Raw genomic sequence first — 57,671 nt, forward strand, 5'->3', positions numbered from 1 at the left:
GCCGGTCGCTGGCCGGCAACTGCAGGTTTGCTGGGCTTGCCGGCCAGCGGCCGGCACTACCCATGTCCGGGCATCGACGCGTTGAAGCAGCGGTTGCCGATGTTGCCTATGTCTGGACATTCACGGGCTGAAACAGCGACGTTGCAGTGGTAGTGCCGGCCGCTGGCCGGCAACTGCAGGATCATCGAGGCTGCCGGCCAGCGGCCGGCACTACCGGTATCCGCTCAGCGCCGATCGCGCGATGCGCGGCGGCCGAACCACCAGCCCAGCAGCAACTGCACCGGCAGCGAAACCAGCAGGCCGATGACGAACCAGTGCGGGAAATCGCCGCCCATCACCCACAGGCCATAGCCCGCGCCGAGCACCAGCAGTGACCAGATCGAGGTGCCATGCGCGCGTGGCCAGCACGGCGCGTAATACGTGGCGAAGGCAATGGCGGCGATGCCACCCAGCACGGTGAATGCCAGGTCCCAGCCGAGCTGGGCCTCGCTTCCCGGCGTCATGCGCAGCAGCGATGGCAGCCAGCCCGCGGCACTGCTGACCAGGGCCAGCGCGAGCAGCGCGCCGATCAGCGCGAGCAGGGAGAGAAAGACGGTCTTGAGCGTGCCGGGCATGCGCGCATTGTACGGCCGCCGGGGTGCGCGGCGCTGCCGGCAGATCGGCATGGCCGCCGTGCCCGTGGGAGAGGGAAACGGACACGGCGGCCATGCACAGGGGGGTCACGCAGCGAAGTCGATCACCACGCGGCCTTCGATGGTGCCGGCGTGCATGCGCGCGAACACCTCGTTGACGTTCTCCAGGCGGTCGGTGCTGACCGTGGCGGCAACCTTGCCTTCGGCGGCGAACTGCAGCGATTCCTGCAGGTCCAGGCGGGTGCCGACGATCGAACCGCGTACGGTGACACCGTTGAGCACCATGCCGAAGATATCCAGCGGGAAGTTGCCCGGTGGCAGGCCGTTGAGCGAGACCGTGCCGCCGCGACGGACCATGCCCAGCGCCTGTTCGAAGGCCTTGGGCGAAACCGCGGTGACCAGCGCACCATGCGCGCCACCGATCTCCTTCTTCAGGAACGCGGCCGGATCGGTGGTGCGCGCGTTGACGGTGACCTGTGCGCCCAGGCGCCTGGCCAGGGCCAGCTTGGCGTCGTCCACATCCACCGCTGCCACGTTCAGGCCCATCGCGCGGGCATACTGCACGGCCATGTGGCCGAGGCCGCCGATACCGGAAATGGCCACCCAATCACCGGGCTTGGTGTCGGTGACCTTCAGGCCCTTGTACACGGTGACGCCGGCGCACAGCACCGGTGCGATCTCCACAAAGCCCACTTCCTTCGGAAGCAGGCCGACATAGTTGGCATCGGCCAATGCGTACTCGGCGAAGCCACCGTTGACCGAGTAGCCGGTATTGCGCTGCGTTTCGCACAGCGTTTCCCAGCCGCCCAGGCAGTGTTCGCAATGGCCACACGCCGAGTACAACCAGGGGATGCCGACCCTGTCACCTTCCTTGATGTGCCCTACCCCGCCTCCCACGGCCACGACGTGCCCCACGCCCTCGTGGCCGGGGATGAACGGCGGGTTCGGTTTCACCGGCCAGTCGCCCTCGGCGGCGTGCAGGTCGGTGTGGCAGACGCCACAGGCCTCGATCTTGACCAGCACCTCGCCCGCCCCCGGGCGCGGTACCACGACTTCCTCGATGACCAGCGGCTTGCCGAACTCACGGACAACGGCGGCCTTCATGGTTCTGTTCATGCGTGCTTCTCCGTAGTGCGCTTGCAGACAGGATGGCGCCGGCCCCATGCCGGCGCCTTGATCCCGATCAATCCTCAGAAGAAGCCGAGCTTCTTCGGTGCGTAGCTGACCAGGAGGTTCTTGGTCTGCTGGTAGTGGTCGAGCATCATCCGGTGGTTTTCGCGGCCGATGCCTGACTGCTTGTAGCCACCAAACGCAGCGTGCGCCGGGTAGGCGTGATAGCAGTTGGTCCATACCCGCCCGGCCTGGATCGCGCGGCCCACCCGGTACAGTCGCGCGGCATCGCGGCTCCAGACGCCGGCACCCAGCCCGTACAGCGTGTCGTTGGCGATCTGCAGTGCTTCTTCTTCGGTCCTGAACGTGGTCACCGACACCACCGGCCCGAAGATCTCCTCCTGGAACACGCGCATGCCGTTGTGGCCCTTGAACACGGTCGGCTGCACATAGAAGCCGCCGGCCAGGTCGCCACCGAGCGCGGCTCTGTCACCGCCAATCAGCACCTCGGCGCCTTCCTCGCGGCCGATGGCGATGTAGGACAGGATCTTCTCCAGCTGTTCGCCCGATGCCTGCGCGCCCACCATGGTGTTCGGGTCCAGCGGATTGCCTTGGCGGATCGCCGCCACGCGTTCGAGCACACGCTCCATGAAGCGTTCGTAGATCGATTCCTGCACCAGTGCGCGCGACGGGCAGGTGCACACCTCGCCCTGGTTGAAGGCGAACATGACGAAACCTTCCACTGCCTTATCGAGGAAATCATCGTCCTCGGCCATTACGTCGGCGAAGAACAGGTTCGGCGATTTGCCGCCCAGCTCAAGCGTCACCGGAATCAGGTTCTGGCTTGCGTACTGCATGATCAGGCGGCCGGTGGAGGTCTCGCCGGTGAAGGCGATCTTGGCGATGCGCGGGCTGCTGGCCAGCGGCTTGCCCGCCTCCAGGCCGAAGCCGTTGACCACGTTGAGCACGCCCGGCGGCAGCAGGTCGCCGATCACCTCCATCAGCACCAGGATCGACGCCGGCGTCTGCTCGGCAGGCTTGAGCACCACGCAGTTGCCGGCGGCCAGCGCCGGCGCCAGCTTCCAGGCCGCCATCAGCAGCGGGAAGTTCCACGGGATGATCTGCCCGACCACGCCCAGCGGTTCGTGGAAATGGTAGGCCACGGTGTCGTCGTCGATCTGCGACAGGCTGCCCTCCTGCGCACGCAGGCAACCGGCGAAGTAGCGGAAGTGGTCGGCCATCAACGGCACGTCGGCGTTGAGCGTCTCGCGGATCGGCTTGCCGTTGTCCCAGGTCTCGGCATGGGCCAGCAGTTCCAGGTTCTGTTCGATGCGATCGGCGATGCGGTTGAGCAGCAGCGCACGGTGGGCGGCCGATGTGCGGCCCCAGGCGTCCTTTGCGGCGTGCGCGGCATCGAGTGCGGCGTCGATGTCCTCGGCGTTGGAGCGGGCAACTTCAGTGAACACCTGGCCGTTCACCGGCGAGATGTTGTCGAAGTACTGGCCGCTGCGCGGGGCGATCCATTCGCCACCGATGTAGTTGCCATAGCGCTGCTTGAACAGGGAGCGCGGATCGGTGGCATGCGGGCGGGTGGACGGTACGGCGTTCATGACGGCTCCTGCGATGGACGTGGTGTTTCCACAGGCGCAAGGACGATGCCAATCCTCGCCTGCTGCGATGCATCACGCCTTCATCGCCCGGCCGTCGGTCATCCTGTCGCGCGCCCTGCGGCAGCGCAGCAGGCGCGGTCGTTGCAGGCCGACGCGGGGTGTGCTGTTAATCGGGACAGGTCCCGCAACAACTGTCGCAATGTGCGACACAGGAGGCTGTCGGTGTCCCCGCTTGCTCCCGATCCCCGCCTGGGAAGTGCCCGGCGCAGTTTCTTCGAGCGCGGCGCTGCGCCCGTCGGCGCGGTGCCCGAGGCGATCCTGCATTCCTGGCAGCGCTGCCAACGGCACGGCCTGCTGGTGGATGCGCAGCCGGCCGCCGAACCACTGACCGACAACCGCCTGCGCGAACTGCGCCAGCGCCGCGAGCGCCTGTGGCGACAAGCGCGCCCGGAGCTGGATGGACTGGCGGCGGAAATGACCCACAGCGGCAGCATCGTGCTGCTGACCGATGAAGACGGCTGGATCCTCGACGCCGAAGGCAGTGCCGGTTTCCTCGACAAGGCGGGTCGTGTCGCGCTGATGCCGGGCATGCGCTGGGACGAGGGCACGGTCGGCACCAACGCGATCGGCACCGCGCTGGTGGACGGGCGCGCGCTGCAGGTGCGTGGCGGCGAGCACTACTTCGCCCCGCACGGCATCCTCACCTGTTCGGCCGTGCCGATCCTGGATCCCTACGGGCAATGCCTGGGTGTGCTCGATGTGTCCGGCGACGCGCGGCTGCCACACGTGCACGCGCTGGCGCTGGTGCGGCAGGCGGTAGCGCAGATCGAGCACCGCGGTTTCGCCGACGGCCTGGCCGACTGCGAGCTGCTGCGCCTGCATCATCAACCCGCGCTGCTGGGCAGTGCGCGCGAAGGCGTGCTCGGCTTCCGCGGCGGTCGCCTGGTCGCGGCCAATCGTGCCGGCCTTGCCTTGTTCGGGCTGGATCGCCAGGACATCGGCCGCACGCCGTACGAAGCGCTGTTCGAACAACCGCTGTCGCGGCTGGCAGATGACGGCGTGCTGCTTGATCGCCAGGGCCGTCGTCTGTACGGCGTGCGCGAGGCCCGTGCGTCGCGACGCAGTGTGGCTACGCCTGGGCCGACCGCGCCGTTGCAGGCCCGTGCGCAGGGCCCACTGTTCGATAGCGGGCAGCAACAACAACTGGCCACCGCAGGACGCGTGCTGCAGGCCGGGTTGCCGGTGCTGCTGCAGGGCGAGACCGGCACCGGCAAGGAAGTCTTCGCGCGGGAACTGCACGCACGCAGCACGCGTGCGGGAAAGCCCTTCGTCGCGGTGAACTGCGCGGCGCTGCCGGAAGGGCTGATCGAAGCAGAGCTGTTCGGCTACGAGGAGGGTGCCTTTACCGGTGCGCGCCGGCAGGGCAGCCCGGGCCTGCTGCGGCAGGCCGAGGGCGGTACGTTGTTCCTCGATGAGATCGGCGACATGCCGCTGGCGCTGCAACCGCGCCTGCTGCGCGTGCTGCAGGAACGCGAGCTGTCACCGCTGGGCGGCGGCAAGCCGGTGAAACTGGATTTCGCACTGGTCTGCGCCAGCCACTGCGAACTGCCGCAGGCGGTGGATGCCGGTCGCTTCCGTGCGGATCTGTATTACCGCATCGCCGACCACGTGGTGACCCTGGCGCCGTTGCGGCAGCACCCCGATCGCGCTGCCGTGGTGGATGCCCTGTGGCAGCAGCTGGGACAGGGCCATGCGTTGTCGTCGCAGGCCCGCGCGGCGCTGGCCGCCCATGCCTGGCCCGGCAACCTGCGCCAGCTGAGTGCCTGCCTGCGCACGCTGGCCGCACTGGCTGAGCCGGGGCAACCGGTGGGCCCGCAGCTGCTGCCCGCGGACGTACGTGCTGGCACGCCCACCGCGCCAGCAGTGCCTGCCAGCGGGGCATTGGAGGAAATCGCCGAGGCGGCCATGCGCCAGGCGCTGGCCGAGTGCCAGGGCAACGTCAGCGCGGCCGCCAAGCGGCTGGGGATCAACCGCAGCACCCTGTACCGCCGGCTGGGTACGCCACGCGGCTGAGCGGATGCGCTGGCGCCGGGTCTGTGCCCGGCTCCAGCAGGGGCCGAGGGATCAGCCCGCCAGCACCGCGGCCTCGCGTGCCAGGCGCTCGACGCTGTCCCAGTCGCGGGTCTGCATCAGCGCGGCGGTGGTCAGCCACGAACCGCCCACGCACAGCACGTTGGGCAGATGCAGGAACTGGCTGGCGGTCTGCGCACTGATGCCGCCGGTCGGGCAGAAGCGCACATCGCCGAACGGGCCGTGCCACGCCGACAGCATCGCGGCACCGCCGGCCTGCACCGCAGGGAAGAACTTGAAGGTATCCAGGCCATGTTCCAGGCCGACGATCAGCTCCGAACCGGTGGCCACGCCAGGCAGGTAGGGCAGATCGGCATCACGCGCGGCGGCATACAGCCGCGGGGTCGCCCCGGGCGACACCGCAAAGCGACCGCCGGCCTGTTTCACCGCCTGCATCTGCGCGGCATCGAGCACGGTGCCGGCACCAATCACCGCATCCGGCACGGCCTCGACCATCGCCTTGATGGCTTCCAGCGCGCGCGGCGTGCGCAGGGTCACCTCGATCACCGGCAGGCCGCCACGGAACAGCGCCTGCGCGACCTGTACCGCATCGTCGATGTCATCGGGGGTGAACACCGGAATCACCGGTGCCAGTTTCAGTACCGCACGAACGCGTGGATCAGCGCCGGACATCGAATCGCTCCTCGCCCACCAGGGCCAACACATCAGCTTCGCTGACGGGATTGAAATCGCCGGGAATGGAATGCTTCAGGCCCCCGGCGGCCAGGCCGAAGCGCACGGTGGCGTCGGCATCGAAGGCCGACAGGATGCCATGCAGGATGCCTGCCGCGAAGGCATCACCGCCGCCGATGCGGTCGACGATGCCCTGCAGCTGGCGTACCGGGGCCTGTGCGCGGGTGCCATCGCGGCCGAGCAGCAGCGCGCCCAGCGCATGGTGGTCCACGCTCAGCGTCTGCCGCTGGGTGCAGGCCATCCACTGCAGCTGCGGGAACGCTTCGAACGCGGCCGCGGCCGCCGCTTCCACACGCGCGACCACGTCGGCCTGTTCGAAACGCTGGCCGAGGATGACTTCGATATCGCGGTAGTCGGCGAAGACGATGTCGGCCTGCGCGAACAGTTCGTGCAGGATCGCCCGCGCATCGCCACCCCAGCGCTGCCACAGCTTCGGCCGGAAGTTGCCATCGAAGGACACGCGCACGCCCAGTGCACGCGCGGCGCGCGCTGCGGCCAGGGTGGCCTGCGCCACGTCCGCGCCCAGCGCCGGGCTGACCCCGGACAGGTGCAGCCACTGCGCGCCCTGCAGCAATGCGGGCCAGTCATAGTCGGCGGCGGTGCTGTTGGCGAATGCCGAATCGGCACGGTCGTAGACCACTTCGCTGGCCCGTTGCACCGCGCCGGTGGTCAGGAAGTACAGACCCATGCGGCCTTCGGCATCTTCGCGCACGCCGCGCGTATCGACCCCATGCCGGCGCAGTTCGGCCAGCGCATGCGCGCCGAGCGCGTTGCCGGCCACGGTGCTGACCATGGCCACGTCATGTCCAAAGCGGGACAGCGAGACAGCCACGTTCGCCTCGGCACCGCCGACATGCACCAGCAGCTGCGGCGACTGCAGCAGCAGTTCGCGACCGGGCGCACCCAGGCGCAGCAGCAGTTCCCCGAAACACACGATACGACCCATTTCTGCTCCTTCACGCGTGCCGCCCGCATGTGACACTGGGCGGCGTGGTAGTGGACCACGCGTGGGGCGTGGAATTGGCTAGCGGTGTCATTTCAATCCCGCCCATCCTTGCCCTTAGCCTACCAAACTGTTGGAAGCATTGTCCTGCAAGCGTCTTGGAGACATTTCAGATCTGTTGCGGTGCAAGATGCCGGATCGGGAACGTGCTGTTAACGTCCGGCCTGACCAGCGGTGTCATCCCGCTGAAACAGCCGCGATACCAGACCTTTGGGAGAGGGGAAAGGCATGCATTCTCGGAACCATGAAAAAAAGACACCGGTTACCTTGCTCGCGTTGGCCGTCGCATTGGCCCTGGCAGGCAACGCCGGCGCGCAGCAGCAGAGCGCCAACCCGAACGCCACCGACCTGGATACGGTCACCGTCACCGGCTACCGCGCCAGCGTGGAGAAGGCGCTGGACATCAAGCGCGGCGAAGCCGGCGTGGTCGATGCCATCGTTGCCGAGGACATCGGCAAGTTCCCCGACCTGAACCTGGCCGAGTCGCTGCAGCGCATCCCGGGCGTGGTCATCACCCGCGAGGCCGGCGAAGGCCGCAACATCTCGGTGCGTGGCCTCGGCCCGGAATTCACGCGCGTGCGCATCAATGGCATGGAAGCGCTGACCACGGTCGGCGCCGGTGACCAGAGCGGCGGCACCAACCGCGGCCGTGGCTTCGACTTCAACGTCTTCGCCTCGGACCTGTTCTCGCAGCTGCTGGTGCGCAAGACCGCCTCGGCCGATGTCGAGGAAGGCTCGCTGGGCGCCACTGTCGATCTGCGCACCGCGCGCCCGTTCGACTACGACGGGTTCACCTTCGCCGCCAGTGGCCAGGCCAGCTACAACGCGATGGCCGAAAAGGCCGATCCGCGCATTGCCGCGCTGGTCTCCAACACCTTCGCCGATGGCACCTTCGGCGCGCTGCTGTCGGTGGCCTATTCCGAGCGCCAAGCGCTGGAGGAAGGCTCCAACACCGGTCGCTGGGCCAACGGCCCGAGCAACGGCAACTTCGCCGCGTCCTCGCCGTTCGCCGCCGCGCGTGGCGCCGATGTGTTCCATCCGCGCTTCCCGCGCTACGTGCAGATGGAGCATGAGCAGAAGCGTCTGGGCGTGACCGGTTCGCTGCAGTGGAAGCCGAACGACGCCACCGAGATCTCGCTGGATGCGCTGTACTCGAAGATCGATGCAACGCGCGATGAGCACTACATCGAGGCGATTTCCTTCAGCCGCGGCGCCAATGCGAGCGCACGCCTGTCGGGCAAGCCGACCACCATCGTCAAGAACGGCGAGATCCGCGACAACGCACTGCTCTACGGCGAATTCGACAACGTCGACATCCGCACCGAGAACCGCCACGACGAGTGGAGCACCGAGTTCAAGCAGATCGCGCTGAACGGCCAGCACCGCTTCGGTGATGACTTCACCCTGTCCGGCAAGATCGGCATCTCGCGCTCCAAGCACGAGAACCCGGTGCAGACCACCGTCATCATGGACAAGTACGATGTCGACGGCTACAGCTACGACTACCGCGGCAACAGCCGTGCGCCGATCCTCAACTACGGCATCGACCCGACCAATCCCAACGGCTGGGAACTGGCCGAGATCCGCCTGCGTCCGCAGTACGTGGACAACGACTTCGACACCGGCCAGATCGACTTCAACTGGAACATCAGCCCGGGCTTCCGCCTGAAGGGCGGCGTGCTGGCCAAGGACTACACGTTCAAGACCGTCGAACTGCGCCGCGCCAGCGAACTGGCCGTGCCCAACTTCGCCGGCGGCACAAAGATCGTGCCGGTGAACCTGACCGAGCAGGCCGGACTGAAGGGCATCAACGGTAGTCCGTCGAACTGGGTCGTGCCGGACCTGGATGCGATCGCCGAACAGCTCGACATCTACAGCAACAGCGGCACCTTCGCCGTCGCCCCGCGCGCCAACAATGTGCGCAGCGTCGAAGAGAAGGACCGTGGCGCCTACCTGATGGGCGAGTTCTCCACCGAACTGGGCTCGTTGCCGTTGTCGGGCAATTTTGGTGTGCGCTACGTGCGCACCAAGCAGTCGGCCACCGGGCAGTCGACGCTGGCCAACGGCACCGTCGAAACCACGGTCAGCCGTACCTACGATGACACCCTGCCCTCGTTCAACCTGGTGGCGGAAGTCACCCCGGACTTCCTGATCCGGCTGGGTGCGGCCAAGGTGATGAGCCGTCCGGGGCTGGGCAGCCTCACCCCGGGCGCGACGGTGGCCGTGGCCGGTGGTGCACGCACCATCTCCAGCGGCAACCCGATGCTGGATCCGATCCGCGCAACCAATGTCGACCTTGGTTTCGAGTGGTACTTCGCCGAGGGCGCAATGGCGGGCATCGGCCTGTTCTACAAGGACATCGAGAGCTTCGTACAGACCACCCGCGAAGTGCGTCCGTACAGTGACAGCGGCCTGCCTGCTTCGCTGCTGGTCGGCACCGGCGCCTCGGCTACCGATGACTTCACCTACAGCAAGCCGGTCAACACCCCGGGCGGCGAACTGCACGGCGTGGAGGCCAACTACACCCAGCCCTTCACCTTCCTGCCGGGAAAGTGGGCCAACCTGGGCATGCAGTTGAACTACACCTGGGTGGAATCGAAGATCCAGTACATCAACGCGGCCGGGCAGCCGGTGATGAAGACCGACCTGACCGGCCTGTCGAAGTCCTCGTGGAACGCCACGCTGTTCTATGAAGGCGAGAAGTTCGCCGGGCGCATCTCGGCCACCAACCGCGATGACTACCTGACCCAGGCACCGGGCCAGGAAACCGGCTTCAACCTTGATGGCTACCATGGCATGACCGGTACCACGGTGTTCGATGCATCCATCCGCTACAAGATCAGCGACCAGCTGGAACTGAGCCTGGAAGGCATCAACCTGACCAACGAAGCGTCCGACGAGTGGGTGTACTCGCCGCTGACCGGTCGCCTGCCGCTGCAGTACACCGAGACCGGCCGCCAGTACCTGCTGGGGCTGCGCTACAAGTTCTGAGCAACGCCGACGGCGTGCCACCCGGCACACCGTCGTTCGCCACGACCGCTGCTGCGCCGCAAGGTGCCGTCGCGGCGTGGCCTTGCTACGGTCCGGCGGCCCTCGCCGGCCGTCGCCCGTTGAAAGGAAACGCCTGATGCCGCACCGCTCGACCCTGTCCCGCTGCCTGTTGCTGGCGGTGGCCCTGGCTGCCGGCCCCGCGATGGCCGCCGCCGATGCGCCCACGCTGCTGTTCCATGTCGATGCCGGCAAAGGCCTTGAGGCCGTGGTGGCGCAGGGTGAGGCGGTGCCGAACTTCCGCGACAAGGTCGACATCGTCGACGACGGAGCGCGCGGCAAGGCCATCCAGTGGCAGGACGACGGCGTGCTGGCCTGGGATGCACCCGGCAACATCCTCGCCCAGCGTGGCACCCTCGCCTTCGACTGGCGCGCGCGCTACGCGGTGGGCGAAGCACCGTTCGTGATCTTCCGCGTCGGCTATGCCGACCACAGCAGCTGGGACATGGCCTGGCTGCGCATCGACTGGAACGGGCATGGTTTCGATGCGTTCGTCACCGATGCCAACCTCGCCCGCACGCGCGTGTCGTTCCGCATGGACACGCCGCCACGTGCGGACCAGTGGCTGCACCTGGCCTTTGCCTGGGACGAAGACCAGGGTGTACGCCTGTTCGTCGATGGCCGCGAGGTGGCGCGTGTGCAGGCCAGCGGCGATTACGATGCCGCGCTGGACCAGCTCGGCCTGGCCGGGCGGGTGATGGCGCCCTACCAGGTGCAGAGCCGCTACAACTTCCTGCGTGGCAGCGACTTCCAGCACATCCGCGTGTATGACCGCATGCTCGATGCTGCGGCCGTCAGTGCGCTCGCGCGCGGCAAGGCCGCCGAAAGCGCCGTTGCCAGCGCTGCCGATGACCGTGCCTGGCGCCATCGCTTCGGCTGGGAAGGCGCGCCGCCACCGCCATTGACCGCAGTCAGCACGCGCATCCGCAAGATCGAATTCGACGATGCCCGCGACTTCAAGGCGTGGATGTGGAAGGCCACCGACGGCATCGCCGAGACCACCTGGCCCGGCGTCTACAACCGCTCGCGCCTGCCCGGCCGCAACGACTACTTCCAGTTGCCGGACTGGAACACGTATGTGGAAAGCGGCCAGCATCTGGACCTGACCGTCCCGGCCGGCGAGACCGTCAACCGGGTGGAGATCCGCGGCGCGGCCTTCGGCACGCTGGCCCATGGCCGCGACGCCGCGCACGCCACCCAGGTGCTGGCCACGCGTCCGCAGGGTGTGGTGCGCAGCGTGGACGACATCCCGGCACAGACCGGTGGCGTGCTGCGCTTCAGCAACGTTGAACAGGAAACGCCGATCCAGGAGATCTGGGCGTATGGCGTGAGCGAAGGTGCCGAGCCCGACGGCACGGTCAAGCAGACCTATGTCATCGACAGCCAGGCACTGCCGGACTACACCAACCTGGACACACTGCGCCGCTACATCGAAGGCCGCTACCCGGCGGCCGAACGCAGCACGGTGATGGCGCTGCCCAAGGGGGCGGGCTCGCGCCGGCGCCCGGCCGATTCGTTGCCAACGCAGCCCAAGCCCATCGTGCACGTGCTGATTCCCTCCGGCGTGGGCGATGCGCCGGCCAACCAGCCGTTGATCCGCAGTTGGGCCTACAGCTGGGAGAACATGCATGACGGCCTGGATGGCGTGGCCATCGATATTCCCGCGCTCGACCTGCCGGCCACGCACGATGGCCTGATCCCGCTGAACCTCCGCATCAAGGATCCGATCTGGCCGGCGCGCGACATGATCGATGTGTCGGTCTCGGTGCAGCCGGGGCAGAAGCGCACGCTGTGGCTGGACCTGCGCGACCGCATCCTCACCGCCGACAGCCTGTGGTTGAGCATCGCCTCGGCTGCGCCCGGCTTCGACGCCAAGGCACTGGACGGTGCGCAGGTGCGGCTGGTGTTCAAGCCACGCGCCGATGCGCTCAAGGAGCATGTGGCCGACCGCTTCAACCAGGTGCGCGACAACTGGGGCTTCCTCGTGGAGGAACACACCACCTCCAAGCGCCAGCGCCTGTACGCGCGCGTCTACGCGGACCTGAGCGATCTGCTGCGGGTCGACCCGGACCATGAGCTGGGCCGGTTGTACTGGAACTACATCAGCTACAACAGCCAGGGCCGCCCGCCGTACACCGCGCCGGAGGTGCCCAAGGGCGTACCGGCGTGGGCCTTCCACCAGGTGCAGGACCTGGCGCAGGTGCGGCAGTTCGTCGACTGGTGGATCGATCAGCGGCAGGTGGCCTACGGCGATTTCGGTGGTGGCATCTCCGATGATTCCGACCTGACCCAGCAGTGGCCCGGCCTTGCCCTGATGGGCGTGCAGCCGGACCGCCTGAATGCCTCGCTGACCGCATTGTCCGACGCGGTGTACCGCAACGGCATGTTCAGCAATGGCCTGAGCACCATCGAGACCGACGAGCTGCATGCCTACGAGGAAGGCATCAACACCAACAGCGCGATGCTGTACCTCAACTGGGGCGATCCGCTGACCCTGGAACGGCTGATGGAAACGGTGAAGGCGTTCGACGAGCGCATCATCCTGCGCAACCCGCAGGGCCATGTGCTGTTCTCCAGCAACTGGTTCGGTGGCAACAAGGTCTACCGTGAACCCAACTGGCAGTGGCAGAAGCCGTACTCGTTCCCGGTGCTGCACCCGGCTTTCCTGCTGGGCCAGTACAACGCCGACCCGACCGGGCGCCGGCTGGTGATCGGCCTGGCCGATGGCTATCTGGCCCACGCCGGCACCGACGACAAGGGCCGCTTCACCCTGCCCAACGAGATCAACTGGGCGACGGGTGAGACCCGTGGTGGCGAACTCAACAACGGTTCCGGTAGCGGTGACACGATGCACACCTTCTGGGCGGCATGGCGCTGGACCGGTGATGCGAAGTACCTGCAGGCACTGGACTATCGTGTGCAGCGCGGCGGCCCCGGCGCGCTGGCCAACCTTGGCGAGAACTATGTAGAGGCACTTGGCCGGCAGCAGGACTGGTACCCGCTGCTGACCGCCGAGGCAGATGCCGGAAAGACCGGTTTCGCCAGCCTGATGGCATGGCAGGCCAGCGGCGACCGGAAGTACATCGACGCGCTGCATGCCGAGGGCCTGCAAGCCAAGGCACAACGCGCGTACATGAACACCGAAGGCCATTGGTGGTCCGACCGGGTGGAAGCACCGAGCGAGTTCCTGCAGCGTGCGCGGCTGGGCGGCATCGCCCTGAAGCGCAACCAGAGCTGGCCCGGGCACACCGTCAGCTGGCGCTTCGATCGTGAGGGCGCCGCGGAACAGGTGGCACTGCTGGTGCATGCTCCCTCGCGTGAGCGCTTCACGATCACCAGCCACAACCTCGGTGCGCGCGTCATCGCCGCCGACATGACCGGCTGGAACGTGGGCAGCGGGACCTGGCGCGTGCGCAGTGGCGTGGACGCCGATGGCGATGGCCGCATCGACGGTACGCCGCGCCAGCGCACGGTGCAGCTGGAGACGAGTGCGTCGGTACCGATGCAGTTCCAGCCCGGTCGCACCGAGGTCTTCGAATTCGAGCGTGTGTCTGCGGGCACGCCGGTGGAAATGCGTCCGGACCTGGGTGTGGGCCGTGGCGATGTGCGGGTGGACGGGCGCCAGGTACACGTGACCGTGCACGGCCTTGGGCATGTGGCCAGCGGTGTGGGCGTGGCGATACTGGAAGATGCGCGGGGCCGCGAGATCGCACGCACCGAAGTGCCGGCGATCACAGCACCAACCGATCTGCTGCCGAAGACGGCGGTGGTGTCGTTGCCATTGCCGGCAGGGGGTCGCGGTGGCCTGCGCGTGCGTGTTGCGCTGGCCGATGGCGGAGAGGAAGTCACGCGGCGCAACAATGTGGTGGATGTGCCGCGATGAATTCCGCGTTCCGCCGGGCATGGCCCGGCGCTACGATGAATCGGTTGGCCGCAAGCCCTGGTAGCGCCGGGTCACGCCCGGCGGAACGCAATCAGGACGCCTCGGTCTCCATCACCTTCACCCGGCGCTGGTACCAGCCGTCATCCAGCGGATCGAACACCGCGCTGCGCTCCATTACGCCCTGGTAGACGTGCACGGACACTGCCACGTCCTCGTCGCTGGCGTTGCGCAGCGTGTGGTACTCGTGCGGCGGAATCAGGCTGCCGGCGCTGCCACGGTGCCCGTACAGCGTGTCCTGCGCAGCGAAGCGGTGACGCTCGCCACGCTGTTCCAGCAGCGCGTACGGGGTCACGATCAGCTCGCCCTGCCAGACGCCTTCCACGCACCACATCGCATCGTGGTCGTGCAGTGGTGTGCCCTGCCCCGGCCCCCAGCACATTGCGATCACGCTGTAGCCCAGCGTGGCGCTTCGGTACAGTTCACGGCGCGCGTAATGGCCGTCCACGGGGCGACGTACGCAGGGCGGCAGCTCGATCAGCGGATCGACGATGGCTTCACGCAGCACCCGCTGCAGCGCACCGGTGATCGCCTGCGGATCGACCAGGCAGACGGCGGCATCAATCCCTGCAATCAAGCGCTCGCGGCCGGTGAACGGCGGTGGCGTGAACATCGCTTCCATGAACCGACTCTAGCCGAGGCGGGTTAACAGAATGTTTGCACCGCGGTGTCATCACTGCGTGCCGCGCTGCACGAACGGCACTTTTGCATAGAGCGCACGCTCGCCGGCACGTGGATCATCAACCACGCGGCTGTGCCGATCGAACACCATCGTCTGCCGTTGTGGCACGCCATAGGGAGCCCATTGCGACATTCCCGCGTGATTGGGATCGCCGGTACGCGCAAAGGCGATCAGCGCATCGCTCATCGTCGCTGCGAGTGCTCGGGCGTCTTCACCACCGCCGGTACGCGCGCCCGGCAGGCCGGCGTTGTCGAACACCAGCGGAATATCCAGCGTATGGAAGGCACGCAGGCGTCCGTCTTCCACCGGTGATGGCCAATCGAGCTGGTAGGCCCAGGTGGGTGCGGCCCCGGTTGCCTGCCGAGCGCGTGCTTCCAGTTCCTCCACCGCACCACGCCACGAGCGGCCGGCGGTGGTGGCCGCGAAGAACACCTCTGAGGGCGTGTAGTGCGGATACAGGCGTCGATACTCTGCGATCACCACCGAGGGCAGCAGATCGACGAACTGCTGTTTCTCCAGCTGCGCCGGCAGATCCTCCCAGGTCAGCGTGAAGTTGGCCGGGTCGTTGCCAAGGAACGCGCGCGTCTCATCGCGGGTGTTGCCGATCACCATCGGAATCGACGCGGACTGTGCCGGTGCCTGTGGCCAGAACGGGTGCACCGGCAGCACCACCTCATCCAGTACCGGGCCGAAGTACAGCGCGCTGCTTTCCACTCGCGAGGGATCGCGTGCGCGGGTGGCGGCCAGCAGCTCGGCCGCCGGCAGTCGCAGCAACGCCTGCAGGTCGCGCGCGTCCACGGCTTCCATCGCAATCGAAGCCCGTTGCGCCGCCGCACGTGGACCGGCGGCGGTCACCTGCTGCCCGCTCATCGTCCACGCGTGCTGGAACAGGCCTTTCGCTGCGGGCATCGCCATCAGTGTGGCGATCTTGGCGCCGCCACCGGATTGCCCGAACACGGTGATGTTGCCGGCGTCGCCGCCGAACACCGCCGCATGCTCGCGCACCCACTGCAGCGCCTGCACCAGGTCGAGCTGGCCGACGTTGCCGGAGGCCGCATAGCGCGGATCGCCGAGCGCGCCCAGGTACAGGTAGCCGAAGGTGTTCAGGCGATGATTGACGGTGACCACCACCACGTCGCCGCGTCTGCACAATGCGCTGCCGTCGTACAGCGGATCGCTGCCAGAGCCATTGTTGAAGCCACCGCCATGGATGTAGACCAGGATCGGCCGCTTGCCGCCGTCGCCCAGTGCCGGCGTCCAGACGTTGAGGAACAGGCAATCTTCGCTGCCCGGCCCGTCCGCTCCGCTCTGTGGCGCAGATGCGGCGTATTCCAGGGCGTCGGCGATACCACGCCAGCCCGTCTCGCGCCGTGGCGGCTGGAAACGGTAGGCGGAGGTGTCAGCGCCATAACGCAGACCACGGAACACGTGCACGCCGTGCTCGCGCTGGCCACGCACGCGGCCGCCACGCAGGCGTGCCACCACCTGTGTGTCATCACGTGGCCCAGGCACCGCGGAGGCAGGAAGCGCTGCGAGGGTGGCCGTGGCCAGCGCCCAGCGTGCACTGTCGCGCAGGAAACGGCGGCGCTGCAGGTTGACATGCCCTTGGTTCAATGTGCCGCCTCCGTCGCCTGCAGCCAGCGTTGTGCCAGCAGCGGCCACACGGCCAGCGTTGAATCAGGCGGCATGCGCATGCCGAAGCCATGGCCGCCATGTGCGAACAGATGCAGCTCGTGTTCGACACCCGCCTTGGCCAGTGCCTGCGCCATCACCTCGCTGTTGTGCACGTTGACCACCCGATCATCGTTGGCATGGATCAGCAGCGTCGGCGGCATGTCCGCGCGTACGTGCTGCTGCATCGAATACTGCGCGGCCAACACCGCGTCGGGCTGCTCGCCCAGCAGACGTCCGCGTGAGCCGCTGTGTGCATGCGCGCCCATGTCGATCACGGGATACACCAGCACCGCGCGTGCGGGACGCGCGCTGAGGCGATCGATGGCATCGCGTGGCGGGTAGAGCGGCGCATCGAAACCGGTGGCCAGCCGTGCGGCCACATGGCCGCCGGCGGAGAAGCCCATCACCGACACGCTGTCGGCATCCAGCCTGCGCCGTGCGGCCTGGTCGCGCACCACGCGCAGTGCGCGCTGCGCGTCGGCCAGTGCCGCCTGGCGGTCGCGGCCGGCCTGCGGCAGGCGGTAGCGCAGCACGAACAGGGTGTAGCCGGCACGGTCCACCCACTCCGGCACCAGCGCGCTGTCCTCCTTGTCGATCACCACGCGCTGGTAGCCGCCACCGGGAATCACCAGCAGCGCGCGGCCGTTGGCACGGGCGGGCGTGTGCACCAGCAGGTAGGGCGCATCGACCTGGTCGATGAAGCGATCGGGGTGGGCCGGATCATCGCTGCGCTCGACCACGCGCGCCGGCCGCGCCGTGCCCGTTTCACCGGGGACCTGCCCCGCCGGCCACAGCGGCAACTGCTCGCCGGCAAGCTCCCGGCCCAGGTGTTCGCCTGCGCGCAACGGCACATCGGCCGCGGATGCGGAGACGGTCAGCAGCAGGCCTGACAGCAACAACAGCACACGGGAAAAACGCATGGTGGAAAGGGCTCCAACGGGGAGACAACAGAGTGGCCGAGGTCACCGGCAAGCGCTCGTGATGCGCTGCGGCTTGCACGATGACACCGGTTTACCATATACACCTCCTGCAGACGCTGTCGATGGGCAGTGCAACAACGCCAGAGGGAGACCGTTCTTGAGCAACGAACACGGCATACATGGGCAGACGCCGGCGCCGGACGATGCGGCCGCGATCGCCCACGCTTTCACCACCGCGCGCCGCGGCGGCCAGGCCCTGCCCGGCTTCCCGGGCCTTGTCCCGCCTGACCTGGTGGCTGCTTACCAGGTGCAGGATCTGGCCATTGCCAGCTGGGATGACCAGGTGGTGGGCTGGAAGGTCGGCTACATCGCCGCCGAGCGTCGCGATGCGTCCGGGGACGACCGCCTGCTGGGCCCGGTTTTCTCGCGTCAGCTGAAAAATGCTACCGGTGGAACAGTGGACATTCCGGTGTTCGTCGGCGGCTTCGGCGCGGTCGAGGCGGAGTACGTGCTGGAGCTGTTGGAGGACGCTCCTGCCTCACAGCTGCACTGGACCCCCGAGCAGGCTGAAGCGCTGCCGGCGCGCCTTTACATCGGCGTGGAAGTGGCCAGCAGCCCGCTGGCGACGATCAACGAACTCGGCCCGCGCGTGGTGGTGTCCGACTTCGGCAACAACAACGGCCTGGTGCTGGGGCCGGAGATTGCCGATTGGACCGCCCGCGACGAAACCGACCTGCGCGCCGAAACCCTGATCGAGGGCGAGGTGGTCGGCACGGGTGGTGCCACCCGGCTGCCCGGCGGCCTGCGCGCGGCGTATGCGTTCGCGTTGTCCCGTTCGGCGCTGCGCGGCCGGCCGTTGCGACGGGGCGACCTGATCGCCACCGGCAACGCCACCGGCATCCATGACATCACCGTGGGGCAGACGGCGCTGGTGCGGTTTGCCGGCTTCGGCGAAATTGCCTGCAGGGCCGTGCCGGCCGGGTAACCGCCGCACGATCCGGTGAACACGCGCGGGAGGGCGCAGATGATCACACGACGACATTTCCTGGCCGGCGGCGCTGCTGCGCTGGCCACTCCGATGCTCGCGGCCTGTGGCCGTGGGCCCGCCGATGCCATTGACGGCGGCCAGCTGCTGACGGCCACCGACGTGCACGTGGCCGACTATCCCACCGTGACCGCGGTGAAGTGGATCGGCGAAACCCTGCAGCGCGAAAGCAACGGTCGCCTGCGCCTGCGGCAATACCATTCCGGCCAGCTCGGTCGCGAATCGGAAGCGATCGACATGGCCCGTTTCGGTGCCATCGACATCACCCGCGTGTATGCCGGTGCATTGAACAACGCCTTCCCGCTCACCCAGGCGCTGTGCCTGCCGTACGTGTTCGAGTCGGTGGCGCACCAGCGCGCCGCACTGGATGGCGGCATTGCCGATGCGGTGCTGCGTGGTTTCGAGAGCCGCGACCTGGTCGGCCTGGCCATCTATGACTCCGGCGCACGCTGCTTCTACAACACCAAGCATCCGATCGTGCAGCCCGGTGATCTGCATGGGCTGAAACTGCGTGTGGCGTCCTCGGACATCTTCATCCAGCTGATGCGCCTGCTCGGCGCCAACCCGACGCCGATGTCGCTGGGCGATACGTTCTCCGGCATGGAGACGCACATGATCGATGGCGCCGAGAACAACATGCGCAGCTTCCACTCCAGCCGCCACTTCGAGGCCGCGCACTACTGGTCGCAGAGCGATCACTCGTATGCGCCGGACGTTCTGTTGATGTCGCGCGCCAGTTTCGAGCGCCTGCAGCCGGCCGACCGCCAGCTGCTGCTGGAGACCGCGCGCGCCTCGGTGAAGGTGATGCGCGAGCAATGGGATGCGTCCGAAGATGCCGCGCGCCGCGCGGTGCTGGCCTCGGGCGTGAAAGCCAACGAGGTGGACCTGCCCGCCTTCCGCGCCGCCGCCCAGCCGCTGCTGCAGCAGTACCTGCAGCAACCCGAGCTGGCTGCGCTGGTCGCCCGCATCCGTGCCGCCGCCTGAGGACACTGCCATGACCGAGACGACGATTTCCACCGGATCCGGCCCCGGCCAACGCCTGCTGGACCGCATCGCCGACATCGCCATCCATGTCGCCGTGGCCGCGCTGCTGGGGCTGGTGGTGGTGCAGGGCTGGCAGGTGTTCGCCCGCTACGTGATCAACGATTCGCCCAGCTGGACCGAGCCGGTGACCCTGCTGCTGCTGGCCACCGCAATGAGCCTGGGCGCGGCCTGCGGCGTGCATACCAATCGCCACTTCGGCTTCTTCCTGCTGCACGCCTACATGGGCGCCGGCTTGCGTCGGGTGGTGGATGTGTTCACCCAGCTGGTGGTGGCCGTGCTGGGCGGCTTCATCGCGTTCTGGTCGGCCGACCTGCTGCTCGATGGAATGGACATCAAGACCGCAGGCGCCAACCTGCCGCAGAGCATCAACTACCTGCCGCTGGCCGTGGGCGGTGCGCTGATGCTGTTGTTCGCGCTGAACCGTGCGTGGAAAGCGCTGCATGCCACGGCAGCCGATGCCGACGACGCTGAAGGAGATCGTTGATCCATGGGCATCACCATCCTGTTCTCTGTTTTTGCCGCGCTGCTGCTGTTGGGCGTGCCGGTGGCCTACGCGCTGGCCGCCGCCGCGCTGGCCACCCTGCTCTACCTGGACATTCCCAGCATCGTGCTGGTCCAGCAGATCTCCGCAGGTACCGGTTCGGCCTCGCTGATCGCCATTCCACTGTTCATCTTCGCTGGCGAGATCATGATGCGCGGCGGCATCTCCGAACGCCTGATCGCCCTGGCGTCATCGCTGGTCGGGCGCATGCGCGGCGGCCTGGGCCAGGTCTCGATCCTGTCCTCGCTGTTCTTCGGCGGTGTATCCGGCTCGGCCATCGCCGATGTGTCGGCGGTGGGCGGCACGATGATTCCGCAGATGGTCAAGCGTGGCTACGACCGCGATTTCGCGGTCAACGTCAGCATCACCGCTGCGCTGGTGGCGCTGCTGGTGCCGCCGTCGCACAACCTGATCCTGTTCTCGGCTGCGGCCGGTGGTGGCCTGTCGATCGCCGACCTGTTCGCCGCCGGCATCGTGCCGGCGCTGCTGATGACCCTGGCGTTGATGATCACCGGCTACGTGGTCGCGCGTCGCCGTGGCTATGGCGTGGAAGTGTTCCCGGGCTGGCGCGCGGTACTGCTGCGCATCGTCTCTGCCCTGCCCGGCCTGGGCCTGGTGGCGCTGATCTTCGTGGGTATCCGCGCCGGCATCTTCACTGCGGTGGAAAGCGCGGCCATCGCCGTGGTCTACGCCCTGCTGGTCACCACCGTGCTGTACCGGCAGCTGCGCTGGCGCGAGTTCTTCGACACCGTCATCCATGCCGCGCGCAGCACCGGCGTGATCCTGTTCGTGATCGCCACCGCGGCGGTGTTCGGATGGCTGCTGGCCTACCTGCAGGTGCCTGCGGCGGCGGTGGACTTCCTGCAGTCGTTCGCGCACAGCCAGTTCATGGTGCTGCTGATGATCGTGGTGATGCTGCTGCTGCTGGGCACCTTCATGGACCTGGCACCGATGATCCTGATCTGCACGCCGATCTTCCTGCCGGTGGCCAAGGCCTATGGCATCGATCCGATCCACTTCGGCCTGGTGCTGGTGCTGACCGGTGGCCTCGGCCTGGTCACGCCGCCGGTGGGCTCGGTGCTGTTCATCGGTACCGCCATCGGCAAGATCAGCGTCGGCCAGAGCATGCGCACGATCTGGCCGTTCTGGTTCGCCGCGCTGGGCGTGCTGCTGATCGTCACCTTCTTCCCGTCGCTGTCGCTGTGGCTGCCCGCCGCGCTGCGCGCCTGATGAGCGGAGGCGATCACATGACATCGACGCTGCACCGCGCTGCTGCAACCGCCCTGCTCGGCCTGCTGCTGGCCGCGTTGCCTGCCCTGGCTGCCGACCCCGCGCCCGCGCAGTGGAAGCGCGGCATCGAGCACCAGCGCCAGGGCGACCTTGGCAACGGTACCTTCCTCAACCCGGTGCTGGCCGGTGACAGGCCCGATCCGTCGGTGCTGAAGGACGGCGAGGATTACTACCTCACCCTGTCTTCGTTCGACGCCTATCCTGGCCTGCCGATCTGGCACTCGCGCGACCTGGTCAACTGGCAGCCGCTCGGCCATGCGATCACGCAGAACGTCGGTGCGATCTGGGCGCCGGACATCGTCAAGCACCAGGGCCGCTACTTCATCTACTTCCCGGCGCGCACCGGTGAGCGCCGCAGCAACTTCGTGGTCTGGGCAGATGACATCAAGGGCCCGTGGAGTGCGCCGATCGACATCGGCCTGGGCGGCTACATCGACCCCGGCCACGCGGTTGGCGAGGACGGCAAGCGCTACCTGTTCCTCAGCGGCGGCGACTACGTGCAGCTGGCCGATGACGGCCTGAGCGTGGTGGGTACGCCCAAGCATGTGTACGACGGCTGGCGCTACCCGGAAAGCTGGGACGTGGAGGCCTACGCGCAGGAAGGCCCGAAGATCCACTTCCGCGATGGCTGGTACTACATGACCACCGCAGTGGGCGGCACCGCCGGCCCACCGACCGGGCACATGGTGATCACCGCCCGCTCGCGCTCGATCCACGGCCCGTGGGTGAACGCGCCGAACAACCCGATCATGCGCACCCGGTCGGCCGCTGAACCATGGTGGTCGCGTGGCCACGCCACGGTGATCGAAGGCACCGATGGCCGCTGGTGGATGATGTACCACGGCTACGAGAACGGCTTCTGGACGCTGGGCCGCCAGGCGCTGCTGGAACCCATCGAATGGACCGCCGATGGCTGGTTCGTGGCCAAGGGCGGCGATCTCGGGCAGCCGCTGCGCAAGCCATCGGGCAGCGCGCTGGCACCGCACGGCATGGCCCTGTCCGATGCTTTCACCGGCCGTACGCTGGGCCCGCAGTGGGCGTTCTTCAACCCGGCGCTGGATGAATACCGGCGCCTGCACTTCAGCGGCGACGGCCTGGTGCTGCAGGGCAAGGGCAGCACGCCGCGCGATGCCTCGCCGCTGACCACCATTGCCGGTGACCCGGCCTACCAGTTCGAGGTGCAGATGGAGATCGCCCCCGGCGCGGTGGGCGGTGCCCTGCTGTTCTACAGCGACCGCCTGTATGTGGGCGTGGGCAGCAACGGCGAGCAGTTCGTCATGCACCGCTACGGCGAGGAGCGCCCCACCCGGCTGGCGGCCAGCGCCAAGGGCGGCCGGCTCTGGCTGCGGGTGACCAACAACCGCCACATCGTCACCATCCATTCCAGTGCCGATGGCCAGACCTGGCAGAAGTATCCGGTTCAGATGGAAGTGTCCGGTTACCATCACAATGTGGCCGGCAAGTTCCTGGCACTGAAACCGGCCCTGTATGCGGCCGGCAACGGTGCGGTAACCTTCCGCAGCTTTCGCTATCGCGCGCTGGACTGAGCGCGCGCTGGAATCCCCAGGCTTATCGGGTTCACTACATGTCAGTGCGCAACAAGAACGATGCCGCTACGCCGGCATTGGCAAAGGGCAAGGCAGCCACGATCAACGACATCGCGCGACTGTCGGGTGTATCCAAGAAAACGGTTTCAAGGATCATCAACAACTCGCCGCTGGTGCGCAAGGACACGCGCGACAAGGTGGAAGCGTTGATGCGCGAAGTCGGCTACACCCCCGACCCGCTGGCCCGTGGCCTGGCCTTCCGCCGCTCGTTCCTGATCGGCATGGTCTACGACAACCCCACCGCGCAGTACATCGTGGACATGCAGTACGGCGCGCTGGATGCGCTGCGTGGCTCCAGCTTCGAACTGGTGGTGCACCCCTGCGACAGCCGCAGCCCGGGCTACATCGACGGCGTGCGCCGCTTCGCCCAGCAGCAGAAGCTGCATGGGGTGATCCTGGTGCCGCGTGCGTCCGAAGACCAGGCGCTGGCGGACATGCTGGACGAGATCGGCTGCCGCTTCACCCGCGTGGCTGCGCTGCCGCTGGATGAAACCTCGCAGATGGTGGTCACCCACGACCGCGACGGTGCCGCCGAAGCGGCCGACTACCTGCTTTCGCTGGGCCACCGTGACATCGCCCTGGTGACCGGCCCGAGTGCATACCGCTCGGCGCACGAACGCACCGCCGGCTTCATCGAGGCGCTGTCGCAGCGTGGCATCGAGCTGCCGAAGGATCGCATCATCGAGGCCGGCTACACCTTCGAATCGGGTGTGGCCGCCGCCGAGAAACTGCTGCTGGGCAAGCGCCGGCCCACCGCCATCTTCACCGGCAACGATGAAATGGCCGCCGGCATCTACAAGGTCGCGCTGCGTGCGGGCATCAACATTCCGCGCCAGCTGTCGATCGTCGGTTACGACGACAGCCCGCTGGCTTCGCGTCTGTGGCCGTCGCTGACCTCGGTGCGCCGGCATACCCGCGACACCGGCCGCACCGCTGCGGCCATGCTGATCCAGCCCGAAGGCCAGCCTGCGCTGCAGATCGCCAGCGTGCGCCCGCACCTGATCGTGCGCGATTCCTGCCAACCGCCCGAGGACTGATTCCACAGGAATCAGTCCTGTAGGTCACGACCGTTGGTCGTGACACCTTCACGGATCAGTCCGGTAGGTCACGACCAACGCTCGTGACACTCCATCCGCCCCTCCCCCCATCGATCGCACCTGCCGATGCCGTCCAACCACCATCGTGCAGCGCAAAATGACACCGGTTTCCTGTCTGGCTAGAATCGACCGCGAACCGTGCCGGGGCCGAACCATCGGCCCGCCCCCTGCTCTGGAGAAGCCATGTACTGCAAGACCCATTACGCCACCCATCCCGACGCCATCAAGGGCGCCAGCAACGATCAGCTGCGCGAGCTGTACCTGCTCGATGGCCTGTTCAACGCCGATGCGGTGACCCTGAAGTACACCCACTACGAGCGCTTCGTGCTGGGCGGTGCGGCGCCGGTCAACGGCCCGCTGTCGCTGCCGGCGCAGACCGAACCGGCGTCGGCCGCTGGCCATCCGTTCCTGGAGCGTCGCGAGCTGGGCATCATCAACGTCGGCAGCGGCACCGGTACGGTCACCGTCGATGGCACCGTGTACACGCTGGGGCCGAAGGATGGCCTGTACGTGGCGATGGGCAGCAAGGACGTCGTCTTCGCTTCGCAGGACGCCGCCAACCCGGCGCAGTTCTACCTGGCCTCGACCCCGGCGCATGCGCGCTTTGAAACCAAGCAGCTGTCGATCAAGGACGCGGTGGCACTGGATCGCGGCGCGCTGGAAACCAGCAACGAGCGCACCATCTACCAGTACATCGTGCCGGCCACCTGCCAGTCCTCGCAGCTGCTGCTGGGCCTGACCGTGCTCAAGCCGGGCAGCGTCTGGAACACCATGCCGCCGCACCTGCACGACCGCCGCAGCGAGGTCTATTTCTACTTCGACCTGGGCGACAGCGACCGCGTCTATCACTTCATGGGCGAGCCGGACGCACAGCGCCACATCGTCATCCAGAACAACGAAGCGGTGGTGTCGCCGCCGTGGTCGATCCACATGGGCGCCGGCACCAGCAACTACGCCTTCATCTGGGCGATGGGTGGCGAGAACCTGGATTACACCGACATGCACGTGCTGGACATCTGCCAGCTCAAGTAAGCGCCGGGCGGCCACCGCGCACGCCGTGCCGGTGGCCACCTGCCCCGCATCACGCACGCCTCTACCAAGGAACGCATACGCAATGACCAATCCCTTCAGCCTGGAAGGAAAAGTCGCTCTGGTAACCGGTGGCAATACCGGCCTGGGCCAGGGCATCGCGGTGGCGCTGGCTGCCGCAGGCGCCGATGTCGCCGTGGCCGGCATCGCCCCGCCCACCGAAACCATCGAGAAGATCACCGCGCTGGGCCGCCGCTGCCTGGCGGTGGAAGCCAACCTGATCAGCATCGAGCCGGTCGAGCGCGTGGTGCGCGAAACGCTCGAAGGCCTGGGCGGGCTGGACATCCTGGTCAACAACGCCGGCCTGATCCGCCGCGCCGACGCCGTGGACTTCAGCGAGCAGGACTGGGACGACGTGATGAACGTCAACATCAAGTCGGCCTTCTTCATCTCGCAGGCTGCCGGCCGCCACTTCATCGCCCAGGGCAGCGGCAAGATCATCAACATCGCCTCGATGCTGTCGTTCCAGGGCGGCATCCGCGTACCGTCGTACACCGCCAGCAAGAGCGGCATCGCCGGCATCACCCGCCTGCTGGCCAACGAGTGGGCGGGCAAGGGCGTGAACATCAACGCCATTGCGCCGGGCTACATGGCCACCGACAACACCGCCGCGCTGCGCGCCGATGCAGACCGCAACAAGGCGATCCTTGAGCGCATTCCGGCCGGCCGCTGGGGCAAGCCCGAAGATCTGGCTGGTGCGGCAGTGTTCCTGGCCTCGTCGGCGTCGGATTACATCAACGGTGCGGTGCTGCCGGTCGATGGTGGCTGGCTGGCGCGGTAATGCTTGGCTTTCGGTAGTGCCGGCCACTGGCCGGCATTTCCACCGATGTGCAACGCATCCATGAGGTTGCCGGCCAGCGGCCGGCACTACCAGGGCCCGGCCATGCGGAAACTGTTGTTGCTGTTGCTGCTGTCGAGCGCCGCCGCGCATGCGGCGCCGGTGCGATTGTTCATTGCCGGTGACTCCACTGCGGCCGAATACGGGCCCGAGCGTGCGCCGCAGGCGGGGTGGGGCCAAGCGCTGCAGAGCTACCTGGATCCGGCGCGCTTCGAAGTGCGAAACCACGCCAAGGGTGGGCGCAGCACGCGCAGCTTCATCGACGAAGGACGCCTGGATGCCATTGGGCGCGAACTGCGTCGTGGCGATGTGCTGCTGATCCAGTTCGGCCACAACGATGCGAAGTTCGAAGACCGCACACGCTACACCGATCCGGACAGTGATTACCCGCGGATGCTGATGCGCTACGTGCAGGTGGCGCGTGACCACGGTGCCACGCCGGTGCTGGTCACGCCGGTGGCACGGCTGCTGTACGACTTCGGTTCGCTGCTGGATACGCACGCGCGTTACACGTTGGCGATGCAGCAGCTGGCCACACGCGAGCACGTTGCACTGATCGACCTCAACGACCGCAGCATGCGCTGGATCCGGGCGCTGGGCGAGCAGGGTGCACGCCCGTACTTCCTGTTCGTGCCGGAACAGCACAAGGCCGACGGCACCCACTTCAGCGTAGCCGGTGCCAACGCGGTGGCGTGCCTGGTGCTGCGCGAGGCGGTGCAGGTTCTGCCGGCGCTGCAGCCTGCACTGGTGCGCGATATCGACTGCGACGTTATGGGGGTGGGGCAGGGCGGCGATCCTGCGCGTGCCTCACAGGTGGTGCACGAAGACACGCTGGCGCGCGCACAGCCGGGCCCGCATGGCGGCGCCGGGCCGACCACGGCGTACCCGTTCTTCGCCGATGCGCAGGGCCTGCCGTTCGTGCTGCGCAAGCGGGTGCTGCACAAAGGCGCGGGCATCGGCCTGCATCCGCAGCACAAGGATGAGATCTACTACATCGTGAGCGGGCAGGGCAGCTATGTGCTGGATGGAAAACAGCACGACGTGCGTGCGGGGCATGCGTTGCTGACGCGCAAGGGCAGCAGCCATGCGCTGCAGCAGGTGGGCGAAGAGGATCTGGTGGTGCTGTTGGCGTATCCGCGTAACTGAAAAAGCAGCCGAGCATGGCTCGGCGCTACAAGGGCTCAGGACCGAATTGCTGCAGGCCAAGCCGCGCCAGATCTTCGGGACGCTCGAAGTAGGCTTCGTCGAAGGCATGCAGCGCCTCCTGCTCCTGTTCGGTCATCGCGCCGTACAAGTCGGTCAGTTCCTTGATCGCAGGATCATCTTCCAGTCGATCGAGCAGCCCGCGCATGCCGGCCAGGATCGCGTGCGTCTGCACTGCCCCCATCGCCTGCAATGCGCGCAGCGCCAGCTGGCAGGTCGGGTCGCCCCAGTTGCACAGGAACTGCATGAAGCCGCCGTTGTTGATGTCCGCTTCCATCCGCCACAGCGCCACCAGCTGCTGGTCTTCATCGGACAGCGCATCGAGCGACCATGCGGCCGCCTTCAGTCGCGCCAGCGCGGCTTCATAGCGGTCATCCCATACCTGGTTCGGAACATCGACCAAGCCGCGTTCCTGCGCCGGCAGCAGCGCCGGCCAGTTCACGCCCAGCCCATCGGTCGTGAGCACCCATTGCGCGCGCTGTTCAGCCGTGGCCTCGAACAGCGCAGGCGCCCAGCGCAACGGCTGCCGGGTGCGGCGGCCGTCGGCCAGGGTCAGCAGGATGAAATCGTCGTTGAAGGCGACGTCGGTCACGCGCAGGGTGGCAAATACATCAGTCATGCCGTGCAGGATAGCGGAGACCCAGGATTGGCCCCCTAATCTTCAAAAGCTGCAGACGCTTTTGAAGTTTAGCCGGACCTCGGCTGTCGCCTCACACATCGCCGCCGTCCGCCCAGCCCTCGCCCGTGCCGGCCTGAAACACGCGGTCGTCGGCCTGCACATCGCCCGCCGGCAGGTGCGCCTGGTCGGCCAGCGCGGCATAGATCGGGGTGAAGTCCGGCGACGTCGCCTGCATCAGCTGCTCGAAGCTGTCGATGACGAAGTAGGTCTTCTGGAAGGTGTCGATGCGGTACTTCGTACGCATGATCCGCTGCAGGTCGAAACCGATGCGGTTCGGTGCGGCGGACTCAAGCGAGTACAGCGATTCACCCTTCGACGAGACGATGCCGGCACCGTAGATGCGCATGCCTTCGGGCGTGTCGATCAGGCCGAACTCCACCGTGTACCAGTACAGGCGGGTCAGGTTCTGCAGTGCCTCCGGGCCGATCGCATGTGCTTTGACGCCGCCGCGGCCGTAGGCCTCCATGTAGTTGGCGAACACCGGGTTCATCAGCAGCGGCACGTGGCCGAACAGGTCGTGGAACAGGTCCGGTTCGGCGATGTAGTCGATCTGGTCGGGGCGGCGGATCCACCACGTCACCGGGAAGCGGCGGTTGGCCAGGTGGTCGAAGAAATCCAGTTCCGGCAGCAGGCCTTCCACGCCGACCAGGGTCCAGCCGGTGGCCGCGCCCAGCACTTCATTGAGCTGGTCGAAGCGCGGGATCATGTGCGCGCTCATGCCCATCTCGTCCTGCGCATCCAGGAACTCCTGGCAGGCGCGGCCGACCAGCAGTTCGCGCTGGCGCTGGTACAGCGTGCTCCAGGTGGCGTGGTCGTCGGCGGTATAGGTGTCCCACGGCTGCTCGACGAGCGCGGTGGTGTACACCGGCACGTAGCCCTTGTCGGTCTGCTGGTGTTCGACGCGGCGGGGCTGGGCGAGGTCCATGGAAGACTCCTTGACGAGATACCCACGATGCTAGGGCAGGGGGCGCGCAACAGGGTTGCAAAAGTTGCGCGGATTGACCTTGTTGGCGCAATATCCTTGCGTACTCACCATGTTGCGGGGCAACAATGGCCGGAGAAGTCCAGTTCGATCGCACGGATATACGTCTGCTGGCCGAAATCCAGCGTGATGGTCGCGCCACCAACGCGGAGCTGGCGACGCGGGTGAACCTGTCGCCGTCGGCCTGCCTGCGTCGCCTGCAGCGGCTGGAAAGCGAAGGGGTGATTGTCGGCTACGGCGCCCGGCTGGAGCCGCGCCGGCTTGGGCTGGGGCTGCAGGCCTTCGTGCGCGTGCAGCTGGAAAAGCATGACCAGGCCGCGATCGGGCACTTCGTCGACAGCGTGCAGGCCTGGGATGAAGTGGTGGCCTGCCACGCCCTGACCGGCGACATGGACTATCTGCTGCATGTGTATGTGCGCGATCTGGAGCACTTCTCGCGTTTCCTGCTGGACAGACTGCTCAACGCCGGTGGCGTGGCCGATGCCAATTCCAGCTTCGTGCTGCGCACGGTGAAGGGTTTCCAGGCATTGCCGTTGTCGCAGTTGGAATGAACCGGCTGCCGGGCGATTTGACGGCGGCGGACGGGTAGTCGAGCATCGCTGCCTTGCGGCGCGTGCACGCGCAGGTGCCGCCGTGTTCTTCTTCGATTGCAGGCATGTCCGATACTCCGCACCCGGTGCTCCACACCCTTTTCCTGCCGCTGCAGCGCAAGACGCTGGCGCGTTTCATCGGCCATGGCACGGCGCCGCAGACGGCGCTGGAACAGGCCGGCCTGATGGCTGCGCTGCTGTGCCGCCAGCGCCTGCATTCACCGGCGCAGGTCGAACGCCTGCTGCACGATGCCTGTGCGCTGTTTGCCGCCGACAGCAGCGCTGCGACCACGCATCTGGCGGGGCAGGGCGGCGGCGCGCAGCCGGAACTGGATGCTTGGCTGTCCGACCTTGCTGCCAACGGCGTGCTGCTGGCACCGGCGGAGATCGCCCAGGCCTTCCTCGCCAGTTCACCGCAGCACTACCCGGGATTGGCGCTGCAGCAGGCCTGCCAGGAGACGCTGAGCGAGCATTCCATTCGTTTTCCCGCAGCCTTTGGCAGCGAGGAGGACGTCGTCGATGACGCTGTCGAGGCGGCAGATGCCGATACGCACGCGATCGAGCGCAACGGCCTGTACACCTCCGAACAGGCGCGAGTGCTCCGCACGATCGCCGCCAATCCGGACGAGTTGATCGACCTCGACGGCTACGCCGGCACCGGCAAGGGGCACCTGGTGCTGGCGCTGATGGATGCGCGACCGGGCCGCTATACCTACGTGGCGCCCATGCGGGGGCAGGTGGAGGCGTTCCGTGCCCGCGTACGCGGCGAGACCGCCAAGCGCCTGCTGACCCAGATCGAGTTTGCCAACCTGCTTGCGCAGCACGCAGCCCGCACTGGCAGGACCGGCGGCTTCGTGGCGACCTACCGTATCAGTACCTTGTCGGCACGCGAAATCGCGGCCCGGATAGGCCTGCAGGGCGTCGGCAGCAGAACGCCGGAACAGATGCTGAGGACCGCACTCGATGCCATCACCCTGTGGTGTGCATCGTCGGCCACCAGCCTGCAGCCCTGGCACTTCAAGCGCACGGTGCACTGGTCGATGATCAACGCCGAGCCCTATATCGCCGCCGCCGAACACGTCTGGCGTTGCATGTTCGACAGCGCCACCCAGCGCGGCGGCTGCCTGAGCCTGACCACGGCCCACATCGGCAAGTGGTTGGCGCTGCGTGGCGTTGCCCCGCCAGTGGAAATGGGGATGCTGCTGATCGACGAGGCGCATGACCTCAGCCCGTCATGGCGGCAGTTGCTGGCCGCGCATGTGCCGGGCGTGGTCAGTCTGGGAGATCCGCACCAACGCCTGAGCGGAAGCGTGCCACGCTGGAACGCGGCCAAGGTGGTGGAGATGCACCAGTCGGTGCGGCAGGGCAGCCAGGTCGACGGTCTGGTCAACCAGGCGCTGGCGATGGACTACCTCGGGCGCGACAGCGGGCCGTTCATGGGCGCGACCGACCGCGCCACCGGCGTGCTGCACTATGCAGACTGGTCGCAGGTGCCCGACGGCGGCATCCGCATCTACGGTGACCTGCTGCGGCTGATGCAGGACGCGGCGCGGCTGCACGTGCGTGGCGCGCGGGTGCACATCCATCCGTCCACGCTGCGACTCCTGAACGCGGCCCTGCGCAAGCCGATCGAGGCATGGAACACGGTCCGCGAAGGTGGCTCCCTGCGCGACTGGGAGCGCGTGGTCGAACAGTTCCAGGAGCGCGGCGAAGGCGCACTGGCTGACCTGTTCAGTCGCAGCGACAGCCCGCAGACGATCATGCTGACGCTGCAGGCCCTGGTCCCGGCCGAGGAAAGCCAGCTGGTGCTGTGCCTGGCCGAACATGCGAAGAACCTGCAGTTTGAAGTTGTTTCGATGTCCGACTGCTGCTTCAGGGCGAAGCCGGCCGAGCGCTCCAGGCACAGTCCGGTGCGTGCCGCCTATGTCGCGATGACCCGTGCCAGTCGACAGCTGTGGGTACCGGAAGGGGCGATGGAACACCTGCAGACGAGCGCTGCCCAGCATGAATCGGCCAAGCAGGAACAGCAGCTCGAACGCCAGCACGCCGCCGGGCATCGCCCGCGGCGTTGACCACGGCGCCGCTCAGCGGCGGCGCCCTGCAGCCCTCAGCACTTTTCCTTGCGGCCCATCAGCTTGCCCAGGCGCGAAGGCTCGTCGCACTTGGGCGCCGCCACCGGTGCCGGTGCCAACGCCGCGGCACGGGCCTTCTGCAGCTGCTGGATCTTGGCGCGGATCTGCGGCATCGCCGCCATCGCGGCCTTCTCGCCTTCCAGGATGGCCGTGCCACGCTGGCTGAAATCGGCAGCGCCGATGTCCAGCACCTTCGGCCGGATCACGATGTCGGCGCGTGCCAGTTCCTGCTCGCCCAGGCGCTGGCCCATGATCGAGATCGACTGGTTGACGATGCCGAGCATGCCGGTCGGTGCCTTGCCGCTGGCCTTGCTGGAGATGTCCACGGCGATCACGAACTCGGCACCGAGCTGCCGTGCGGCATCCACCGGCACCGGGCTGACCACGCCGCCGTCGATGTAGTTGCGGCCACCGATCTTCACCGGCTCGAACACGCCGGGGATGCTGCTGGACGCGCGCACCGCCTGGCCGACGTTGCCGCGCACGAAGATCGAACGCTCGCCGGTTTCCAGCTGGGTGGCGACGGCGGCGAACGGCTTCTTCAGGCGCTCGGCCGGGCGGTTGGCCACCTGTTCGTTGACGTAGTCCTGCAGCTTCTGGCCCTGCACCAGGCCACCGGAGAACAGGCGCACGTCGCGGATGCTGGCTTCATCCAGCGCCACCGCCTTGCTCTGCATCTGGAAGGCATCCATGCCGCTGGCATACAGGGCGCCGACCACGCTGCCGGCGCTGGTGCCGGACACCACCACCGGTTCGAAGCCGTTGGCCTCGAGCATCTTGATCACGCCGATGTGCGCAAAGCCCTTGGCCGCGCCGCCGCCGAGCGCGATGCCGATCTTCACCGGCTTGGCCTGCGGAACCACGGTGGGCTGCGCGGGCGGTGTGGGGCGGACGTCTTCACCACCACAACCGGCCAGCAGGCCAATCAGGGCGACGGACAGCAGCACGCGGGGGCGGAACAGGCTCATCGGCAGTGCGCTCGCGGCGCCGGATTCAGGAAAGGGCGCCAGCATACCGAAGGCGTGGCGGAGCGGGCAGGGTGGGGGGATTCCCCATTCATGAAATCACCTGCCGCCGACTGGGTAGTGCCGGCCGCTGGCCGGCAACCGCCGGGATGCCTTGAATGTCGGGTTGCCGGCCAGCGGCCGGCACTACCCGCCGTCCAGCCTCCGGGGCACTCAGCCCAGCAGCGAACTCTCGCCGCGGCTCTTGCCGCCGCCCTGCGGCGCGGCCATCCACATTCGGCCGGCCAGGCGCGAGAACGGCAGCGACTGCAGCCAGACCTTGCCCGGCCCGGTCAGCGTGGCCAGGAACACGCCTTCGCCGCCAAACAGCACGCTTCGGATGCCTTTGACCCGGCGCACGTCCATGTCCACGGTCGGGTGGTAGGCGACGATGCAGCCGGTATCGACGTCCAGGCGTTCGCCGGCGGCCAGCTCACGCTCGACCACGCAGCCGCCGGCATGGATGAACACCCAGCCATCGCCTTCAAGCTTCTGCATGATGAAACCCTCGCCGCCGAACAGGCCGGTCATGATCTTGCGCTGGAACTGCACGCCGATCTGCACGCCGCGCGCGCCCGCCAGGAAGCTGTCCTTCTGGCAGATCAGGCGCCCGCCGTGCTGGTCCAGCTTCATCGCCAGCACGGTGCCGGGATAGGGCGCGGCGAAAGCGACCTTGCCGCAGCCCTGGCCAGTCTGCGTGTAGACGGTGGCAAACAGGCTTTCACCGGTCAGCACGCGCTTGCCGGCCGCCATCACCTTGTCCATGAAACCGCCGCCCTGGCCACCGCGTGCGCCGCCGCCGAAGACGGTGTCCATCTGCACCGAGGCGTCCTTGAACATCAGCGCGCCGGCCTCGGCCACGGCGCCTTCGCCGGGGTCCAGTTCGATTTCCACGAACTGCATTTCATGGCCGACGATGCGGAAGTCGATGCGGTCGGCGCGGCCACCGATTGACGCTGTCGCGACTGCAGGGGTGACTGCAGGCATCGGCGGCGGCGCCGCGGCGCCGGTGCCGGCCTGCTGCAAACCGGCGATTTCGGACACCGGTGTCCACCCTGTCATGCCCTGGCACCAGGCCAGCGCGCGCGGATTGGCCTGGGCGAAGCGGCGCGCAGCCTCCTCGTCGAACGGACCGACACGGTCGGCTTGGCCGGGAGCATGGAAGTACCACTGGGTCATCGCAGCAGGTCCGTTGCGGGGAAAAACCCCGAGTCTAGCGGCAGCGTCCGGCGGCGCGCGAGGCGGCCATGAACGATCGGCATTTGCGAGGGAGGTGCTGTATTGCAACAATTATCTGGTAGCGCCGTTTTACCACCCCTCCAAACACAGCCTACCGCCATGTCTCCGACCCGTACTTCCCGTGGCCGCTCTCCGGTCGCGCGCCCGCTCGTTGTCGCTCTTTCCGCCCTGCTGCCGCTGGTAGCAGCCGCCCAGGAAACCCCCGCCGCCAAGGATCCGGTCGCCCTCGATGCGCTGCAGGTGACTGCACAGCGTCGTGTCGAGAACGCCAAGGACGTGCCGGTGGCGATCAGCGCGATCCAGGGCGAAAAGCTCGACGTGCTCGGTTCGGCGGGCGATGACATCCGCTTCCTTGCTGCGCGCGTGCCGAGCCTCAACATCGAGTCGTCCTACGGCCGTGCCTTCCCGCGCTTCTACATCCGCGGCCTGGGCAACACCGATTTCGACCTCAATGCATCGCAGCCGGTCTCGCTGGTGTACGACGATGTGGTGCAGGAAAGCCCGCTGCTGAAGGGCTTCCCGCTGTTCGACCTGGCCGGTGTGGAAGTGCTGCGCGGTCCGCAGGGCACCCTGTTCGGGCGCAACACCCCGGCCGGCGTGGTCAAGTTCGATTCGGCGCGGCCGTCGCAGGATGCCGATGGCTACGTGCGCGTGGGCTACGGCACCTACAACAGCTGGAACGTGCAGGGCGCCTACGGCGGCCCGCTGACCGACCGCTGGTCCGCGCGCGTGTCGGCCATCTACCAGCGTCGCGACGACTGGGTCGACAACACCCGTGCCGGTGCGTCCAACAGCGGCTTCGAAGGCTATGACGAAGCCGCCGGCCGCGTGCAGTTCCTGTACGAAGGCGATGATTTCGAAGCGTTGTTCAACCTGCACAAGCGCAAGCTCAACGGCACCGCCCGCCTGTTCCGCGCCAACATCATCGAGAAGGGCGGCAACGCGCTGGTCGAGAACTTCGACCGCGACAAGGTCGCCAACGACGGCGTCAATTTCTCCGACCTGGAAACCTGGGGCGGCAGCGCGCGCCTGCAGTGGAACCTCGGTTCGGTCACCCTGCATTCGATCACCGGCTATGAGACCGCCGAATCGCTCAATCGTGGCGACATCGACGGTGGCTACGGCGCCGCGTTCCTGGGTGCAGGCAACTCCGGCCCGGGCCTGATCCCGTTCCCGTCCGAGTCGGCCGACGGCCTGCCGCACCACCGCCAGTGGACCCAGGAATTCCGCGTGGAATCCAACGAATGGGGCCGCTTCGACTGGCAGGCCGGCGTCTTCTACTTCGATGAAGACGTCACCATCAACAACTTCAACTACGACTCGCTGACCCCGGGCAACCCGCAGACCGGCCACGTCGTGCAGCAGCAGCGCAACAAGGCGTGGGCGGTATTCGCTTCGGGCGACTTCGATGTCACCGACCGCTTCAAGCTGCGTGCCGGCGTGCGCTACACCCAGGACAAGAAGGACTTCAGCGCCAGCGTGTTGCAGCAGACGCCGGGCGGTACGCCGGTCAGCGGCCCGTACCTGGCCAACACCGACGTCAACGACGTCAGCTGGGATGTCAGCGGCGTGTACAAGCTGACTGACAACGTCAATGCCTATGCACGCGTGGCCAAGGGCTTCCGTGCACCGTCGATCCAGGGCCGCCTGGCGTTCGCACCGGGCCTGTCGCAGGCCGATTCGGAGAAGGTGATTTCGTACGAGGCCGGCATCAAGGCCGACCTGTTCGAGCGTCGCGCACGCCTCGGTTTCAGTGTGTTCCGCTATGACGTGGACGGCCAGCAGCTGATCGCCGTCGGCGGCGGCAACAACACCGCTACCCTGCTCAACGCCGACAAGACCATCGGCCAGGGCGTGGAGCTGGACCTGGAGGCCTACCTGGCCGACAACGTCCTGCTGACCTTCGGCAGCAGCTACAACGACACCGAGATCAAGGACAAGAACCTGGCGGTGGCGATCTGCGGCGGCGGCTGCACCATCACCGACCCGACCACCATCATCAATGGTGGCACCTACGCGCTGGTCAACGGCAATCCGCTGCCGCAGGCCCCGAAGTGGATCCACAACGCGACCCTGCGCGTGGGCTTCCCGCTCAGCGATGGCAGCGAGCTGTATGCCTACACCGACTGGGCCTACCGCAGTGCGGTCAACTTCTTCATCTACGAGTCGCCGGAGTTCCGTGGCCGCAGCTCGCTGGAAGGTGGCCTGCGCTTGGGCTACAACTGGGATTACGGCCAGTACGACGTAGCCGTGTTCGGTCGCAACCTGACCAACCAGACCCGCGTGGTCGGCGCGATCGACTTCAACAACCTGACCGGCTTCCTCAACGAGCCGCGTACCTGGGGCGTGGAGTTCACCGCAAAGTTCTGATGCGGTTGCAGCAGTAATGCAATGACGAAGGGCCGGCGCAATGCCGGCCCTTCTGTTTTTCGCGTCCGCCGGGCATGGCCCGGCGCTACCCATGCGTCGCGTCCGGTAGTGCCGGCCGCTGGCCGGCAACACGCGATCCGGCGCGCGCTTACAGCGCGCTCTGCGGGCGCACCTTCAGCACGGCGTTTTCGGTGGCGCAGTCGCGGCTGGAATGCAGGCCGGCCTTGCGCGCGGCAGCGATCTCCTTGCGGGCGGCAAGCAGGTCGCTGTTGAACGCGGCGTTGTCGTGCAGGCGGGCCACGGCGGCGGCGCCCATGAAGCGGCCTTCGAGGATGTCGCTCTGCCAGTGCACGTTGCACACCAGGCGGCTCTCGCCGTAGTTGCGGCCGCGTGCCTGGATGGCATCGGCGCGGTCCGGTGCGATCTCCGACAGGATCAATGCCCATGCCCAGCCGATCGAGGTATGGCCGGACGGGTAGGAGCCGTTGCTGCGCAGCCCCTCCTCATCCTTCGGCGAGCAGGTCGGCTCGCCGTTGACCATGAACGGACGCGGGCGCTGGTACTTGTTCTTGGCAGCCTTGGTGGCAGCACTGGCGTCGATGCGGCTGCGCTCCAGCAGGCGGTACAGGGCCGGGGTCTTCACTGCATCGACGTCGATGTCGGCGGCGCAGGAAAAGTGGTTGGCGCCTTCCGGGAAGCCGAGTTCGGCATCGACACCGGCCTGGGCGAAGCGCGGGCTGCCGCGCAGCGCGCGTGCTTCACGGCTGACCTGCTCGTCCAGCGCAGAGGCCGCCGAGCCGGCGGCCGGTGGTGCCGGCACCAGATCTATGCTGGCCGGCACTGCGGTCTTGTCCAGGTAGCCCACGGCCTTGGTGGTGACGTTGGCTTCGACGGCGGTCGGTTTGCTGGCGGTGGTGGCGGCGCAGCCGGCCAGCGACAACGCGATGGCCAGGCCCAGCAGCGGCCGGGCAGGGGGGAGGATCGACGACATGGGCAGACTCGGGCAGGGAACTCGCCGGCCATGATCGCAGCCTCGATTGCCGGCCGCAGCGTCCATCGGTCATACGGCCAGACCCGGCATGGTCCCGCTGCACTGGATGAAAACGGTCATCAATTGTCGGCAATCTGCTGAACCCGGGCGCAGCGCACGGACTTTCACGCGCTGCCGCCACGAGCATCAGGTCACAGCCGGGCCGGGGGGATCCGCTGAAAGGGAGAGAAGCGATGCGCAGCACCGCAACAGGAAGTACCGTCCTGGCCCTGGTCCTGGGGCTGGCGACCGCCCCGGCGCAGGCCGCCGACGTCTACGGCGTGGCCTTCGTGCATGGCACCGGCGCGCAGACCAATGCCACGCAGGACTACTGGCAGCCGGCGATCATCGACACCGTCCGCCAGGGCCTGCCGAACAGCAGCAACTACGTGGTCATCAACTGCGACTTCACCCAGTACATGTGGAAGCCGGAAGCGGCCGGTTGCCTGGCCAACCAGCTCACCGGCTTCATCGACAGCCGTGGCATCACCCAGCTGGTGGTGATCACCCATTCCAACGGCGGCAACGTGATGCGCTGGATCCTGTCCAACCCCACCTACGACAGCCGCTACCCGAAGATCATCAACCGGGTGCGCAAGGTCACTGCGCTGGCGCCCTCCTCGGCAGGTACGCCGCTGGCCGACGCCGTGCTCAACGGCAATACCTTCGAAACCTCGCTGGGCTGGCTGCTGGGCTACAAGAGCGATGCCGTGCGCATGCAGCAGGTGGGACACATGGCCACCTACAACGCGCAGAACCTGTACGGCACCGCCGGCCGCCCGGCCCTGCCCAAGCCGTTCCGCGCAGTGGTCGGCAGCGACGTCGAATCGGCGGTGTGGGACAGCAACAGCTACTGCGGTGGCTATGCCGCCAATGTCGGCCTGGAGTTCACCCAGAACTGGCTGTCGTCGTGCTCGGACGGTTTCCTGGAATGCAGCAGCCAGAAGGCAGCCGGCACCCTGTGGTTCACCGACAAGGCGCGTACCCAGGGCGCCGAGCCGCTCAGCCACAACCAGAGCCGCCGCGAGTGCTTCGGCCTCGGCGGCATCCTGCGCAACGACCTGACCCAGTGAGGGAGATGACCATGACCATCCATTCCACCCTGCTGGCTGCTGCCGTGCTGGCGGTCCTTTCCACTGCATCGGCGCAGGCCGCGCAGCCGCTGCGTGTTGCCGCTGGCGACCAGATTCCCGCCGGCCTGGTTGCCGCGCCGCTGCCTGCAGATGAAAGCGAGCACGCGCCGCTGGCCTTCGCTTGGGCGCTGGACCCGGCGCAACCCCTGCAGGCTCCCGGTCCCCAGGCCGCCATCAGCCGCAGCTACTGGCAGCAGGTCGACGCTGCCGAACTGCAGCGCGGCCTGGAACTGCCCCTGAGCGCACCGGATGCGGTGATCCAGCTCAGCCCAGCGCCGGGCGCCCGCGCGCTGCCGGCAAGCTCGCTGCAGGTACGTGATCCGGCGGGGCGCAGCAGCGTCGCGCGCAGTGTCGACGCACGCCAGCTGCAGGATGCGGGCATGCCGGTCGGTGATGGCAGCAGCATGCTGCGCACCGGTACCACCAGCGCGGCCGGTGTTTACCGCCTGCAGAGTGCGCAGGCGCAGGGCCGCTATGTGGTGCAGGTGCTGGAGCCCAACAGCCCGCTGCGGTTGGAAGTGCAGGCCAGCCAGGCGCAGGTGCTGGCCGGAGGCAACGTGCAGCTGCAAGCGCGTCTGCTGGAAGACGGTGCCAGCGCGTCGGCGTTGCGCACACGGCGTGACAGCCTCGGCGGCGAAGCGCTGCTGGTCGCACCCGATGGCCGCAGCTGGCCGCAGCGGTTGCTGCGCACCACCGATGGCAGCCTGCGTGCACAGGTAAGGATTCCGGCCGAGGCCAGCAACGCACAGGGCCTGTGGGAACTGCAGGTGTTCGCCCAGGCCGACAGCGTGCTGCGCGATGGCAAGGTCGCCTTCGCGGTGGCCAGGCCGACTGCCCGCTTCGTCGGCCAGGCCACGCCCGATCCCTCCAGCCGCCAGGTCAGTCTGCCGTTGCAGGTGGCAGCCGCCGGACGCTACGAGGCGCGCGGCACGCTGTATGCCACCGCAGCCAACGGCCAGTTGCAGCCGGTGGCGCAGGCGCATGCCGCAGCGTGGTTCGATGGCCCGGGCCGCGGCGCGCTGGTGCTGCCCTTCGACCAGGCCGCGTTGCCTGCCGGCTTCGGTGCGCCCTATGAACTGCGCGACCTGCAGCTGCAGGACCAGAGCCGGATGGCACCGATCGAGTCGCGCGCGCTGGCGTTGCGGTTCTGAAGCAGGCGTGGCGGGCCGGACGTCCGGCCCGCCACAGACGCGGTGTCACCCCGCGTACGCGGTCAGCCGTCCTTCCTGTTCCACCACCGTGATCGCGCCGCCGAACACGGCCGACAGCGGTTCGTCGCGCAGCAGCCCGGCGCGCGCTCCATCGGCCACCACGCGGCCGTCGCGCAGCAGCACCACGCGCTCGATCTCGGGAATCACTTCCTCGATGTGGTGGGTGACCAGCACCAGGGTGATGCCCTGCTGCGCAAGCACGCGCATGGTGGCGATCAACTGCTGGCGGGCTACCAGGTCCAGCCCGGTGGAGGGTTCATCCAGCAGAAGCGCCTGCGGCCGGTTGACCAGCGCGCGGGCGATCAGCACCCGGCGGGTCTCGCCGGCCGACAGTTCGGCGTAGGCACGCTCACGCAGGCCCGACGCACCGGTCATCGCCAGGGTCTCGCCCACCCGCATGCGCATATCGGCGGTGACCTCGCGGAAGGCCGGCACCATGTAGCTGGCGAAGAAGCCCGACAGCACCGCCTGCTCCACCGTCAGACCCGGCATGTCGGCCAGATTGCTGCTGAGGTCCCCGGTGACGATGCCCAGCTGCGAACGCAGCCGGTCGACCTGCCAGCGGTTCTGCCCCAGCACCTTCACCGCCACCGTGCCGTCGGCCTGCGCCAGCGGGTACAGCTCGCGGGTGATCAGCTTGATGAAGGTGGACTTGCCACAGCCATTGGGGCCGAGCAGGGCGGTGTGCTGGCCCTGCGCGATGCGCAGGCTCAGCCCGTGCAGGACCTTCACCTGGCCGCGCATCACGCTGGCGCGGTCCAGTTCGATCAAGGGCGGCAGGTCCCCGGCGGGTGGGGCAGGGTCTACGGCGCGGATGCGCGGATCAAGGCTCGACAACACGGGTCCCCAACTGTGAACGAAGCCACGGAATGGCGCTGCCAATCCAGCGGTGCAAGGTGCAGTTTGCAACGCAAGCGCCCATGATGTCTTCCATACCTGTGTCGCTCTGGAGAGCCGCCATGCCTGATGCCCTGATGTCCCTGCTGACCGGTGGCGTGCTGGGCCTGGGCTGGTGGCAGCTGGCCCTGGTGCTGCTGGTCTTCACCCAGCTCACGATCTTCTCGGTCACCCTCTACCTGCACCGCAGCCAGGCGCACCGGGGCGTGGACTTCCACCCGGTGGTCGCGCACTTCTTCCGCTTCTGGACCTGGCTGACCACCTCGATGATCACCAAGGAGTGGGTGGCGATCCATCGCAAGCACCACGCCAAGGTGGAAACCGAGGACGACCCGCACAGCCCGGTTACCCGTGGCATCGGCCAGGTGTTCTGGCGCGGCGTGGAGCTGTACCGCGAAGCACGCGGCCTGCGCGAGGACATCGAACAGTACGGCCGGGGCACCCCGGACGACGCGATCGAGCGCCGCCTGTATACCCCCTATGCAACCTTCGGACCGGTGCTGCTGTTTGCGATCAACATGGTGCTGTTCGGCCTGCCGGGCGTCGCCCTGTGGGCGATCCAGATGGCGTGGATCCCGTTCTGGGCCGCCGGCGTGGTCAATGGCCTGGGCCACTGGTGGGGCTATCGCAACTACGAGTCGGCCGACACCTCCACCAACCTGACGCCGTGGGCGTTCTGGATTGGTGGCGAGGAACTGCACAACAACCACCATGCGTTCCCCAGCTCGGCGCGCTTTGCGATGCGGCGCTGGGAATTCGACATCGGCTGGAGTGCGATCCGCCTGCTGCAGGCATTGCGCCTGGCCAAGGTCCTGCGTGTCGCGCCGGCCATGGACGTGCGCCCGAACATCGCCGTGCCCGACGCCGATACCCTGAAGGCACTGCTGTCGCATCGCTTCCAGGCGATGACCGACTACCAGCGCAACGTGTTCATGCCGGCATTGCGCGAGGAAGCACGACACGCGGGTGCCAAGCTGCGCCGGTTGCTGCCGCGCCGGCTGCGTCGCGGCCTGGTCAACGACGGCCGCTGGTTGAAGCCGGACAGCCGCGCGCAGCTCAGCGAATGGGTCGCCCAGCGCCCGCGCATCCGCACCCTGGTGGAATATCGCGCGCGCCTGGCAACGCTGCTGGAAGCACGCGGCCACGATGCCGCCGAGCGCCTGCGTCAACTGCAGGCCTGGTGCCGCGAGGCCGAGGAAAGCGGCATTGCCGCGCTGCAGGCCTATGCCGCGCGACTGAAGGGCTACACCCTGGTGGGCGGATGAGGGCTGCGCTGACGGCATTGCTGCTGGCCGCCGTGTGCGCACCTGTCGTGCAGGCCCAGGTCAGCGACACTGCCAGCTACCTGCAGCGCATGGACAGCGATGGCGACGGCAAGGCCAGTGAAGGCGAGTACCTGCAGTGGATGCTGTATGCCTTCGATCGCATGGACCGCAACGGCGATGGCGTGCTGACCGCCGACGAACTGCCCGGCGGCAAGGGCAGGGCCATCACCCGCGAACAGCAGCGGCAGGTGATCGTGCAGCGCTTCCACAAGCAGGACGCCAACGGTGACGGATTCCTGGATGCACGGGAACTGGCTGCACCGCCGCGCTGAGCGGCGCCAGTCGTAGCGTGCCCGGCTAAAGTTCGTCGGCGCGCTGCCGATGATCTCTACGACTCGAACCCGGCGTACCGGTCGATCAGCAGAGACAGTGCGGGCTTGGCATGTCGACCGTGATGGAACGCGGTTGTGGGGACATGGAGGTTGGAGCAGTGCCGTTGCGATGATCGCTGCGCGTTGGGATCGCCCGCACTGACCTGACCGATGCCCAAGACCCCCCCAATGAATGCCAAACCTACCCTTCTCACCGCCATTCTGCTTGGCGGCGTCGCCTGGTCTGCACCGGCACTGGCCGACGAGCCGGCTATAGCCGTGGCGGCCGACGCCGAACCGCAGCAGGCCTCGGATACCGCACCGGCAGCACCTGCCTGGGAACATCGGGTTCCGACCAGTACCAAACTGGAGACCAATGCCGATGGCCAGCCGATCGGCGACCGGACGCTGCGTCTGGTGCAGCGTTCCACCACCGGCAAGGTAATCGCAGCACAGGCTGCCGTATCGCTGTTCGCCGGTGTCATAGGCGGCAGCGGTTTCAGGAAGGACCAGCTGAAAGGTACCCGTGTGGACACCGTGCCGAACCCGGCCTTCAGTTCGATGGAGCAGCAGGCACGTGCGGCCTTGGCGGCCTACTTCAGCGCCCATCCCGGCGCCATCCCCGAGCAGTCGCGGCCGGTGCAGGTCACCGTGGGGGACTTCACCCTGATCTACAAGGAGCTCGGCAATGCCGGGACCGAATACGAACTGCGCCAGAACGTGGACCTGGGCTTTCCATACCGACGCAAGCTGCCGACCATGCGCCTGACCGGTGGCGAAGGCGCGCATTGCCGCATTGCCGAACCGGTCTCGGCGTCGCTGGAAGCGTGGCAGGCCGATGACTACGCGTTGGCGCGGCAGACTGCCGAGCGCTACGCCGAAGCGTGCGTGGCCAGCTTCGCCGCCACACTGCCGACCCTGTTCCCGGACGGCACCCCGGCGGCGACCGTGGCGCCGCCGCCAGAGGCCACCGACGCGGCCTCGGCCGAAGTGGGCCAGGACGCCTGATGGCGGCACGCCGCCGGGGTGCGTTGCACCCAGGCGGTGATGGCCGCGCTGCCCGCGGGGCAGGAGGGCATAGAATCGTCCCATGCCTGAACTACCCGAAGTAGAAACCACCCGCCGTGGCCTGGCGCCACACCTGCAGGGGCGCCGTGTGCATGGGGTGATCCTGCGCCGCGCCGACCTGCGTTGGCCGATCCCGCCGGAAGTGGCCGAGCTGCTGCCCGGCCAGCGCATCGAAGACGTGCGCCGCCGCGCCAAGTACCTGCTGCTGGATACCGCCATCGGCAGCGCCGTGCTGCACCTGGGCATGTCCGGCAGCCTGCGTGTGCTGCCCGGCGATACCCCGTTGCGCGCGCATGACCATGTGGACATCAGCCTGGACAACGGCCGCCTGCTGCGTTTCAACGACCCGCGCCGCTTCGGCAGCCTGCTCTGGCAGCCGGCCGGCGAGATCCACCCTTTGCTGCAGGGGCTGGGCCCGGAACCGCTGGACGACGCCTTCGATGGCGACTACCTGTTTGCCCGCAGCCGCGGCCGCAGCGCGCCGGTGAAGACCTTCCTGATGGACCAGGCGGTGGTGGTCGGGGTGGGCAACATCTATGCCGCCGAGAGCCTGTACAAGGCGGGGATCAGCCCGCTGCGCGAGGCCGGCAAGGTCACCCGCGAGCGCTATCGGCGGCTGGCCACGGCAGTGAAGGAAACGCTGGACTACGCCATCACCCGCGGCGGCACCACCCTGCGCGATTTCATCAGCCCCGACGGCGCGCCGGGCTACTTCGAGCAGGAGCTGCTGGTCTATGGCCGCGATGGCCTGCCGTGCCCCGGCTGCGGCCGCCCGCTCAAGCACGCCATGATCGGCCAGCGGGCAAGCGTGTGGTGCAGTCGCTGCCAGCGCTGAACGTCTTCATGCGCTGCACACGCGCAGCGCTATAGTCCAGCCGACATCCGCTGCGGGGGAGCGTTGGCGATGGACGAAGGCCCGGATATCACCGTCTGGCTGGATGCTGCGCGCGGTGGCGACCGTGCCGCGCTCGACCGCGTGCTGACCACCCTGTACCAGGAACTGCACAGCATGGCGCGGCGGCAGCTGGCCGGGCAGCAGGGACGCACCCTGGATGCGACCTCGCTGGTCCACGAGTCCTACCTGAAACTGCTGGGCAGCCGCGGTGCGGCGCGCTTCGAGGACCGTGCGCACTTCTTCGCCTATGCAGCGTCGGCGATGCGCAGCGTGGTCGTCGATTACGCGCGCAACCGATTGGCGCGCAAGCGCGGGGGCGATCTCAAGCGGGTGGCCGAGATTCCCGAGAACAGCAGCAGCGGCGTGCGCCTGGACGAGGACCTGCTGGCTCTCGATGTTGCGTTGGAGCGCCTGCAGGCCGTCGATGCGCACCTGGCCAAGGTCGTGGAGCTGCGTTATTTCGCGGGCTTGTCCGAACTGGAGATCGCCGAACTGAGCCAGCGCTCGGAGCGCAGCATCCGCCGCGACTGGCAGAAAGCGCGGCTGTTCCTGCTGGCCGCGATGCGCAGCGACTGAGTCGCCGCCACCCACACCATGGATACCGCCCGCTGGCAGCAATTGTCGTCCTGGCTGGACCAGCTGCTGGAGCTGGCACCCGCCGCCCGCCAGCTGCGCCTGCAGCGCGTGAGCGCGCAGGACCCGACGCTGGGCCGCGAGCTGGAACACCTGCTGCAGCAGGAGGCCGACAGCCACGAGTTCATGGCCCAGCCGCTGTGGACGGCCACATCGCCGGGTCGTGCCGGAAGCGAGATCGGCCCCTATCGCTTGCTGCGCCCGCTCGGCGAAGGCGGCATGGGCGAGGTCTGGCTGGCCGAGCGCTGCGATGGCCTGTACCAGCGCCAGGTCGCACTGAAGCTGCTGCGCAGTGGCGTCGCCGATCCGGGCCTGCGCCAGCGCTTCGGCCGCGAGCGGCAGATCCTGGCCCGCCTGCAGCACCCGCACCTGGCACAACTGCTGGACGCCGGGGTGGACCAGCACGGGCAGCCCTACCTGGCGCTGGACTACGTGGAAGGCGAGCCGATCAGCGACTACTGCCGGCGTCTGCAACCGCCGCTGGAAACGCGTCTGCAGCTGATGCTGCAGGTCTGCGCGGTAGTCAGCCATGCGCATGCGAACCTGGTGGTGCACCGCGACCTGAAGCCCTCCAACATCCTGGTACGCGCTGATGGCACGGTGAAACTGCTCGACTTCGGCATCGCCAAGCTGCTCGACCACGATGACCCGAACGCGGCCCATCCGGCTACCGAAATCCGCGCGTTCACCCTGCACTACGCCGCGCCGGAGCAGGTTCGCGGCGAGGCGGTGACGACCTTGACCGACGTCTATTCGCTGGGTGTGGTGCTGTTCGAGGTGGTCACCGGGCACAAGCCCTATCGGTTGCGCCGGCACAGTGACGCGGAATGGGAGCGCTCGATCCTCGACGTGCAGGCACCGCGCGCCTCGGCGCTGCTGCAACGGCTGGCCGCCGAGCCGGGAGCACCGAGACGGGCGCTGCTGCGCCAGGCCAAGCGACTGCGTGGCGATCTGGACGTGCTGCTGGAAAAGGCCCTGCAGAAAGACCCGCAGCAGCGCTACAGCTCGGCCGAAGCACTGGCCGGCGACCTGCGCCGCTACCTGCAGGGGCAGCCGATCCAGGCGCGTCCGCCGGGCGTGGGTTACCGGGTGCGAAAGTACGTGGGCCGCCATCGCTGGGGCGTGGCGCTGGCCGGGCTGGCCGCGCTGGCCCTGCTGGGGACCACGTCCTTCGCCCTGTGGCAGTTGCGCCAGGCGCGGGCGGAAATGGCGCGTGCGCAGGCCATGCAGGATTTCACTGTTGGCCTGTTCGACAAGGCGGCCAGCCAGCGCCACGGCCATTTCGACGTGCCGCAGCTGTTGGCCACCGGCCAGCAACGGGGCGAAGCCGAACTGGCTGACCAGCCGCTGGCGCTGGCCGAGCTGCAAGGGGTGATCGGCCGCCTGCGCATCGGCCTGGGCGACTACCAGCTGGCGCTGCAGACCCTGGACCAGCAGCGCCGGCTGCTGCAGGAGGTGGGTGAGGTGCCGCCGGCGCTGCAGATCGAGGCGGTTACCCAGCGCGGGCGCGCACTGCGCATGCTCGGTCGCGGACGCGAGTGCCTGGCGCACCTGCAGCCACTGCAACCGCTGTCGGCCAGCCAGGCGGCGGCATTGCCGGCGGCGGTGGCCGAGTTCCACAGCCAGCTTGGGCGTTGCCAGGCCCAACTGGGTGACGCCGATGCGGCGCGACGTTCGTTCCAGCAGGCGCTGGCGCTGCGCCACCAGGGGATGGTCGAGCGCTTCGGGCGTGCTGAATCACTGGCCGATCTGGCCGCCTTGGACGCCACCGCCGGACGCCTGCCGGCCGCGCTGGCGGGGTACCGGCAGGCGCTGGCCCTGCTCGGCCAACGCGCCGACGCCAGCAGCCCGCAGGTGATCAGCCTGCATCGCCAGCTGGGCGATGTGCTGGCCCGCCAGGGCGACACGCAGGCGGCAGCGGCCGAGCTGGAGCTGGCCTGGCAGGCGGCACAGGAGGCATGGGGACCGCGCCACCCGGAGGCACTGGTGGTCCGCCGCGCACGCGCGCTGCTGGCCCTGCAGCGTGGCCAGCAGGCGCTGGCCGGCCAGGAACTGCGGCAGGTGCAGGCACAGCTGCTCGGCGCCCTGGGCCCGGACCATCGCGAGATCGGCTACGGCGAGTTCGCCCTGGGGAAATGGGCCAGCGCCAGCGGCGACGCCTCGGCGGCGGCAGCGCACTATGCCCGTGCGGTGGCGATCTGGCGCCAACCGGATCACGTCGCCCTGCTGCCGCAGGCGCTGCTTGCACAGGGGCAGGCCCTGCAGGAGGCCGGCCAGATCGCGCAGGCCCGCACCGTGCTGGCCGAGGCACGGCAGCTGCTGCTGGCCCAGCGCGGTCCGCAGGCACCGGCCCTGCACGAGCTTGATGCCCGCCTTGCGGCATTGGCACAGGCTGAACAGGGTATCGAGTCCACCGCTGCCCGTTAACGTTTGTCTGCCTATGATGGCCGACCTTCCCTTTGCTCCCGCGCCTGCATGCAACGACGCGACTTCATCCGCAATGCCTCCCTGGCCCTGGCCGCTTTCGGCCTGCCGTCACTGCCGGCCTGCGCGGCCAGCAAGAGTGGCCAGCTTGGGCTGCGCCGGCTTGGCCAGCCGCAGCCGTTCGATTTCGCCACCCTGAAGGGCCAGGCGCGCGCGCTGGCACAGGCGCCCTACCAGAGCCACAAGCGGGTGCTGCCGGGCAAGCTGGAGGCGCTGGACTGGGATCAGTACCAGTCGATCGGCTATCGCCAGGACCACGCCCTGTGGGCCGACCAGCCGGGTAAGTTCCAGGCCAAGTTCTTCCACCTGGGTCTGTACTTCCATTCGCCCGTGCGCATGTACGACGTGGTCGACGGCAAGGCGCAGGAACTGGCCTATGACGGCGCCGCGTTCAACTACGGCAAGAGCGGGTTGAAGAATGGTGAGCTGCCGGCCGACCTCGGCTTTGCCGGGTTCCGACTGAACACGCGCAAGGACACCGACCGCGATTTCGCCGCGTTCCTGGGTGCCAGCTACTTCCGCGCAGTGGGCAAGGAAGGCCAGTACGGCCAATCCGCGCGGGGCCTGGCCATCGACACCGGCATGGGCAAGCCGGAGGAATTCCCGGACTTCATCGCCTATTACCTGGAACAGCCTGCAGCCGACTCGGACACCATCATCGTCTATGCGCTGCTGGATTCGCCCAGCGTGGCCGGTGCCTACCGCTTCGCCGTCACCAACGGCGATGTGCTGCTGATGGACATCGACAGCGCGTTGTACCCGCGCAAGACCATCGAGCGGCTGGGCATCGCCCCGTGCACCAGCATGTACCAGGTGGGCGAGAACGACCGCCGCATGGGCTGGGACTGGCGCCCGGAAATCCACGATACCGACGGCCTGTCGCTGTGGACCGGTGCTGGCGAATGGATCTGGCGGCCGCTGGTGAACCCGCGCAACCTGCGCTTCAACATGTTCGTCGACCGCAATCCACGTGGCTTCGGCCTGCTGCAGCGTGACCGCAACTTCGACCATTACCAGGACGACGGCGTGTTCTACGAGAAGCGTCCGTGCCTGTGGGTGGAGCCGAAGGGCGAATGGGGCGAGGGTTCGGTGCAGCTGGTGGAGATTCCCACCGTCGATGAAACCTTCGACAACATCGTGGCCTTCTGGAACCCGAAGGAAAAGCCGCAGCCGGGCCAGGAACTGCTGGTCGGCTACCGGCTGTACTGGGGTGCACAGCCGCCGGCGCATACGCCGCTGGCCCACTGCGTGGCCAGCCGCACCGGCCTGGGCGGGGTGATCGGCAAGAAGCGCGAGTATTTCTCGTGGCGCTTTGCGGTCGACTTCGAAGGCGGCGAACTGGCCAGCCTGATCGACAAAGCCGATGTCGAAGCGGTTGTCGAAACCAGCCGTGGCCGGGTGGAGATCGTCTCGGCGCGGCCGCTGCGCGAGATCAAGGGCTACCGCGCGATGTTCGACCTGGTGCCGCCGGAGGGCAGCAGCGAGCAGATCGACATCCGCCTGTACCTGCGCAGTGGCGGCAAGACCCTCACCGAAACCTGGCTGTACCAGTACACCCCGCCGCCGGCTGGTGCGCCGGAGCGCACGCTGTACTGATGCATTGCGGTGCCGGGCAAGTCCCGGCATCGTCGTTTCAGGGCTTGCTGTCGGTCGCGTGCGACTGGGTCGGCACGCCCACCTCCACCGTGCCACGGCGGATCTTCATCCAGGTCTCGTCCTGCCAGCGCTCGTACTGCTTCGGATCCCAGTACTTGGGGTCATACAGGCGGTCGGCCTTGATCGTGCGGGATATGCCGCCGTCCATGTACACGATGTCCACATTGTTGGACATCGAGCCTACGCGGCTGCCGGTCATCTCGCGGCGCCCCTTCCTCAGTACTTCGGCCATGCGCGGGCGGGCGACCTCGTCGCCATACTCTGCTCGCAGCGCACTCGCCTGCGCCCGCGCGGCGTCGTGCTGTTCCAGCGGCAGGGTCGCCCAGTACTCGTTGCGCAGGTCCACGAACAGCGGGTAGCCGCGCTCGGCTGCCACTTCCATCCATGCATAGGCCATGACGGGATTGCGCGGCTGTTCAACGCCATACCAGTACATCTCGCCCAGGTAGCCCTGCGCGGGTTTGTCGGCATAGCGTGCGGCCAGCCGGAAGTTGTCCATCGCGCCGTTGATGTCGTTGCGGCGCAGGGCGTTGACACCCCACTGCCGGTACATCATGTCCGGATGACTGTCCATGAAACCCGCGCCCATCACGGCCGCGTCCTCTTCACCAGACGGGCGCTCGGCCGCAGTGGCGAACAGGGGCAGGAACAACACGGGAAGCAACAGCAGGGCCGGGCGCATGACGGACATCCAGTTCGGCAGCAGGTAGTGCCGCAGCCTAGGCCCGACCACGCGCCCTTGTAAACCGCAGGACGTCATGGCCCGTGAAGCGCCAAGCACTACAGCGGCAGCGGTGCCTGCGCAGGATCGATCCGCCCCTCGCCACGGGTGATCTTCTTGAACTCGGCGCGGCTGACCGACACGTAGCGCTCGTTGCCGCCGATCTCCACCTGCGGGCCGTCCTGCACGGCATGGCCATGTTCGTCCACGCGCACGGTCATGGTCGCCTTCTTGCCACTGTGGCAGATCGTCTTGATCTCCTGCATCTCGTCGGCCCAGGCCAGCAGGTACTGGCTGCCCTCGAACAACTCGCCGCGGAAATCGGTGCGCAGGCCGTAGCACAGCACCGGGATGCGCAGCTGGTCGACCACTTCGCTGAGCTGCCAGACCTGGCTGCGGCTGAGGAACTGCGCCTCGTCCACCAGCACGCAGCCCAGCGGCCCATTGGCCTGCAGATCCTGCGTGACCCACTGCTGCAGGTCGGTGTCGCGTTCGAAGGCCATGCCGTCGGCGCGCAGGCCGATCCGCGAGGCGACCACGCCCGCGCCGGCACGGTCGTCCAGGCGCGGGGTCAGGATCGCCACGCGCATGCCGCGCTCGCGGTAGTTGTGCGCGCTCTGCAGCAGGGTGGTGGTCTTGCCGGCGTTCATCGCCGAATAGTAGAAATAGAGCTTGGCCATCGGCCGATTGTACGACGCCACCCGGCGCCGGCCGAAGCCGTTCAGCAAGCCCACCGGCCGGCGGCTGTGGCCGCCACCAACGCCCGCTACAATCGCACCCCAATGCACGGTCTCAATCCCCCCCAAGCTGCCGCCGTCCTCCACATCGAAGGACCGCTGCTGGTGCTCGCCGGCGCCGGCAGCGGCAAGACGCGCGTGATCGTGGAAAAGATCGCCCACCTGATCGGCTGTGGCCGCTACCCGGCCAAGCGCATCGCCGCGATCACCTTCACCAACAAGTCGGCCAAGGAAATGCGCGAGCGCGTGGCCAAGCGCCTGCGCGAGCAGGATGCCGATGAAGTGACCATCTGCACCTTCCATGCGCTGGGCCTGAAGTTCCTGCAGATCGAGCATGCCGCCGTCGGGCTCAAGCGCGGTTTCTCGATCTTCGATGCCGATGACGCGGCCGCGCAGATCAAGGACCTGATGTACGGCGCCAAGCCGGACGACATCGAGGACATGAAGAACCTGGTGTCGCGCGCCAAGAACGCCGGCCTGTCGCCGGAGCAGGCGATGGCCGCTGCGCGCAGCAATCGCGAAAAGGAAGCGGCCGGCATCTACGAGCGCTACCAGTTGCGCCTGAGCGCGTTCAACGCAGTGGACTTCGACGACCTGATCCGGTTGCCGGTGCAGATCCTGGAAGAGAACCCGGACATCGCGCTGGCCTGGCGCGAGCGCATCGGCTACCTGCTGGTCGACGAATGCCAGGACACCAACGATGCGCAGTACCGCCTGCTCAAGCAGCTGGCCGGTGACAAGGGCAATTTCACCTGCGTGGGCGATGACGACCAGTCGATCTACGCCTGGCGCGGTGCCAACCCGGAAAACCTGCAGCAGATGGGGCGCGATTACCCGGCGCTGGAAATCATCAAGCTGGAGCAGAACTACCGGTGTTCCAACCGCGTGCTGCGCGCGGCCAACGCGCTGATCGCCAACAATCCGCACGAACACCTGAAGAAGCTGTGGAGCGACCAGGCCGACGGCGAGCGCATCCGTGTGTGGGAGTGCCGCAACAGCGAACACGAGGCCGAGAAGGTCGCCGCCGAGATCGCGTTCGTAGCGCAGACGCGCAACGTGCCGTGGAGCGATTTCTGCATCCTGTTCCGCGGCAACTTCCAGTCGCGTCCGCTGGAAAAGGCGATGCAGCTGCTGCGCATCCCCTACCACCTGACCGGCGGCACCATGTTCCTGGAGCGCCAGGAAGTGAAGGACACGCTGGCCTGGCTGCGGCTGCTGGTGAACCCGGACGACGACACCGCGTTTCTGCGTGCGGTGCAGTCGCCCAAGCGCGAAGTCGGCGCCGGCACCCTGGCCAAGCTGGCCGAACTGGCCTCGGAAAAGGACATGCCGATGGCGCAGGCCGCCGAGGCGATCGGCGCGCTGCAGCAGCTGCCACCGCGCGCGGCCAACAGCCTGGCGCGCTTCACCGACATCCTGCGTGACCTGCGCGCGCAGACGCGGCAGATCAGCTCCGGCGACATGATCCGCAAGGTCGCCAAGGAATCGGGCCTGCTCAGCGAGCTGCGGCAGCAGGCCAAGGAAGAGGCCAGCTACCAGCGTCGCGCCAACAACATCGAAGAACTGGCGCAGTGGTTCGAGGGTGGCCCGCGTGGTGCCACCGCTGCCGATCTGGCCGGCCAGTTGGCGCTGTTGTCGCGCAGCGACAAGGACGAGGGGGGCAACCAGGTGCGGATGATGACCATGCACGCTTCCAAGGGCCTGGAATTCCCCTACGTGTTCATCGTCGGCTGCGAGGACGGCGTGCTGCCGCACCAGGTCAGCCTGGACGAGGGCAATCTGCAGGAAGAGCGGCGCCTGCTGTACGTGGGCATCACCCGCGCCAAGATCCAGCTGTGGATGAGCTACAGCAAGCTGACCCGCAAGTTCGGCGAGCACGTGCGGCTGAAGCCGAGCCGCTTCTTCGAGGAGATCCCGGCCGAGGAGATCCAGCGCGATGGTGCTGATCCGGTGGCGGATGCGGCGCGGAAGAAGGAGCGGGCGACGGCGGGGTTGGCCGCGATCGAGGCGCTGTTCGATTGAGGATCGAAAAGCCACTAAAGCGGTATTCCAATCCGTCCGATTGACGCTTCTGGCCTTGAGCCTGCATCGGGTTAAGGCCTAGTGTGAGCGCACCCGAAGTGCGCGCCGTGTCCTTCATCGTGTCCAACGACATCCCTGCTGTTCTCACTCATACCTTCCTCGGGCTGGGCCTGGTCCTGCTTGTTTCAGCGCTTCTGGCCTACGTTGGTGCCAGGCGCTTCCTCGATGGGGCGGTCATTGCCGATGGCAGGATCACCCATGTGGGTGCCATCCGTGTTGATCGCCGTGGTTCGCGCACTTCAGTGGTGAAGTTCGTGTACTCGGTGGACTTCACTACCAGCAGCGGGCAAGTGATGCGGTTCATCGCAGGTCGTACCCGCCATCGTGCCTACATGACGGGCGATCATGTAGATGTGCTGTACCTGCCGGACCGCCCGGACAAGGCCCTGGTGCGTTCGCTCTCATCACCCTGGGGCCTGAGCGTCATACTGGGATTGAACAGCGGCCCATTCCTGCTGGCGGCGGGACTTCTGCGCCTGCCGCAGGCGGCGAGGGCATGGCGGCGCAGGCAGCTCCTTCGCCACGGGACACGGGTGCAAGCCAAGGTCCGGGCGATCAAGCGCGATCGCGGAGTATTTTCGGGGGGAAGGCATCCGTTCGTCATCGTCTGCGCCTGGCGCGATCCTGAAACCACTCGATGGCATGTCTTCCACAGTGCGTATCTCTGGGCCGATCCCCGTGCACAGGTGAGTGGGCGTGAACTGGATGTCCATGTCATGCCGGGCAATCCGCGCTACTACCATGTCGATATCTCCTTCATTCGATCAGCGCCGGCACCTGCACGCTGATCGATCAACCCGGCCAGCACCATGCCCACCCTCCTCAGATGTTTTTTTCTGTTTTTCTTTGCCGTGGGCCTGCTGATCCTTCTGGCCGCCGCCTGGCTGTTCGTGGACGTCCAGCGTTTCGCGCGCAAGGCCGTTTCCGTAACCGGAACGGTGGTGGCCGTCCAGGCAGAGGATGCCCGGTCGGAAATGGAGGGGATGCCCGCACGTGACATCACCCTGCATCGCCCGGTGGTGAGGTTCCAGACCGCACAGGGGCAGATGATTCAGTTCACCGCGTCCTTTGCTACCGGGGCACCACTGTACGTGGTCGGCGAACAGGTACAGGTGCTATATCCCGGCGGCATGCCTTCCAAGGCTCGTATCCAGCACCCGGGTTTGCGCTGGGGCGCACCGCTGCTGTTGGCGCTGATGGGCATGGGGTTCTGCCTGATCGCCGCATGCGTCCATCGCCTGTGCGTGCGCTACTGGCCGATCCTGTTCGGCCAGCGTGACGGGGCATGTGGCTAGGCTGGGCATCGTAGTGGCCCACTTGGCCTGAGCGTGCTGCACGGCGGGCGCTGGCGTTGCAAAATCGAGGTATTCCTTCCGGAGCCCACCCATGCATCCCATCGAAAGCGAACGCCTGCGGCTGCGCCGCCTGGAACCAGACCGGGATGCTGCGCCGATGCTGGCATTGCTCAATGATCCAGGCTTCGTGCGCTTCATCGGCGACCGCAACGTGCACAGCGAGGAACAGGCGCGGGAGTACATCGCGCTGCGCGTGCTGCACAGCTATGCGTTGAATGGCTTCGGCATGTATGCGATCGAGCGGCTGTCCGATGGTGCGTGGCTGGGCAACGCCGGGCTGGTACGCCGTGAGGGGCTACCGGCACCGGATATCGGCTACGCGGTGCTGTCGGAATTCGCCGGGCAGGGCTATGCCAGCGAGGCGGCGCGGGCGGTGTTCAATCACGCACGCACGGCGCTGGGCCTGCAGGACCTGTATGGCATCACCGATCTGGACAACGACGTCTCGGCGAAGGTGCTGCTGGGCCTCGGCATGCACGAGCGCGGGGTCATCCAGCTGCCGGGCATCGAAACACCCAGCCGGCTGTTCGCTACTTTGGGTGCGGCCGACGTGGGGTAGTGCCGGCCGCTGGTCGGCAACCTGGTCATGCCTGGATGCCGGCCAGCGGCCGGCACTACCGGGTGCAGCTGCGGTGGCGCCGGGCCATGCCCGGCGGGCTGTTTCAGCTGCGCAGCCCGGCCAGTTGGGCCTGCAGCTCGGCCACCGCCGCTTCCAGGTGCGCCACGCGCTCAGCCAGGCCGGGGTCGGCCGACTCTGCACCGCCGCCACTGCTGGCGTACTTCGCTGCCAATGCCGCGCCGTCCACTTCACCGCACAGCAGGTGCATGTAGCGGTCTTCGCGCTGGCCGCTGGCGCGCGGCAGCACCAGCAGCAGGGCACGCTGCTGCAGGCGCTCGATGGCGTGGCGGGCTTCGTCGGTATCGGCGAAGCGGTGCAGGCGCTCGGCACGGGTGACCAGTTCGCCCAGGGTCTGCGGCCCGCGCAGCAGCAGCAGAGCCAGCAGCACGGTCTGCTGCCGGGTCAGGTCCAGTGCGCTCTGCAGGCGGTGCTCGTAGCGGTCGGCGCGCGAGGAAAAGTGCTGGCGGGCCAGACCGAGGGTCTCCAGCTGGCGCAGCGCATGCTCCACGCTGCCGGCACTCACGTTCATCACCGGCTCGCGGGCGGTCTTCTGGTTGGCTGCCGATTGCGCGGCGTTGACGGTCAGCGGGTAGGTGTCCGGGGTGGTGGCTTCCTTCTCCACCAGGCAGCCCAGCAGGCGTGCCTGTACGGCATCCAGCAGCGGAACGTCGGGGGTCTGGGCAGGGTCGGTCATGGCGGCTTCCGGAAGACAACGTGTCAACCGCCAAGCATAGCCGTCCCGGCGGCGCCTTTGCCGGTAAAATGGGCCGGTATATCTGATTGCCGGTGAATCCATGCGTCGTCCCGTTTCCTTGTCCCTGACCCTGCTCGCCACCGCGGCGCTGGGCCTGTCCGCCTGCAAGCGCGTGGAAGCGCCTGCCGAAGCCGCCACCCCGCAAGCCCCGGCCGCCGCCGCCAAGGCCGACGGTGCCCTCGACGCGACCGCCAACGACAACCTCAATGCCGTGCTGTGGATGCAGCGCGCGCAGGAATACAAGGCGATCACCGAGCAGACCTACCGCGCGGCCGCAGACCACCTGGACGTCGCGCTGAAGGAAGCCCACTGGGACGCGCTGGTGCCGGAAGAGCGCGGCAACGAGGCCAAGGGCCTGAAGCCGGCCGTGGTGCTGGACGTGGACGAGACCGTACTGGACAACTCGCCCTACCAGGCTCGACTGGTGCGTGACGGCAAGGAATACGACGAACTCAGCTGGGACCAGTGGGTCGCCGAAAAGAAGGCCAAGGCCATTCCCGGCGTGGTCGATTTCGCCAAGGCTGCCAACGCCAAGGGCGTGACCCTGCTGTACATCTCCAACCGTGCCGTGCATCTGAAGGACGCGACCCTGGCCAACCTGCGCGAGCAGGGCCTGCCGGTGGCCGATGACAGCGTGTTCCTCGGTCTGGGCACCGTGGTTGAAGGGTGCGAGCAGGCCGGCAGCGAGAAGAACTGCCGCCGCCGCCTGGCCGGCCAGAAGTACCGCGTGCTGATGCAGTTCGGCGACCAGCTGGGTGACTTCGTGGAAGTGACCGCCAACACCAATGATGGCCGCGACGCGCTGCTGCAGCAGTATCACGACTGGTTCGGCGAGCGTTGGTGGATGCTGCCGAACCCGACCTACGGCGGCTTTGAGCCGGCACAGTTCAACAATGATTATTCGCAGTCGCGGCAGGCCCGTCATGACGCCAAGCGTGCCGCGCTGGACTACGCGCCGTGAGCCGCGCCCCGCTGCCGCTGCGCGACGACGAGCGCCTGATCTTCGCGCTGGACGTGCCTGATCGCGTGCAGGCGCTGGAGTGGGTCGACCGCCTTGGCGACAGCGTGGCGTTCTACAAGATCGGCATGGAACTGCTCGCCTCCGGCGAGTACTTCCAGGTGCTGGACGAGCTGGCACGCCGCGACAAGCGCGTGTTCGTCGATCTCAAGTTCTTCGATATCCCCGCCACCGCCGCGGCGGTGATCAAGCGCTTGGCGCAGTGGCCGGTCAGCTATGCCACCATCCACGGCTGGCACCCGGCGATGATGGAGGCCTGCGCAGCCGCCAACAGCGGCGACATGCGCCTGCTGGCGGTGACCGTGCTGACCTCGATGGGCCGCGCGGACCTGGCGCAGATGGGCATCGACCGCGAACCGGTGGAGGTCGTGGTCGAACGCGCGCTGGCCGCACAGGCCGCTGGCATCGACGGCGTGATCGCCTCTGGCCAGGAAGCCGGTCCGATCCGCGCCGCGACCGGCGCCGGTTTCTCGATTGTCTGCCCGGGCATCCGCCCCGGTGGCCCGGTCGGCGATGACCAGAAGCGCACCGTGGGTGTGGCGCAGGCCTTTGCCGATGGCGCCGATGCCATCGTGGTCGGTCGTCCGATCCGCCTGGCATCTGATCCGCAGGCCGCAGCACGCGCGATCCAGCAGGAAATCGCGGCGGCGCTGGCCACGCGCTGAGCCCCGCCGCGAAGGCGGTTACGGCGGCACCACGAGCGCCATCCCGTCGAACGCGGGATGGCGTTCGCGTGTGTGCCTGTTGCCCTGACGTACCCGGACCCGCGCGGGGAAACTGTGTGCCGCTGACCCCGACGTTTATGCCCGAATCGCCGGAAAACATGCCGTAGATTTCATTGAAGAGATCTGGTGACGTATCTGATCCAATGAAATCAATGAGTTGAATGATGTTTTGTCATGTGTTGCGTTAACTTTATGGGCAGCGTAGGATCGCCGCCATCCGGTCTTCGGACCGGACATGCGCCACAACACTGTCCACCGGCCTTGCGCCGGTTTGAAGAGTCTGCGATCCCTGTGATCCGGGCTCTTTTTTTTTGTCCGCCCGGTACGGAGAGACCCGTCGGCGCGCGGCATTGAGCCACCGCGCAGTCGGGCCATGGCAGAAACCGTGACGGCCCGGCTTGCCGCTGTCACGTCGCAGGCCGCAAGATGCGGACCGGTCCGGGGAGTCCGATTGCATGAGCGTTGTAGTGCGAGGAAGGTCTGCGCGGGGATGGGGGCTGGCGGCCATGCTGCTGCTGGCCATCGCCGCGTGCCGTGAATCCGGCAGTGATCCGGCCGCCGCGCCGGCCGAACCTGTCGCCGCAGTACAGGCGATGGCGCAACGGCTGGCCGAGGACGATCTGGTCGGCTATGCGAAGCTGTCGGTGCCCCCCAGCCAGTACCAGCGCCTGCAGCAGGCATGGGCCGACGGCCACAGCCAGTGGCCGCTGACCGGACTGCCGCTCGGCGACCAGTTGCTGCCGATGCTGGCGGCGCTGCGTGAGCCCGGCGCCAGCGTGCAGCTGCAGCGCAGTTTCGACCGCCAGCTGGCTGGCCAGGCCCGCG

48 protein-coding genes (1 of these 48 running past the window's edge) are annotated in these 57,671 nt (G+C 67.5%); 31 read left to right on the forward strand and 17 right to left on the reverse strand.

Going from position 1 to position 57,671, the window contains the following annotated elements:
* Positions 1–224: 224 nt before the first annotated feature.
* From AC07UW_RS11620 to adh, 3 genes are all read right to left on the reverse strand, one after another.
* Positions 225–614, reverse strand: a complete 390-nt coding sequence (locus tag AC07UW_RS11620; protein ID WP_025875515.1) for a hypothetical protein — start codon at positions 612–614, stop codon at positions 225–227.
* Between the two features lie 105 nt (positions 615–719).
* On the reverse strand, positions 720–1,748 hold the full coding sequence (adhP, locus tag AC07UW_RS11625; protein WP_025875513.1) for an alcohol dehydrogenase AdhP: 1,029 nt from the start codon (positions 1,746–1,748) through the stop codon (positions 720–722).
* A 74-nt stretch (positions 1,749–1,822) separates the two neighbouring features.
* On the reverse strand, positions 1,823–3,352 hold the full coding sequence (gene adh, locus AC07UW_RS11630) for an aldehyde dehydrogenase (RefSeq protein ID WP_313250248.1): 1,530 nt from the start codon (positions 3,350–3,352) through the stop codon (positions 1,823–1,825).
* A 222-nt stretch (positions 3,353–3,574) separates the two neighbouring features.
* Between adh and AC07UW_RS11635 the strand changes: the two genes are divergently transcribed.
* The gene (locus tag AC07UW_RS11635; RefSeq protein WP_495212101.1) at positions 3,575–5,425 is read left to right on the forward strand and encodes a sigma-54-dependent Fis family transcriptional regulator; all 1,851 of its coding nucleotides are present in this window, start codon (positions 3,575–3,577) and stop codon (positions 5,423–5,425) included.
* A 51-nt stretch (positions 5,426–5,476) separates the two neighbouring features.
* On the opposite strand, the gene eda is transcribed toward AC07UW_RS11635, so the two are convergent.
* Positions 5,477–6,115 (reverse strand): bifunctional 4-hydroxy-2-oxoglutarate aldolase/2-dehydro-3-deoxy-phosphogluconate aldolase, encoded by a 639-nt coding sequence (eda, locus tag AC07UW_RS11640; RefSeq protein WP_099844519.1) that lies wholly within the window; start codon positions 6,113–6,115, stop codon positions 5,477–5,479.
* Positions 6,102–7,121 (reverse strand): sugar kinase, encoded by a 1,020-nt coding sequence (locus AC07UW_RS11645; protein WP_495212102.1) that lies wholly within the window; start codon positions 7,119–7,121, stop codon positions 6,102–6,104. The genes eda and AC07UW_RS11645 overlap by 14 nt, the downstream gene beginning before the upstream one ends.
* A 285-nt stretch (positions 7,122–7,406) precedes the next feature.
* Here AC07UW_RS11645 and AC07UW_RS11650 point away from each other — a divergent pair, with 285 nt between their 5' ends.
* Entirely contained in the window at positions 7,407–10,169 is a 2,763-nt protein-coding gene (locus tag AC07UW_RS11650; protein WP_059063074.1) for a TonB-dependent receptor, read from the forward strand.
* 136 nt (positions 10,170–10,305) lie between these two features.
* Positions 10,306–14,109, forward strand: coding sequence for a LamG-like jellyroll fold domain-containing protein (locus AC07UW_RS11655; protein ID WP_495212103.1), 3,804 nt, complete (start codon positions 10,306–10,308; stop codon positions 14,107–14,109).
* A 91-nt stretch (positions 14,110–14,200) separates the two neighbouring features.
* Here the strand turns inward: AC07UW_RS11655 and AC07UW_RS11660 are convergent, their stop codons facing one another.
* Genes AC07UW_RS11660 through AC07UW_RS11670 form a run of 3 tightly spaced genes read right to left on the reverse strand, consistent with a single transcriptional unit; the run spans position 14,201 to position 17,424 of the window.
* Positions 14,201–14,788, reverse strand: coding sequence for a cysteine dioxygenase family protein (locus AC07UW_RS11660; RefSeq protein ID WP_080277671.1), 588 nt, complete (start codon positions 14,786–14,788; stop codon positions 14,201–14,203).
* A 51-nt stretch (positions 14,789–14,839) separates the two neighbouring features.
* The gene (locus AC07UW_RS11665) at positions 14,840–16,462 is read right to left on the reverse strand and encodes a carboxylesterase/lipase family protein (RefSeq protein WP_495212104.1); all 1,623 of its coding nucleotides are present in this window, start codon (positions 16,460–16,462) and stop codon (positions 14,840–14,842) included.
* On the reverse strand, positions 16,459–17,424 hold the full coding sequence (locus tag AC07UW_RS11670; RefSeq protein WP_495212196.1) for an alpha/beta hydrolase: 966 nt from the start codon (positions 17,422–17,424) through the stop codon (positions 16,459–16,461). The genes AC07UW_RS11665 and AC07UW_RS11670 overlap by 4 nt, the downstream gene beginning before the upstream one ends.
* A gap of 175 nt (positions 17,425–17,599) precedes the next feature.
* Here AC07UW_RS11670 and AC07UW_RS11675 point away from each other — a divergent pair, with 175 nt between their 5' ends.
* From AC07UW_RS11675 to AC07UW_RS11715, 9 genes are all read left to right on the forward strand, one after another.
* Complete coding sequence (locus AC07UW_RS11675; protein WP_425541531.1) at positions 17,600–18,427, forward strand: 2-keto-4-pentenoate hydratase; 828 nt, start codon at positions 17,600–17,602, stop codon at positions 18,425–18,427.
* A gap of 39 nt (positions 18,428–18,466) precedes the next feature.
* The gene (locus tag AC07UW_RS11680; protein WP_025875493.1) at positions 18,467–19,471 is read left to right on the forward strand and encodes a TRAP transporter substrate-binding protein; all 1,005 of its coding nucleotides are present in this window, start codon (positions 18,467–18,469) and stop codon (positions 19,469–19,471) included.
* Between the two features lie 10 nt (positions 19,472–19,481).
* Entirely contained in the window at positions 19,482–20,015 is a 534-nt protein-coding gene (locus AC07UW_RS11685) for a TRAP transporter small permease (protein ID WP_363734150.1), read from the forward strand.
* Between the two features lie 3 nt (positions 20,016–20,018).
* A complete protein-coding gene (locus tag AC07UW_RS11690; RefSeq protein WP_025875489.1) occupies positions 20,019–21,302 on the forward strand; it encodes a TRAP transporter large permease in 1,284 nt (427 codons plus the stop codon).
* A gap of 17 nt (positions 21,303–21,319) precedes the next feature.
* Positions 21,320–22,909, forward strand: a complete 1,590-nt coding sequence (locus AC07UW_RS11695; RefSeq protein WP_442244269.1) for a family 43 glycosylhydrolase — start codon at positions 21,320–21,322, stop codon at positions 22,907–22,909.
* Between the two features lie 38 nt (positions 22,910–22,947).
* On the forward strand, positions 22,948–24,006 hold the full coding sequence (locus tag AC07UW_RS11700) for a LacI family DNA-binding transcriptional regulator (protein ID WP_025875485.1): 1,059 nt from the start codon (positions 22,948–22,950) through the stop codon (positions 24,004–24,006).
* A gap of 243 nt (positions 24,007–24,249) precedes the next feature.
* Complete coding sequence (gene kduI / locus AC07UW_RS11705) at positions 24,250–25,098, forward strand: 5-dehydro-4-deoxy-D-glucuronate isomerase (protein WP_032978442.1); 849 nt, start codon at positions 24,250–24,252, stop codon at positions 25,096–25,098.
* Between the two features lie 82 nt (positions 25,099–25,180).
* Positions 25,181–25,936, forward strand: a complete 756-nt coding sequence (gene kduD / locus AC07UW_RS11710) for a 2-dehydro-3-deoxy-D-gluconate 5-dehydrogenase KduD (protein WP_312109515.1) — start codon at positions 25,181–25,183, stop codon at positions 25,934–25,936.
* Positions 25,937–26,038: 102 nt separating this feature from the next.
* Positions 26,039–27,139: a GDSL-type esterase/lipase family protein gene (locus tag AC07UW_RS11715; protein WP_223497543.1), complete on the forward strand. Its 1,101-nt coding sequence runs from the start codon at positions 26,039–26,041 to the stop codon at positions 27,137–27,139.
* Between the two features lie 25 nt (positions 27,140–27,164).
* On the opposite strand, the gene AC07UW_RS11720 is transcribed toward AC07UW_RS11715, so the two are convergent.
* Positions 27,165–27,815, reverse strand: a complete 651-nt coding sequence (locus AC07UW_RS11720; RefSeq protein WP_336022992.1) for a DMP19 family protein — start codon at positions 27,813–27,815, stop codon at positions 27,165–27,167.
* A 91-nt stretch (positions 27,816–27,906) separates the two neighbouring features.
* Positions 27,907–28,800, reverse strand: a complete 894-nt coding sequence (gene phhA, locus AC07UW_RS11725) for a phenylalanine 4-monooxygenase (RefSeq protein ID WP_336022994.1) — start codon at positions 28,798–28,800, stop codon at positions 27,907–27,909.
* Positions 28,801–28,925: 125 nt separating this feature from the next.
* On the opposite strand from phhA, the gene AC07UW_RS11730 reads away from it, so the two are divergent.
* Positions 28,926–29,408, forward strand: coding sequence for an Lrp/AsnC family transcriptional regulator (locus AC07UW_RS11730; protein ID WP_025875473.1), 483 nt, complete (start codon positions 28,926–28,928; stop codon positions 29,406–29,408).
* Between the two features lie 104 nt (positions 29,409–29,512).
* Entirely contained in the window at positions 29,513–31,519 is a 2,007-nt protein-coding gene (locus tag AC07UW_RS11735; RefSeq protein WP_495212105.1) for a hypothetical protein, read from the forward strand.
* Between the two features lie 35 nt (positions 31,520–31,554).
* Here AC07UW_RS11735 and AC07UW_RS11740 read toward each other — a convergent pair whose 3' ends face one another.
* Positions 31,555–32,547: a patatin-like phospholipase family protein gene (locus AC07UW_RS11740; protein WP_313250878.1), complete on the reverse strand. Its 993-nt coding sequence runs from the start codon at positions 32,545–32,547 to the stop codon at positions 31,555–31,557.
* Positions 32,548–32,757: 210 nt separating this feature from the next.
* A complete protein-coding gene (locus tag AC07UW_RS11745; RefSeq protein ID WP_495212106.1) occupies positions 32,758–33,762 on the reverse strand; it encodes a TIGR00266 family protein in 1,005 nt (334 codons plus the stop codon).
* Between the two features lie 159 nt (positions 33,763–33,921).
* On the opposite strand from AC07UW_RS11745, the gene AC07UW_RS11750 reads away from it, so the two are divergent.
* Positions 33,922–36,192, forward strand: a complete 2,271-nt coding sequence (locus AC07UW_RS11750; protein ID WP_495212107.1) for a TonB-dependent receptor — start codon at positions 33,922–33,924, stop codon at positions 36,190–36,192.
* 148 nt (positions 36,193–36,340) lie between these two features.
* On the opposite strand, the gene AC07UW_RS11755 is transcribed toward AC07UW_RS11750, so the two are convergent.
* Positions 36,341–37,183: an acid phosphatase gene (locus AC07UW_RS11755; RefSeq protein WP_223497386.1), complete on the reverse strand. Its 843-nt coding sequence runs from the start codon at positions 37,181–37,183 to the stop codon at positions 36,341–36,343.
* 233 nt (positions 37,184–37,416) lie between these two features.
* On the opposite strand from AC07UW_RS11755, the gene AC07UW_RS11760 reads away from it, so the two are divergent.
* Both AC07UW_RS11760 and AC07UW_RS11765 read left to right on the forward strand, forming a co-directional pair.
* Complete coding sequence (locus AC07UW_RS11760) at positions 37,417–38,295, forward strand: hypothetical protein (RefSeq protein ID WP_223483135.1); 879 nt, start codon at positions 37,417–37,419, stop codon at positions 38,293–38,295.
* A gap of 11 nt (positions 38,296–38,306) precedes the next feature.
* Positions 38,307–39,506: a DUF4785 domain-containing protein gene (locus AC07UW_RS11765; protein ID WP_495212108.1), complete on the forward strand. Its 1,200-nt coding sequence runs from the start codon at positions 38,307–38,309 to the stop codon at positions 39,504–39,506.
* A gap of 45 nt (positions 39,507–39,551) precedes the next feature.
* Here AC07UW_RS11765 and AC07UW_RS11770 read toward each other — a convergent pair whose 3' ends face one another.
* Entirely contained in the window at positions 39,552–40,310 is a 759-nt protein-coding gene (locus AC07UW_RS11770; protein ID WP_495212197.1) for an ABC transporter ATP-binding protein, read from the reverse strand.
* 215 nt (positions 40,311–40,525) lie between these two features.
* On the opposite strand from AC07UW_RS11770, the gene AC07UW_RS11775 reads away from it, so the two are divergent.
* From AC07UW_RS11775 to AC07UW_RS11805, 7 genes are all read left to right on the forward strand, one after another.
* Positions 40,526–41,728: a DesA family fatty acid desaturase gene (locus AC07UW_RS11775; protein ID WP_428704886.1), complete on the forward strand. Its 1,203-nt coding sequence runs from the start codon at positions 40,526–40,528 to the stop codon at positions 41,726–41,728.
* Complete coding sequence (locus tag AC07UW_RS11780) at positions 41,725–42,060, forward strand: EF-hand domain-containing protein (protein ID WP_495212109.1); 336 nt, start codon at positions 41,725–41,727, stop codon at positions 42,058–42,060. The genes AC07UW_RS11775 and AC07UW_RS11780 overlap by 4 nt, the downstream gene beginning before the upstream one ends.
* A 228-nt stretch (positions 42,061–42,288) precedes the next feature.
* Positions 42,289–43,107: a hypothetical protein gene (locus tag AC07UW_RS11785; RefSeq protein WP_099844542.1), complete on the forward strand. Its 819-nt coding sequence runs from the start codon at positions 42,289–42,291 to the stop codon at positions 43,105–43,107.
* Positions 43,108–43,189: 82 nt separating this feature from the next.
* On the forward strand, positions 43,190–44,002 hold the full coding sequence (gene mutM, locus AC07UW_RS11790) for a bifunctional DNA-formamidopyrimidine glycosylase/DNA-(apurinic or apyrimidinic site) lyase (RefSeq protein WP_495212110.1): 813 nt from the start codon (positions 43,190–43,192) through the stop codon (positions 44,000–44,002).
* A 69-nt stretch (positions 44,003–44,071) separates the two neighbouring features.
* Positions 44,072–44,638, forward strand: coding sequence for an ECF-type sigma factor (locus AC07UW_RS11795; RefSeq protein ID WP_025875449.1), 567 nt, complete (start codon positions 44,072–44,074; stop codon positions 44,636–44,638).
* An 18-nt stretch (positions 44,639–44,656) separates the two neighbouring features.
* Positions 44,657–47,122: a serine/threonine-protein kinase gene (locus AC07UW_RS11800; RefSeq protein WP_495212111.1), complete on the forward strand. Its 2,466-nt coding sequence runs from the start codon at positions 44,657–44,659 to the stop codon at positions 47,120–47,122.
* A gap of 48 nt (positions 47,123–47,170) precedes the next feature.
* Positions 47,171–48,775, forward strand: a complete 1,605-nt coding sequence (locus tag AC07UW_RS11805; protein ID WP_032978429.1) for an OpgD/OpgG family glucan biosynthesis protein — start codon at positions 47,171–47,173, stop codon at positions 48,773–48,775.
* A 37-nt stretch (positions 48,776–48,812) separates the two neighbouring features.
* Here the strand turns inward: AC07UW_RS11805 and AC07UW_RS11810 are convergent, their stop codons facing one another.
* A complete protein-coding gene (locus AC07UW_RS11810) occupies positions 48,813–49,517 on the reverse strand; it encodes an SEL1-like repeat protein (protein ID WP_312112400.1) in 705 nt (234 codons plus the stop codon).
* Positions 49,518–49,615: 98 nt separating this feature from the next.
* Positions 49,616–50,236, reverse strand: a complete 621-nt coding sequence (locus tag AC07UW_RS11815) for a thymidine kinase (RefSeq protein ID WP_099819678.1) — start codon at positions 50,234–50,236, stop codon at positions 49,616–49,618.
* Between the two features lie 102 nt (positions 50,237–50,338).
* Between AC07UW_RS11815 and AC07UW_RS11820 the strand changes: the two genes are divergently transcribed.
* The 4 genes from AC07UW_RS11820 (at position 50,339) to AC07UW_RS11835 (ending at position 54,289) form a co-directional block, all read left to right on the forward strand.
* Positions 50,339–52,315 carry a UvrD-helicase domain-containing protein gene (locus tag AC07UW_RS11820; RefSeq protein WP_033832666.1) on the forward strand — a complete coding sequence of 659 codons (1,977 nt, stop codon included), beginning with the start codon at positions 50,339–50,341 and terminating at the stop codon, positions 52,313–52,315.
* 107 nt (positions 52,316–52,422) lie between these two features.
* Positions 52,423–53,163: a DUF3592 domain-containing protein gene (locus AC07UW_RS11825; protein ID WP_162887582.1), complete on the forward strand. Its 741-nt coding sequence runs from the start codon at positions 52,423–52,425 to the stop codon at positions 53,161–53,163.
* A 21-nt stretch (positions 53,164–53,184) separates the two neighbouring features.
* Positions 53,185–53,670, forward strand: coding sequence for a DUF3592 domain-containing protein (locus AC07UW_RS11830; RefSeq protein ID WP_495212112.1), 486 nt, complete (start codon positions 53,185–53,187; stop codon positions 53,668–53,670).
* 91 nt (positions 53,671–53,761) lie between these two features.
* On the forward strand, positions 53,762–54,289 hold the full coding sequence (locus tag AC07UW_RS11835; protein WP_495212113.1) for a GNAT family N-acetyltransferase: 528 nt from the start codon (positions 53,762–53,764) through the stop codon (positions 54,287–54,289).
* Between the two features lie 103 nt (positions 54,290–54,392).
* Here AC07UW_RS11835 and AC07UW_RS11840 read toward each other — a convergent pair whose 3' ends face one another.
* Positions 54,393–55,043, reverse strand: a complete 651-nt coding sequence (locus AC07UW_RS11840; protein ID WP_495212114.1) for a YceH family protein — start codon at positions 55,041–55,043, stop codon at positions 54,393–54,395.
* A 100-nt stretch (positions 55,044–55,143) separates the two neighbouring features.
* Here AC07UW_RS11840 and AC07UW_RS11845 point away from each other — a divergent pair, with 100 nt between their 5' ends.
* The 3 genes from AC07UW_RS11845 to AC07UW_RS11855 form a co-directional block, all read left to right on the forward strand.
* Complete coding sequence (locus AC07UW_RS11845; RefSeq protein ID WP_100554315.1) at positions 55,144–56,064, forward strand: 5'-nucleotidase, lipoprotein e(P4) family; 921 nt, start codon at positions 55,144–55,146, stop codon at positions 56,062–56,064.
* A complete protein-coding gene (gene pyrF, locus AC07UW_RS11850) occupies positions 56,061–56,786 on the forward strand; it encodes an orotidine-5'-phosphate decarboxylase (RefSeq protein ID WP_336023033.1) in 726 nt (241 codons plus the stop codon). The genes AC07UW_RS11845 and pyrF overlap by 4 nt, the downstream gene beginning before the upstream one ends.
* A gap of 515 nt (positions 56,787–57,301) precedes the next feature.
* Positions 57,302–57,671 carry the beginning of a hypothetical protein gene (locus AC07UW_RS11855; protein ID WP_336023035.1) on the forward strand. 584 nt of this gene lie beyond the right edge of the window, so the window shows 370 of its 954 coding nt (coding positions 1–370); it begins with the start codon at positions 57,302–57,304; the stop codon falls past the right edge of the window.

Source organism: Stenotrophomonas sp. GW821-FHT02D01 (genome assembly GCF_059421765.1).

What these genes read in the sequence shown, in the direction of transcription:
- AC07UW_RS11695 (WP_442244269.1), top strand. Translation starts at nt 21,320, where the DNA reads ATGACATCGACGCTGCACCGCGCTGCTGCAACCGCCCTGCTCGGCCTG.
- AC07UW_RS11645 (WP_495212102.1), bottom strand. Translation starts at nt 7,121, where the DNA reads ATGGGTCGTATCGTGTGTTTCGGGGAACTGCTGCTGCGCCTGGGTGCG.
- AC07UW_RS11810 (WP_312112400.1), bottom strand. Translation starts at nt 49,517, where the DNA reads ATGCGCCCGGCCCTGCTGTTGCTTCCCGTGTTGTTCCTGCCCCTGTTC.
- AC07UW_RS11770 (WP_495212197.1), bottom strand. Translation starts at nt 40,310, where the DNA reads ATGCGCGGCCAGGTGAAGGTCCTGCACGGGCTGAGCCTGCGCATCGCG.
- AC07UW_RS11805 (WP_032978429.1), top strand. Translation starts at nt 47,171, where the DNA reads ATGCAACGACGCGACTTCATCCGCAATGCCTCCCTGGCCCTGGCCGCT.
- AC07UW_RS11720 (WP_336022992.1), bottom strand. Translation starts at nt 27,815, where the DNA reads ATGACTGATGTATTTGCCACCCTGCGCGTGACCGACGTCGCCTTCAAC.
- kduI (WP_032978442.1), top strand. Translation starts at nt 24,250, where the DNA reads ATGTACTGCAAGACCCATTACGCCACCCATCCCGACGCCATCAAGGGC.
- AC07UW_RS11835 (WP_495212113.1), top strand. Translation starts at nt 53,762, where the DNA reads ATGCATCCCATCGAAAGCGAACGCCTGCGGCTGCGCCGCCTGGAACCA.
- AC07UW_RS11815 (WP_099819678.1), bottom strand. Translation starts at nt 50,236, where the DNA reads ATGGCCAAGCTCTATTTCTACTATTCGGCGATGAACGCCGGCAAGACC.
- adh (WP_313250248.1), bottom strand. Translation starts at nt 3,352, where the DNA reads ATGAACGCCGTACCGTCCACCCGCCCGCATGCCACCGATCCGCGCTCC.
- AC07UW_RS11750 (WP_495212107.1), top strand. Translation starts at nt 33,922, where the DNA reads ATGTCTCCGACCCGTACTTCCCGTGGCCGCTCTCCGGTCGCGCGCCCG.
- kduD (WP_312109515.1), top strand. Translation starts at nt 25,181, where the DNA reads ATGACCAATCCCTTCAGCCTGGAAGGAAAAGTCGCTCTGGTAACCGGT.
- AC07UW_RS11830 (WP_495212112.1), top strand. Translation starts at nt 53,185, where the DNA reads ATGCCCACCCTCCTCAGATGTTTTTTTCTGTTTTTCTTTGCCGTGGGC.
- AC07UW_RS11760 (WP_223483135.1), top strand. Translation starts at nt 37,417, where the DNA reads ATGCGCAGCACCGCAACAGGAAGTACCGTCCTGGCCCTGGTCCTGGGG.
- AC07UW_RS11755 (WP_223497386.1), bottom strand. Translation starts at nt 37,183, where the DNA reads ATGTCGTCGATCCTCCCCCCTGCCCGGCCGCTGCTGGGCCTGGCCATC.
- AC07UW_RS11785 (WP_099844542.1), top strand. Translation starts at nt 42,289, where the DNA reads ATGAATGCCAAACCTACCCTTCTCACCGCCATTCTGCTTGGCGGCGTC.
- mutM (WP_495212110.1), top strand. Translation starts at nt 43,190, where the DNA reads ATGCCTGAACTACCCGAAGTAGAAACCACCCGCCGTGGCCTGGCGCCA.
- AC07UW_RS11685 (WP_363734150.1), top strand. Translation starts at nt 19,482, where the DNA reads ATGACCGAGACGACGATTTCCACCGGATCCGGCCCCGGCCAACGCCTG.
- phhA (WP_336022994.1), bottom strand. Translation starts at nt 28,800, where the DNA reads ATGGACCTCGCCCAGCCCCGCCGCGTCGAACACCAGCAGACCGACAAG.
- AC07UW_RS11800 (WP_495212111.1), top strand. Translation starts at nt 44,657, where the DNA reads ATGGATACCGCCCGCTGGCAGCAATTGTCGTCCTGGCTGGACCAGCTG.
- AC07UW_RS11680 (WP_025875493.1), top strand. Translation starts at nt 18,467, where the DNA reads ATGATCACACGACGACATTTCCTGGCCGGCGGCGCTGCTGCGCTGGCC.
- adhP (WP_025875513.1), bottom strand. Translation starts at nt 1,748, where the DNA reads ATGAACAGAACCATGAAGGCCGCCGTTGTCCGTGAGTTCGGCAAGCCG.
- AC07UW_RS11660 (WP_080277671.1), bottom strand. Translation starts at nt 14,788, where the DNA reads ATGGAAGCGATGTTCACGCCACCGCCGTTCACCGGCCGCGAGCGCTTG.
- AC07UW_RS11735 (WP_495212105.1), top strand. Translation starts at nt 29,513, where the DNA reads ATGTCCGATACTCCGCACCCGGTGCTCCACACCCTTTTCCTGCCGCTG.
- AC07UW_RS11745 (WP_495212106.1), bottom strand. Translation starts at nt 33,762, where the DNA reads ATGACCCAGTGGTACTTCCATGCTCCCGGCCAAGCCGACCGTGTCGGT.
- AC07UW_RS11775 (WP_428704886.1), top strand. Translation starts at nt 40,526, where the DNA reads ATGCCTGATGCCCTGATGTCCCTGCTGACCGGTGGCGTGCTGGGCCTG.
- AC07UW_RS11765 (WP_495212108.1), top strand. Translation starts at nt 38,307, where the DNA reads ATGACCATCCATTCCACCCTGCTGGCTGCTGCCGTGCTGGCGGTCCTT.
- AC07UW_RS11780 (WP_495212109.1), top strand. Translation starts at nt 41,725, where the DNA reads ATGAGGGCTGCGCTGACGGCATTGCTGCTGGCCGCCGTGTGCGCACCT.
- AC07UW_RS11795 (WP_025875449.1), top strand. Translation starts at nt 44,072, where the DNA reads ATGGACGAAGGCCCGGATATCACCGTCTGGCTGGATGCTGCGCGCGGT.
- AC07UW_RS11700 (WP_025875485.1), top strand. Translation starts at nt 22,948, where the DNA reads ATGTCAGTGCGCAACAAGAACGATGCCGCTACGCCGGCATTGGCAAAG.
- AC07UW_RS11650 (WP_059063074.1), top strand. Translation starts at nt 7,407, where the DNA reads ATGCATTCTCGGAACCATGAAAAAAAGACACCGGTTACCTTGCTCGCG.
- AC07UW_RS11740 (WP_313250878.1), bottom strand. Translation starts at nt 32,547, where the DNA reads ATGAGCCTGTTCCGCCCCCGCGTGCTGCTGTCCGTCGCCCTGATTGGC.
- AC07UW_RS11840 (WP_495212114.1), bottom strand. Translation starts at nt 55,043, where the DNA reads ATGACCGACCCTGCCCAGACCCCCGACGTTCCGCTGCTGGATGCCGTA.
- AC07UW_RS11690 (WP_025875489.1), top strand. Translation starts at nt 20,019, where the DNA reads ATGGGCATCACCATCCTGTTCTCTGTTTTTGCCGCGCTGCTGCTGTTG.
- AC07UW_RS11820 (WP_033832666.1), top strand. Translation starts at nt 50,339, where the DNA reads ATGCACGGTCTCAATCCCCCCCAAGCTGCCGCCGTCCTCCACATCGAA.
- AC07UW_RS11730 (WP_025875473.1), top strand. Translation starts at nt 28,926, where the DNA reads ATGGCCGGAGAAGTCCAGTTCGATCGCACGGATATACGTCTGCTGGCC.
- AC07UW_RS11655 (WP_495212103.1), top strand. Translation starts at nt 10,306, where the DNA reads ATGCCGCACCGCTCGACCCTGTCCCGCTGCCTGTTGCTGGCGGTGGCC.
- AC07UW_RS11715 (WP_223497543.1), top strand. Translation starts at nt 26,039, where the DNA reads ATGCGGAAACTGTTGTTGCTGTTGCTGCTGTCGAGCGCCGCCGCGCAT.
- AC07UW_RS11845 (WP_100554315.1), top strand. Translation starts at nt 55,144, where the DNA reads ATGCGTCGTCCCGTTTCCTTGTCCCTGACCCTGCTCGCCACCGCGGCG.
- AC07UW_RS11620 (WP_025875515.1), bottom strand. Translation starts at nt 614, where the DNA reads ATGCCCGGCACGCTCAAGACCGTCTTTCTCTCCCTGCTCGCGCTGATC.
- eda (WP_099844519.1), bottom strand. Translation starts at nt 6,115, where the DNA reads ATGTCCGGCGCTGATCCACGCGTTCGTGCGGTACTGAAACTGGCACCG.